A 57671-nucleotide genomic window follows, 5' to 3' on the forward strand; every position below is an offset into this window, starting at 1 on the left:
CCCGGTCGCCGGTCACCGTCGACACGAGCGGGATCGTGGGCTCACCGAACGCGCAGGAGGCGGCGACCTGTTCGTAGGCGGTGAGCATCGCGTCCATGTGCGGGGAGTGGAAGGCGTGCGAGACCACCAGCTCCCGTGTCCGGCGTCCGGCCGCGGCGAAGTGTGCGACCACCGTCTGCACGGCCGCGCGGTCGCCGCTGACGACGGTCTGCGTGGGGGTGTTGAGCCCGGCGACCGAGACGCGGCCCCCGACCGAGGCCAGTACCCCGGCCACCTCCTGTTCCGGTGCCTCCACGGACGCCATCGCGCCGCCCGCCTCGCACGCCTGCATCAGCCGGCCGCGCGCCGATACCAGCCGCGCCGCGTCGGCCAGATCCAGTACACCGGCCACGTGCGCGGCCGCCAGCTCGCCCACCGAGTGCCCCGCCACCGCGGCGGGCGCGATCCCCCAGGCCCGCCACAGCCGGAACAGCGCCACCTCCACCGCGAACAGCCCGGGCTGGGCGAACTCCGTCTGGTGCACCAGCTCCGCGTCCGCGCTGTCCGCGGCCGCGAACAGCACCGCCGTCAACGGCACCCGCAGATGGGGGTCGAGCGCGGCGGCCACCTCGTCGAACGCCTGCCGGAACTCCGGGAACGCCGCGTACAGGGCACGGCCCATGCCGAGACGCTGACTGCCCTGGCCGGTGAACAGCACGGCCAGGCCGCCGCCGACCGCGGCGCCCTCGACGACGTCCGGGTGGGCCCGGTCGCCGGCCAGTGCCCGCAGCGCCTCGACGGCCCCGGCGGCGGACCCGGCGGTGATGCCGGCCCGGTGCTCGAAGTGGGTGCGGTGGTGGGCGGCGGTGTAGGCGGCGTCGAGGAGATCGCCCTCGGCGGCGCCCTCCAGGTGGTCGGCGAGCAGGGCGGCGTTCGCGGCGCGGGCCTGTGCGGTCTTGCCGGACACCGTCAGGAGGAGGGGCGAGCGGCGGGCGGTGCGCTCCTGGCGGCCGTGCACGGCGTCCCAGTCGACGTCGTGTCCGTCGCACCACAGGCGTGCGGCGAGTTCCTCCAGGCCGCGGCGGGCGCCGAGGTCGCGGCGGCCGGTGGCGAGGGCCGAGGAGCGGGTGTCGCCGAGGTCGGCGAAGGTCCGCTGGACGGAGTGGCGGGCGACGGGGTGCGGGGCGATCTCGACGACGCGCAGTCCGCGGGTGGCGGCGGGACGGGCGAGGGTGAGGGCGGTCACCGACTCGGCCAGCAGCATCGGTTCACACATGTTGCGGGCCCAGTAGGCGGCGTCCAGGGCGGTGCCGTCGACGTGGTCGGCGAACACGGTGGAGAAGAAGGGGACGGAGGTGGTGCGGGCGCGTACCGTGCCGAGGCGGCGCAGGAGTTCGGGGGCGAGGTCGCGCAGGGTGTCGCTGTGGGAGGCGTAGTCGATGTCGACGCGCAGGGTCCGGGTGCCGCGCTCGGCGAGGTCGCGTTCGAGTGCGGCGACGGCGTCCAGGGATCCGGACAGGCAGACCTGCCCGGGGGCGAGGTGGCCGGCGACGCTGATGCCGCGGGTGGGGTCGGCCGCGAGTTCGGCGGCCTCGTCGACGCCGAGGTCGCAGACGGTGAGGGCGCCGAGGCCGCAGGCGCGTTCGGCGATCAGCGCGGACCAGGTGGTGATCAGGCGGGCGCCCTCGTCCAGGTCGAGGGCGCCGGCGACGACGGCCGCGGCGACCTCGCCGACGCTCTGTCCGAGCACGGTGTCGGGTTCCAGGCCCCAGGCGGTCAGGGTGCGGGCCAGGGCGATCTGCACGGAGAACAGCACGGGCTGGACGACGTCGGTGCGGTGCAGCCGGGAGCGGGTGCGGCCGGCGAGGAGTTCCTCGGTGACGGACCAGCCGGCGTACCGGCCCACGGCGGTGTCGCAGGCGTCCAGGGCGGCGCGGAAGGCGGGTTCGGTGAGGAGGTCGCGGCCCATGCCGAGCCACTGCGAGCCGTGGCCGGAGAAGAGGAAGGCGAGCGGGGGACGCTCGCCGGTGCGGACGGGGCCCGCGAGGAGTTCCGCGGTGGTGCCGGACACGGCGGCGACGGCCCGGTGCTCGCCCGGCTCGGGTGCGGGGGTTCCGCCGGACGCGGCGGTGACGCCGGTGAGGGCGGTGACGCTGTCGTGGAGGACCTGTTCGCTGCCGGCGGTGAGTGGCCGCAGGGTACGGCGCCGGTCGGGGGCCTCCTCCAGGGCGACGTGGGCGTTGGTGCCACCGAAGCCGAAGCCGCTGACGCCGGCGTAGCGGCGGGGGGCGGCGGGCCAGGGCTGGTGCTCGGCGACCACGCTCAGGCGGTTGCGTGCGAAGTCGATGTGCGGGTTCGGTTCGTCGAAGTGCAGGCTGGCGGGGAGTTCGCCGTGGTGGAGGGCGAGGGCGGTCTTGAGCAGGCCGACGACGCCGGCGGCGGGCTCTAGGTGCCCGAAGTTGGTCTTGGCGGAGCCCAGGCGCAGGTCCTCGGTGCGGCCTTCGGCGAAGACGGTGCCGAGCGCCTCCGCCTCGACGGGGTCGCCGAGGAGGGTGCCGGTGCCGTGCGCCTCGACGTAGGAGACGTCGCGGGGGTCCACTCCGGCGTCCTGCCAGGCGGCGCGCACGACGTCGGCCTGGGCCTGCGGATTGGGGGCGGTCAGGCCGTTGGAGGCGCCGTCGTTGTTGACGGCGGTGCCGCGGATGACGGCGTAGACGCGGTCGCCGGCGGCGAGGGCGTCGGACAGGCGGCGCAGGACGACGACGCCGGCGCCCTCGCCGCGCACGTATCCGGCGGCGCCCGCGTCGAAGGCGCGGCACTGGCCGTCGGGGTTCATGCCGCCGAACTTGGTCATGGCGACGGTGGTGTGCGGGTGCAGCATCACGTTGACGCCGCCGGCGAGGGCGAGGTCGCTCTCGCCGCGGCGCAGGCTCTGCACGGCGAGGTGGGTGGCGGTGAGGGAGGAGCTGCACGCGGTGGCGACGGCCATCACCGGCCCCTGGAGGCCGAGGGTGTAGGCGATGCGGGCGGGGATGACGGAGTTGTCCCAGCCGACGGCGGAGTGGGTGCCGATGGCGTCCGGGTCGGCGCCGGTGGCCAGGTGGTACTCCTGCGCCATCGCGCCGAGGAACACACCGGTGCGGCTGCCGGACAGGGAGCCGGGCACGATCCGGGCGTCCTCCAGGGCGGCCCAGGCGACCTCGAGCGCCATGCGCTGCTGGGGGTCCATGTGCCGGGCCTCGGCCGGGGAGATGCGGAACAGTTCGGCGTCGAAGCGGGAGACGTCGTCGAGGAAGCCGCCCCAGCGGGTGTTCATCCTGCCGGGCGCGCGGGGGTCGGGGTCCAGCCACTCCTGGACGTTCCAGCGGTCGGCGGGCACCTCGCGGACCGCGTCCAGGCCGTCGGTGAGGGCCTGCCAGAGCTGTTCGGGGGTGTCGACGCCGCCGGGCAGGCGGCAGCCGAGGCCGACGACGGCGATCGGTTCGCCGTCCTCGGCGCGGACCGGGGCCCCGGGGGAGACGGGGAGGGGGGCGGTGCCGGCCAGATGGGCGGCGAGGGCGGCGATGGTCGGGTACTGCCACACCACCCCGCCGGGTACGGGCCTGTCCAGGTGCTGCGCGAGGGCGGCGACGAGGGACACGATCCGCATGGAGTCCAGCCCGAGGTCGCGCAGGGGCCGGCCGGTGTCGACGGACTCGGGCGTGACGTCCAGCAGGGCCGCGACCGATGTCCGCAGGAAGGCGGTGACGTCCTCGGCGGAGGTCGTCCGGCCGGCGCCGCTGTTCACCTGGGCATAGCTCATCTGCTCATCCTCGAAGCTCGTGGGAAGCGAACGACCGGTGCCCGAGGCGGGCTGGGGGGCGCGGGTGCTGCACGGCGCCTGTCCCAGCCTCGGCACGCCCTCTCGAGCCCGGGTCGAGACGGGATCCATCCGTGCGGACCCGGCAGCGGAGCGGCGCGGTTCTTCCCGCGGCGGTCCGCGGCCGGCCGGTGACGGGCGCGGGCGCACCCGCGGTGAAGCAGTCCCTGGGGTGCGCCCGTGCGTGGTGTCAGCCGGCCGGGGCGGGGTTCACCGCCGTCCCCGGGGCTCCCGGCCGGCGGGAGCGGGGGCGGTGCTCGGTGTGCCGCTGCCCTGCTCGGGGCTGAGCGGACCGGTGCCGCCGTACGCCTTGCGCTGCTGCGGCGTCAGGGTGCGGGAGCCGGCGATGGCCGAGTAGACGCTCACGGACTGCGTGGGGATGCGCTCCATGGTCGTGCGGTCGACCTCGTACAGGCCGAAGCGGGCCGTGTAGCCCGAGAGCCACTCGAAGTTGTCGAGCAGGCTCCAGTGGTAGTAGCCGCGCACGTCGGCCCCGGCGGCGCGGGCCGCGGCGATCTGTTCCAGTGTGCGCACGATGTGCTCGGTGCGGCGCACGGGGTTCTCGGTGGCGATCCCGGACTCGCTCACCAGCAGTGGGATGCCGGGGTAGCGCTTGGAGTACTCCTTCAGCACGCCCGTCATGCCCTGCAGCGAGCCCTCGTAGCCCATGGCGGGCACGAAGTACGACGGGTCGCGGTAGGGGAGGCACGGCGCGGTGGTGCACAGGTCGACGCCGATCACCGGGTACGTCTGGCCGGTGCCGGTGCCGCCCTTGGCGGAGACGCCGATACGGGCGTAGAGCTGCGGGCCCAGCCAGTCGAGGGTGCCCTTCCACTCGGGGTGGCGTTCGTCGGGCTTGCCGTCCAGGTCGCTGTCGAACGTGCCGTCCCGCAGGGCGTCGACGAACCCGAAGTCGAGGTACTGGCGGTAGTGGTCGCGGGCCTCGATGTCGCGGGGGTCGTCGCTCGGTCTGCCGTCGCGGATGGGCACGTACTCCTGGGCGCCCACCGTCAGGCCCACGCTCGAGGCGGCGCCGTCCCGGTCGGCGTCGACCCGGTCGTACTTCTTCACGGCCCGGTACATCGCCACGTGCGCCTGGAGGTAGCCGCGCTGGGCCGCGGTGAACCTGGGCAGGCCGGCCGGGTTCAGGTTGGCCTTGCCGGGCGGGCCGGCGCCGAATGCGTGGGCGAAGGTCATGTAGACCATCGGTTCGTTGACCGTCACCCACTCGTCGACGCGGTCGCCGAAGCGCCGGGCGAGCAGTGCGGCGAACTCGGCCATCTCGGACACGACGAGCCTGCCGCCCTGCGGGTGGTCCAGCCCGCACAGGTTGGTGTCGCTCGGGCCGTTCGCACAGGCGGCGTCGCGCGGGTCGTCGACCCACACCGGGTTGGCGAAGTGGTGCAGCGTCACCATGGGGCGGATGCCCTTGGCCGCGAGTGCGTCGAGCTGCTTGCCGTAGTGGTCGAGGGCCGCCTCGTCGATCTTGTCCCGTTCGGGTTCGATCCTGGACCACTCGATGCTGAAGCGGTAGGAGTCGACGTTCAGGTCGTCGACCAGGTCCACGTCCTGGACCGCCCGCGTGTAACCGCCGACGCCCTCGCCCACGAACGGGCTCTTGCCCAGGCCCTCGGGGGCCGGCCTGGTCCACAGGTACCAGTCGTTGTTGGTGTTCCGGTCCTCGATCTGCGTGGCCGAGCTCGACACCCCGAAGCGGAAGCTTCCCTTGCCCGAGGGCTGCGAGAGCGAACCGATGCCCGGGAAGGCGATGCGCCCGCGGCCCGCGGCGCCGTCCTCCGGAGCGGGCGAGCCCTGCGCTCCCACGGGTGTGAGGGCGACGGCCAGCGCGGCAGCCGCCACGGTCATGCCTATCAGTCGTTTCACGGTGTCTTCCTCGTTGCGGAGACGATGGTCGTCGGGGCCTGCCGCCGGTCCTGCCCGACCCGGCCGGGCGCATGCGACAGCGGCCGTGCCGCCCTCTCGGGCCGGCACGGCCGCTGCGAACACGCACCCTTGTCGGGCCGGCGGCGGGCGAAGCACGCGAGATGCTGTCCCGCAACTCTCCCCGGGTCCGCTCGAGGTCCGCTGGAGCTCAGTCGGTGCGGCGGGCGGCCAGGTACTCCTCCACGGCGTCCGCGGCCAGGGCCGGGCCGTCGACCTCGCGCATGCGCCGGCCCATGTCCTTGGTGCGCTCGGCGACCGCCTGGTCCGCGGCGACCTCCTCCACGCTCTTGCGCAGCGACTCGGCCGTGAAGTCCTCACGCGGCAGGAGCCGGCCGAAGCCGAGCTCGTCGACCCGCATACCGTTGGCGCGCTGCTCGCTCATCTGCGGGATGACGATCATCGGCACGCCGTTGTAGAGGGACTCCATGACGCTGTTCATGCCGCCGTGGGTGACGAACAGCGAGGCGCGCTTCAGCACGTCCAGCTGCGGGAAGCTGCGGCGCACGTCGAAGTTGCCCGGCAGTGTGCCGAGTTCGGCCGGGTCGAGGGTGTCACCCACCGACAGCAGCACCTGCCAGTCGCTGCCGCCGAACGCCTCCAGGCTGGTGTGGAAGAACTCCGGCCAGCCCGTCGCGGCGGTGCCGAGGGACAGGTAGAGGACCGGGCGGTCCTCGGACTCCGGCCGCCATGTCCCCTGGAACGCCGACCGGTCGCCCAGACAGGGGCCCGCGAAGACGAAGCGCTCGTCGAAGGTGTCCCCGTCGTAGTGGAAGTCCCTCGGCAGGAAGATGATGCCGAGGCCGGCCGGCTCCATGAGGAACTCCATGGCCGTCTTCCCGGGGAACCCGAGCTCCGGCAGCATCCCCTCCAGCTTGGCGATCATCTCCATGACCTTGGGGTCGGTCATCTCGGCCATGGGGAACTTGGCCTGGATGGAGAAGTGCTCGTTGAACCCGTACGACGGGAACAGCCGCACCAGCGGGATGTCGTGCTGTGCGGCGTAGAAGCGGGCCCCCCACGCCATGAAGTCGTGGAGGATCACGTCGGGGCGGTTCTCGCCGTAGAAGCCCTCGACCTGGGCGGCCAGAGAGGTCGCCTCCTCCAGCGTGCGCAACCCCTCGCCCGAGATCGCCTCGGGGGTGAACGGGTTGGTGTAGTACTCCCCGAAGACCGAGGTGTAACGAACCGGTTCCGCACCCACTGCCTCGATGGCCGGGGCGAACCGGTCCGTGGTCGTGCACGAGACCCGGTGGCCGCGCCGCACGAGTTCCGCCACGACCCCCAATGTCGGGTTCAGATGCCCAAATGCAGGGAAATTAAAGAATGCGACGTGGGAGGTCATGACAACACCTTCTTCGGGCTCGCAGAATTTGCGCTCACGGCGATCCGGAACTGTACCAGCGGCGCCGTGCCGGCGCTCCGCGTTCTCGAGCGCGACGGTTCAGAACGGGACCGTCATCCCCAGGGCTCCACGCAGACTTCCCAGCTGACCGCCGTGGTAGGCGTCGTGCATCTGCACCAGCGACAGCGCGGACCCGAGCTTGGCTAGACGAGTCTTCCAGTAATCGTCAAGCGGGGCTTGAATCTCGACGGGAGTCGCGCGGTGCAGATCCTCGGCGCTCAGCGTGCCGACCAGTTCGCGCAGCCGCCGGTGGATCTGCTTGTACAGGCCGAGCATCTCCGCCAGTGACGGGGCGTCCTCCCAGTCGACCTGATCGCAGTCGCCCGCCCACTTTTCGTAGAATTCCAGGGAAAGGGCTATTCCACCTTCCTGATAAAGACCCGACACATAGTCCTTGGAGCACATCAGGTGCCCGAGGAACCACAGGGCGGGCATATGCCCGGGCGGCGCAGTGCGGGCGCTTTCCTCGTCGAATCCGTCGATGAGTTGCAGGATCATCTCGTAGGCCAGGTCGAATTCCTGCAGCAGATGGGCGCCGAGGGCGTCCGTGCCGGGCTCCGCGGGGGCGATCGTCATGTCCTCTTCCTCTTCCTCTGTTCGGCGAGCCTGGCCCGTACCTCATCGAAGGTGGGCAGGACGGGCGAACTGCTCACCCATCGCGTGCCCTCCCACGCATAGGCCAGGTTCTTCGTCTTGCGCACCGCGTTCATGTGGCCCTCGGACGTCAGGAACGCCTGCAACGACTCCTCGTCCGTCCACACCGCGAGCGCACGCGAACTCATCCAGCACTTCTCGGAGATGGCGAACGTCGCGGCGAGCAGGCCCTCGCAGCGCCACAGTTCCTCAAGGAGCACCCGGTTGAGGTCGGTGGCCACCTCGATCGCGCCGGGCTTGGGCCAGCCTCCGGACGTGGCCACCACATAGGTGGACGGCAGGGGCTCCTTCAGGGCGCCCGTGGCGGGGTCGATGGCCGGCCCGGTCCAGGGGACGACGATCTCCAGGTCCGCCTCGTCGCAGGCGGCGAACTCCTCGACGGTGGCCGGCACGGGACGGGCCGCCGGGCCGACGCCGGTCTCCACGGTCATCTCAGGCCGCCTTCCGGCGCACCGGCAGCTGCACGAACTCGGAGATGAGCAGGCGCAGTACGAGCATCTTCGACTCGCCGTGCAGCTCCAGCGTCGGCAGGACCGGGAGCAGGGCCCGGAACATGGCGCGCAGCTCGGTCTTGGCCAGGGCGGCGCCGATGCAGCGGTGCTCGCCGTTGCCGCCGAAGGCGATGTGACGGTTGGGCTTGCGGGTGATGTCGAAGCGGTAGGGGTCGGGGAAGACCTCGGGGTCGCGGTTGGCGGCCGGGAAGAACATAGCCACCGTCTCGCCCTTGCGGATGCGCTGTCCGCGGATCTCGGTGTCCTCGCGGGCGGTGCGGGCCATGACCACGGCGACCGACGTCCACCGCAGGATCTCCTCCACGGCCCCGTCGAGCAGGGAGGGGTCGTCGATGAGGAGCTGCAACTGGTCGGGGTTCTCCAGCAGGGCCTTCAGGCCGCCGGTGATGGCGTTGCGGGTGGTGCCGTTGCCGGCCTGCACCAGGTTGAAGAGCTGGTACGACATGTCGTGGAACTCGAGCGGGTTGCCCAGGACGGTGGCGCGGGCGAGCCGGCTGAGCACGTCCGTGCCGTTGGCGCCGCCCTCCTCCATGCGCTTCCTGGCCAGCGCGGACATGTACTGGTCCAGCTCCACCATGGCGCGCATGAAGCGGGCCATGGCCTCCTCGCCCTCCTCCTGCTTGTAGCCCTTGTGGAAGGCCGCCGCGGTGTCCTGGTGGACGCGGAAGAGGTGGTCCCAGTCCTCGTTCGGCACCCCGAGGAGTTCGAAGATGGCGGCGAGCGGCAGCCGGCCGGCCAGGTCGTGGGCGACGTCGGCGGTGCCCTCCTCGTCCAGCTTCTTCAGGAAGTCGGTGACGTAGGAGGTGGACAGCTCGAAGAAGCGCTCCTCCATCGCCGCGGTCGCCTTCGGCGTGAAGCACGGGTACATCGCCTGCCGGACCTGCCGGTGCAACGGCGCGTCCATGAAGCCCAGGCCGGCGGGGTAGTCGGCGACGTGGCCGTAGACCTGGCCGCGGCGCTCCCGTTCCATCTCCCACGGGTCGATCTCGTCCGGGGTCTCGACGGCGGTGCGCTCGCGGCAGGAGAACAGCTCCGGGTTGCGCGCGACCCAGGTGATGTCCTCGTGCCTGGTCAGCGCCCAGAACGGCTCGTAACCGGGGCGGTGGTACCAGTGGACGGGAGACTCCTGCCGGAGCCGGTCCCACTCCTGCCACGGGTAGCCCTTGTCGTCGTACAGCTGCTCACTGGTGATGTCGATCTCTGCGAGCGATTGCATGGGCCATTACCTCTTTCGGCTCGGGGTGTTCTGGAGCAGGAACTCGACGATCGATGCCACCGTCTCGTCGCGCCGGTCGGGCGTGTCGAAGCCCGGAGCGAGCACGGTGGCCCGCGGCGCCTGGGCTGCGAGCCGCTCGGCCAGAGCGCGCGGCCGGCGCGGGCGGTCACCGGCGAGCACCAGCAGCGGGGCGGGGAGGGTGCCGATCCACTGGTCCGGCACGGAGAAGTGGGCCCGGTCGTGGGGGAACATCGCGTCCCGGAAGCGCACCAGCAGGGTGATGTACTTCTCGCGCCGGAAGGTGAGCATCTCCTTGCGGAATTCCACGTCGTCGTGCAGCCGCGCCGCGAACGGGCCGGCCTCGAGGTTGCGGGCGAAGACGCCGTCGCGGGCCGCGGCCTCGAAGACCGCGCCGAGGCCCTCGGTCTCCGGGTCGTCGAACCCTGCGGCCCGCACCAGCCGCATCGTCGCGTCGAAGAGCCCGAAGAAGTCGCCCAGCGAGGTGTCCGCGTCCCGGCCTGCCGGCTCCTGCGCCACGATCGACCGCACCCGCTCCGGCGCGTCGTGCGTCAGCCGCCAGGCGTGCACACAGCCGAACTCGGCGGCCACGACGTGGGCCTGCTCGGCTCCGACGGCGTCGAGCACGGCCAGCTGGTCGCCCGCGGTCTGCTCGTAGGAGAACGGAACGGCCGGGGCGGCACTGCGGCCGGCGTGCCGCTGGTCCATCGCGATCACCGTGAAGTGCTGCGACAGTTCACGCACCGGGTCGTAGAAGTTGTCGTTCCAGGTGTCGGTTCCGCTGCTCACATGGCCGGGGGCCAGCAGCAGCACGGGGAAGCCGTCCCCGTGCACCTCGTAGTGGATCCGTGCGCCGTCCTGGCGGATGACCTCAGGCATTCTCTTCTCCCCTGTCCTTTCGGATCGCCGCCAGGAGCTCTGCGGCCATCGCTTCGGAGTTCTCGATCGGTGCTGCGTGACTTCCGTCGATGACGCGGAGCACGAACTCGCCGCGTGTCAGGTGGTGCCAGCCCCGCATGGTCCCGTCGGGAAGGACCGGGTCGTCCTTCGCCGCGACGGCGACCACGGGGACGTCGAGCGGGGGACGGTCGTCGCCGACGAGGCCGTCCCGGTGGTTGGTCGACAGAACCGCGTCGTGGACCAGGGCGGTGCGGTACGAGGCGAGCAGCTCGGGGCTCTTCAGCACCTCGTCCGGCAGGATGCCCCGGAAGGCGTCCGCCAGGTCCGCCACGGACGCCTGGTCGAGCGAGGCGGCCAGCTCCTCCATGCGGCGCATCGCCGGCGGCACCTCGACGAACGGCGGCAGCGCGCACGCCGGCACGAAGGTCAGCGGCGGGGCGTCCGGCAGGGCGGAGAGGAACCGGGTCAGTTCCCAGGCCATCCAGGAGCCCTGGCTGTGTCCGTAGACCACGGTGGCCACCTGCGGGCGGTCCACCAGTTCCGCGGCCGTCCCGGCGACGACGTCGCGCATCACCGTCGCGGGGGCCTCGTCCGCGCGGCCCTCCCGGCCCGGCATCTGCACGGCCAGCAGTTCCACGTCGTCGGGAAGGTGCCGGATGAGCGGCACGTGTCCGGCGGTGGTGCCGCCGCCGCCGGCGATGCAGACGATCCGGGCCCGGGGCTCGGCCGACGGCTTCAGGGTCCGCAGCCAGCGGGGCGCGCCGCCGGCGGCTGTTCCCGCCGTGGCGCCGTCCAGTTCCCGCAGGAGGTGACCGGCCACGCCCAGGCAGCCCTCGTCGCCGAGGACGGTCTGCACGGGCACGGTGACTCCGGTCAGCTGGGCGATCCGGCCGCGCAGGCCCAGTGCCGTCAGGGAGTCCATGCCGAGCTGGAACAGCGGCCGGCCGGCGGCGAGGGAACCGCCCGGCACGCCCAGGATGTCCGCCGCCTCGCCCACGACCAGGTCGAGGACGGCGGGCAGCCGTTCGTGGTCGCTCAGCGCGGCCAGCCGGTCCGTCAGGCCGTGCGGCCCGCCGGAATCCGGAGCGGGTGTGCGCCCGGCCGTCGGCCCCTGCCCCTGCCCCTGCCCCTGCTTGCGCAGCCACTGCTCGAGCAGCGGGACGATCTGCGCGACGCTGTCCTGGAGGTGCTCGGGTGCGTCCAGCAGTTGCGCGACCTCGGCGGCCCCACCGGTGTTCACCGCGTCCCACAGCGCCTGGCCCGCACGGGCCTGCGCGGTCCGCGCCCGCGGCGCCTGCCGCCAGTGCCGGTGGCGCTGGAAGGCGTACGTGGGCAGCGGCACCGGGGAAGGGGCGCCCTGCGGTGTGCCGAGGAGCCCGAGGGCACCGAGGACCCGGTCCCAGTCCAGCTCGTGGCCCTGCGTGTGCAGCTCGCCCAGTCCGCGCAGCACCTGGCTCATGCCGCCGCGCTCGCGGGCCAGCGATCCGGCGACGACGCCACCGCGCTCGGCGCATCCGTCGGCGAGCGGCAGGGACAGCAGCGGATGCGGGGAGATCTCCACGAAGACGGTGTGACCGTCGTCCAGCAGCCGGTTCAGCGCCCGGTCGAAGCGGACCGGCTCCCGCAGGTTCCGGCACCAGTAGGCGCCGTCCAGCTCGGGGCCGGTCACGACCTCCCCGGTCACCGTCGAGTAGAGGGCGGTGCCGGCCGGGCGCGGGGTCAGGTCCGCGAGCCGCTCGGCCAGCACGGGCAGCACGGGATCCACCTGCGCGCTGTGGCCGGCGTAGTCCACCTTGATCTTGCGGGCGTACACGTTCCGCGCCCCGAGCTCGGCGACGATCCGGTCGATCGCCTCCGTCTGCCCCGACACGACCGTGGAGCGCGCGGTGTTGACCGCTCCGACCGACAGCGTCTGCCCGTAGGGGGCGAGGAGCTCCTCCACCTCGGCCACCGGGCGCCCGATCAGCGCCATGCCGCCCTCGCCGGCGCACTCCAGCACGGTCCGGGAGCGGGTGGCCACGATCTCGGCGCCCTGCTCCAGTGTGAGGGCTCCGCTGATCACCGCGGCCGCGATCTCGCCCTGCGAGTGGCCGACGACGGCGGCGGGTTCCACACCCAGCGAGCGCCACACGGCGGTCAGGCCGATGGCCATGGCGAACACCGCGGGCTGGGACACGTCCGCCCGGTCCAGAGGCGGCAGTTCGCCGCCCCGGCCGGCCAGCACCTCCTGTACCGACCAGCCGGTGAACGGCCTGAGGGCGGTGTCGCACGCCTCGACCGCCTCTCGGAAGACGGCGCTGGTGGACAGCAGTTCGCGGCCCATGCCGGCCCACTGGGAGCCGCCCCCGGGGTAGACGAACGCGACCTTCGTGCGCCGCTCGGCGGTCCCGGTGACCACCGCGTCGTGGGTCCGGCCGTCGGCCAGCGCTTGTAGTGCCTGCACCAGACCGGCCCGGTCGTCGGCGGTCACGCTCGCCCGCGCGGCGAAGTGCGTACGGTGGCGTGCCGCGGTGACCGCCACCTGCGCCGGCCGCACGTCCGGCCGGCCGGCCAGCCACGACGCCCAGCGGCCCGCCTGCTCCCGCAGCGCCGCCTCGTCGCGGCCCGAGACCACCACGGGCACCGCGGGCGCCTCGCCGGCCGCGGGCTCGCCGCCGTCCCGCGCCAGGGGGGCCTCCTCCAGCACCACGTGCGCGTTGGTGCCACCGAGACCGAAGGCGCTGACGCCCGCGCGGCGCGGGACGGCTCCCGGTTCCCAGTGCTTCAGTTCCGTGTTGACGTAGAGCAGTTCGGGGTCGAGCTCCATCTCGGGGTTCGGCTTGTCGAAGTTCAGGCTCGGCACGAGCTGCCGGTGGTGCAGCAGGAGGGCGGCCTTGATCAGGCCCGCGACGCCCGCGGCGCTGTCCGTGTGGCCGATGTTCGTCTTCACCGAGCCCAGCGCGCAGGGCCCGGACCGTGCGGCGGTGGCGAGGACCTGCTGGAGGGCCTGCACCTCGATCGGATCGCCGAGCCTGGTCCCGGTGCCGTGGGCCTCGATGTAGCCGATGGTGTCGGCCGTGACGTCGGCGTCGGCGTGGGCGGCGGCGATGACGCGCGCCTGGCCCTCGACGCTGGGGGCGGTGAAACCGACCTTGTCGGAGCCGTCGTTGTTGATGGCGCTGCCGCGGATCACCGCGTAGACGGTGTCGCCCGCCGCCAGGGCGTCGGACAGACGGCGCAGGACGACGACGCCGGCGCCGTTGCCCAGCACGGTGCCCGCCCCGTCGGCGTCGAACGCCCGGCACGTGCCGTCGGGCGAGAACACCAGGCCCTCCTGGTGGAAGTAGCCCTGCTGCAACGGGTAGCTGAGGGAGGCACCTCCCGCCAGGGCGATGTCCGACTCGCCGCGCAGCAGGCTCTCGCGGGCCAGATGCGTGGCGACCAGGCTGGTCGAGCAGGCCGTCTGGACGGTGAGCGCGGGCCCGCGCAGGTTCAGCTTGTGGGCGACCCTGGTCGCCAGGAAGTCGTTCTTCGTGCCGACCATCGTGCGGTAGAACTCGGACAGGTCGGCGGCGTCCTCGCTGTGGAGGTAGCCGCTCTGCCCGGCGCCCGCGAACACGCCGATGGCGCCGTCGAACCGCCCGGGCACCTGCCCCGCGTGCTCCAGCGCCTGCCAGGCGCACTCGAGGAACAGGCGGTGCTGCGGGTCCATGGTGTCGGCCTCTGCGGGCGAGCAGTCGAAGAACTCCGCGTCGAACAGGTCGGCGCCCTCGACGAATCCCTTGGCCGGCACGTACGCCGGATCCTGGAGGACGTCCTCCGCGACCCCCGCCTCCCGCAGCTCCTGCGGGCTGAACCGCCGGATCGACTCGACGCCGTCCTTGAGGTTGTCCCAGAAGGCGTCGGCGTCCGCGGCGCCGGGCAGCCGGCAGGCGAACCCGACGATGGCGACCGCGTCGTCGGCGGCCGGCCGGCGGACCGCCGCGGTGCGGCGCGTCTGCGGGGCGGGTGAGACGCCGCGCAGGAAGCCCGCCAGCTGCCGGACGGTCGGATAGCGGAAGAGCGCCGAGAGGGGGAACTCCCGCCCCAGTCCCTCGCAGATCGTGCGGTGCGCCTCGAGCGCCGTCATCGAGCCGGCGCCGAGTTCGAAGAAACCCCGGTCGAGGTCCACCCGGGTCAGGTTGAGCACCTGCGCCCAGGCGCGGCAGATCAGGTCCTCCAGCGACTCGTCGCCGGCCGCCGCGGCCACGACGGCCGCGGGGGCCGGGGCGGGCGCCGGGGCGGGCAGTGCCAGGATGGCCTGGCGGTCGACCTTCCGGTTGGGCGTGTGCGGCAGCTCCTCCATGCGCACCAGCTGGGAGGGCACCATGTACGACGGGACGCGGTCCAGGAAGTACCGCAGCAGGGCGTCGTCGCTCTCCTGCTCGCCCTCGGCGGGCACCCAGTACAGGCACAGCCGCGGGTCGCCGCCCTCGTCCCTGCGGACCACCGCCGCGCACTCGGCGACCGCCGGGTGCTCACCGGCCACCGCCTCCACCTCGCCCAGCTCGATGCGGTGGCCGTGCAGCTTGATCTGGGCGTCGCTGCGGCCGCAGTACTCCAGGCTGCCGTCCTCGCGGTAGCGGACGATGTCGCCGGTGGCGTACATGCGCGCGTCGTCCGTGCCGGCGAACGGGTCCACGACGAAGCGCTGCGCGGTCAGCTCCGGGCGGTTCAAATAGCCGCGCGTGACGCCGAGACCGCCGATGTGGAGCTCGCCGCGGCTGCCCCGGGGCACCCGGGCCCCGTGCCGGTCGAGGATGTACAGGCTGGTGTTGCGGACGGCGTCGCCGAGGGAGACCTCCCCCGCCTCGGCGTGCCAGGTGGTGGACCAGACGGTCGTCTCCGACGGGCCGTAGATGTTCGTCAGTCCGCCGCGGACGGTGCGCATCAGCCGGGCGGCGAGCCCCCGGTCCAGTGCCTCCCCGCCGACGATCATCCGGTCCAGGCCGCCCAGCAGGGCACGGCCCGCGGAGTCCGCGAGGAGCAGCCGGGCGAGCGACGGCGTGCACTGCAGGTGGGTCGGAGCGTAGGAGCGGTAGGCGGGCCACTCGCCGACGCTGCCCTGGGCGATCACCACGCGGTAGCCGCGGGTCAGCGTCCACAGCAGTTCGACGGTGGAGATGTCGAAGGAGGGGCTGGTGACGGCGAGCCAGGTGTCGCCGGTGCCGCCGCCGATGCGCTCGTCGACGGCGTGGCAGAAGTTGACGAACTGGCCGTGCTCGATCAGGACGCCCTTGGGCCGGCCGGTGGAGCCCGAGGTGTAGATGACGTAGGCCAGGTCCGTCAGGGCCGGCGGGGTCGCCTCGGGCAGCGCGTCCCCGGCGGGCACGGCGGTGGCGCCCAGCTCGTCGGCGAACACCAGCCGGGCGCCCGTGCCGGTCAGGTCGCCGGCCGTCGTGGAGCGGGTGATGACCACGTCCAGGCCGCTGTCCTCGACGACGTAGGCCACCCGGGCCTGCGGATAGCCGGGGTCGATGGGCAGGTAGGCGCCTCCGGCCAGCCAGATGGCGAGCGCGGACACCACCAGCTCCGCGGAGCGCGGCAGGTGCACGCCCACCGGGGTCTCGGGGCCGACACCGGCCGCGCGCAGCCGCTCGGCCAGGGCTGCGGCCCGCCAGGCCGTCTCCCGGTACGTCAGCTCGGCCCCGTCCGAGACCAGAGCCACCGCGTCGGGGGTCCGGCGCGCCTGGTCCCAGACCAGCTCCAGCGCCGTCGGTTCGCCGGGGCTGTGCGGGCCGGCCAGGCCGCCGCGGGCGACGAGCCAGTCGAGCTCGTCGGGACCGAGCAGCTCCAGACGGCTCAGCGCACGCTGCGGCTCCCGCACGACCGACTCCAGCAGGGTGCGGAAGCACTCCAGCATGCGCTGCGCCGCGGGTCGGCTCAGCACGTGCGCCTGGTACTCGAACTCGCCGCGCAGTTCCTCCCCGCAGGGGATGAGGGTGACGCCGAGCTCGAACTTGGAGGCGCCCCGGACGTTGCCCGCGAGGCTGCCGGTGGCGGGCAGGTTCCACGTCGCGTCGCCGTCGCCCACGGTGGGCATCGCCGCGCCACCGTAGTTGAAGACGGCACGGAACAGCGGGTTCTCCTCGCCCGTCCGCTGCCCGCCGACCCTGCGCACCAGCTCGGTCAGGGGGACGTGCTGGTGCTCGAACACGCCCCGGACCCGGGGCGCCATCGAGGCCAGCAGTTCCTCGAAGGTCGGGTCGCCCGTCAGGTCGCAGCGCAGCGGCAGGGTGTTGGCGAGGAAGCCGAAGGTGCCCGCCAGGTCCGGCAGCTGCCGGTTGGACCAGACGGTGCCCACCGCGAAGTCGTCCTGGCCGGTGAAGCGGGCCAGCAGCGTGGCGAAGGTGCTCACCAGCACCGTGTAGGGGGTGACCGAGGTGCGGGCGGCGAGGGCCTCCAGCTCGCTCCTGAGGGCGGCCGGGACGGTGAAGTAGAGGGTGTCGCCGCCCTGGTCCTCCTGTGCGACGCTGTCGGGCCCGGGCGGGAGCTCCAGCCGCTCCACCCCGTCGAGCTCGGCGGCGAAGTGGGCGAGGGCTTCCTCGAAGCGGCCCTCGGCCAGGCTGCGCCGCTCCCATGCGGCGAAGTCGCCGAGGTGGAACGGGGCAGGGCCCGGCTCGGGTTCCCGCCCGGCCTCGAACTCCTCGCAGGCGTGGAACAGTTCCATCAGGAACAGCGACAGCGACCAGCCGTCGGTCACGGCGTGGTGGACGCTGAAGCACACCACCTGTTCGTCGTCGGCGACGTCCAGCACCCGGCAGCGGAACAGCGACGCGCCCCTCAGGTCGAACGGTTCGAGCTCCTCGCGCCGGATGCGCGCCTCGACGGCGTCGGCGCCCCGCCCCCGCAGGTCCTCGAACGCGACGTCGACGGGGACGCCGGTGTGCACGACCTGGACGAGTTCGCCGTCGCGCACGTCCAGGCCGGTGCGCAGCGCCTCGTGCCGGGCGGTGATCCAGGTGAGCGAACGGGTCAGCACGGTGTGGTCCAGCGGCCTGGCCGTCCGGATCCGCATCGCCACCTTGTACTGGGCGGAGCCTGGGTTCATCTGCTCCAGGAACCACAGGCGCCGCTGGCCCTCGGTGGCCGGGTGCACGTCGCGGGCGGGAGCGCTGTCGAGCGGCGGCATCGCCGGGTCGTCGTCCGCCGCGGCGAGCAGGTGCGGCAGCAGGTGCCCGGCGAGGGCCCGCGCGGTCGGATAGGTGAAGGCGAGGTTGGCGGGGAAGGTGCTGCCCGACAGTTCGCACAGGCGGTTGCGCAGTTGCAGGCCCATGATCGAGTCGAGCCCGAGCTCCTGGAGCTTCTTGTCGGCGGGCACGGGCTCGGCCGCGCGCAGCACGGTCGCGGCCTCACGGCGGACGAGGTCGACGAGCGCGTCCGCGCGCTCCTCGTCCGGCATCGCGGCCAGTCGGGCGCGCAGCCCGGCCGGACCCCGCGCGCCGGTGTCCTCGTCCTGCGTCTGCCGCGCCGCCGGCGCCGTGGCGGGCAGCGGCACGTCGGCCCAGTAGCGCTTGCGCTGGAACGGGTACGTCGGTGCCTGCGCCGGGTCGGCGGCCGAGCCGCCGTCCAGGACCCGGTGCCAGTCCACGGCGTGGCCCTGGACGTGCAGGGCGGCCAGGGAGCGCAGCAGCTGGGAGAGTCCGCCGTGGTCGCGGTGCAGGCTGCCGACGACGGCGCCCGCGACGCCGGTGGCGCCGGTGGTGGCCTCGGTCAGGGTCATGCCGAGGACCGGGTGGGGGCTGATCTCGACGAACACGTCGTGGCCGTCGGCCACCAGTGCGCCGAGGGCCAGGTCCATCCGGACGGTGTCGCGGACGTTGCGGCACCAGTAGGCGGCGTCGAGTCCGGCGCCCTGCACGCGGGTGCCCGTCACCGTGGAGTAGAAGGGCACGGCCGGCGCGTCCGGCTTCAGGCCGCTCAGCTGTTCGGCGAGCCAGGGCAGGACCGGGTCCACGTGCGAGCTGTGGCCGGCGGTGTCGGACTGGATGCGCCGGCTGAAGACATCCGTGCCGGACAGCCCGTCCAGGAAGGACTCCACCGCGTCGACGTCACCGGAGACGACCACGGACGTGGCGCTGTTGACGACGGCGACGGACAGCGCTCCGCCGTACGGCGCGATCCGCTCCTCGACCTCGGCCGGCGCCATCTCGACCAGGGCCATCGCACCGCGGCCGCTGCACTCCCGCAGCTGCCCCTGGGAGCGCAGCGCCGTCAGCCGGGCGCCGTCCTCCAGGGACAGCGCGCCCGCGACCACGGCCGCGGGTACCTCGCCCTGGCTGAAGCCGACCACGGCGGACGGCTCCACCCCGAGGGACCGCCACAGCTCGGCCAGGCCGATCATCATGGTGAACAGGGCGGGCTGGACAACGTCGATGCGGTCGAAGGGCGGCAGGTCGGCGTCCGGCGTCTCGCTCAGCAGGTCCGCCACGGACCATCCGGTCCACGGCCTCAGGGCCGCGTCGCACCTGCGCACCGCCTCCCGGAACACCTCGGACTCGGCGATCAGGGCGCGGCCCATGCCGATCCACTGGCTGCCCTGGCCGGGGAAGACGAACACGGCCTTGGTGCGCTCGTGGGCCGTGCCCACCACGGTGTCGGGGTGCGGCAGCCCGTCGGCGAGCGCCCGCAGCGCCGCCACGGCCTCCTGTCTGCTGGAGGCCGGGACACCGGCGCGCGCCGGGAGGTGCGTGCGGTGCAGGGCCGCCGTGCGGACCGCGTCGGCGAACGGGAGGCCGTCGGCCGCCTCCAGCCACGCCGCCCACTGCTCGGCCTGGGCGGCCAGCGCCCGTTCGTCGTGCGCGGAGAGCACCAGCGGCAGCCGGTCGGGCAGCTCGCTCACGGCGGGCTGCCCCCTCACGGCGGCCTCCTCGGGTGAGGGTGCCTCCTCCAGGACCACGTGTGCGTTGGTGCCGCTGATGCCGAACGCCGACACACCGGCACGGCGCGGGCGTTCGCCCCGCGGCCAGGGGCGCTCCTGCTGCAGGAGCCGGAGTCCGCTGCCCTCCCAGGCGATGTGGGTGCTGGGCTGCTCGGCGTGGATCGTGCGCGGCAGGCGCTCGTGCTGGAGTGCCAGCACCATCTTGATCACGCCGACGACGCCGGCGGCCGCCTGGGTGTGCCCGATGTTCGACTTGGACGAGCCGAGGTGGACGGGGGTGTCCGCGGCGCGGCCCGGTCCGAAGACCTCCGCGAGGGCGCCGGCCTCGATCGGGTCGCCCAGCGGGGTGCCCGTGCCGTGGGCCTCGATGGCGTCGATGTCGGCGGGGGTGAGCCGGCTCGCGGCCAGTGCCTCCTGGATGACCCGCTGCTGCGCCGGCCCGTTGGGGGCCGTCAGGCCCTGGCTGCGGCCGTCCTGGTTGACGGCGGAACCGCGGATCACGGCGAGCACCCGGTCGCCGTCGCGCCGGGCGTCCGAGAGCCGTTTGAGCAGCAGCACACCGGCGCCCTCGGACCAGCCGCCCCCGTCGGCGCCGGCCGAGAAGCTTTTGCACCGCCCGTCGGGGGACATCGCCCCGAGCCGGCTGGACTCCACGAACATGCCCGGCGAGCTCATCACCGTGACGCCGCCGGCCAGTGCGGCGTCGCACTCGCGGTTGCGCAGGGCGGTGGCCGCCAGATGGAGGGCCAGCAGCGACGAGGAGCACGCCGTGTCCACGGTCACCGCGGGCCCCTGCAGGCCGAGCGCGTAGGAGATCCGGCCGGAGATGACACTGACGGACACGCCCGTGCCCTGGTAGCCGTCGAGCAGTTCCAGGTCGGTGCGGATGGTCTCGTAGTCGGGGCGCATCGCACCGATGTAGACACCGGTGCGGCTGCCCTTGAAGTGGTCCTCGCGCAGTCCCGCCCGCTCCAGCGCCTCCCAGGCCGTCTCCAGCACGAGCCGCTGCTGCGGTTCCATCGCCTGGGCCTCGCGCGGTGCGATGCCGAAGAACTCCGCGTCGAAGCGGTCGATGCCGTCGATGAACCCGCCCTCACGGGCGTAGCTCTTGCCGGGCGCGGTGGGGTCCGGGTCGTACAGGTCGTAGGCGTCCCAGCGGTCGGGCAGCGGCCCGATCGCGTCCCTGCCCTCGGCCAGCAGGTCCCAGAACGCCTCGGGGGTGGTCACTCCCCCCGGCAGACGGCAGGCCATCGCCACGATGGCCACCGGCTCGTGGCGCTGGTTCTCCAGTTCCGCGTTGCGCTGCTGAAGCTGCAGCACCGCGGCCATGGCGCGCCGCAGTCGCTCCTCGTTGGCCTGAGCGTTCATCTCTGCCTTCCGTCTCTTCCGCAGTGCGTCGCGGTGCCGTGATCAGGGGTGCGGGAGGAGGCTCAGCGCTCGACCGTCACGTCCATGTAGGGCGGGAACTCCGGCAGCCGGGCACCGTCGTGCTCCAGCACGCTCACGCCGCCGGACTGCCCCACCTCGCGGAACCCGGAGAACTTGTAGGTGACGTACATGGTCCGGTTGCGGTTCGTGGGCACGAACTCCGCGCGCAGGGCGACGCCGGCCTCGTGGGCGCTGCGGATGAGATGGCCGAGCAGCACGGAGCCGACCCCGCGCGCCATGACACGGCACGACATCAGCAGCAGCTTCACCGTCCACACGTCGCTGCCGCGCTCCACGAGGGACAGGCCGATCTTCCCGTAGGTGCCGTACCGGTCCTCCAGGCCCGCGACCAGCAGGTCGTGGTCGGGCGAGCGGCGGAAGGCGTCCAGTTCGTCGTAGGAGTAGGTGTAGCCGGTGGCGTTGAGCTGGTTGGTGCGCACGGTGAGTTCCTCCGCGCGCTGCAGGTCGCGCTCGCGGGCGGGCGCGATGGTGAAGCGCATGCCCAGGGAGGCGAGGAACTCCTCGTCGGTGCCGTGGTGGTCCACCTCCGCCCGCTTGCGCTCGGCGTCGGCCCGGTACAGGTGGCGGCGCTCGCGCGAGTCGGCGGTGACGAACCGCGGCCGCATCCGCGGCAGGCCGGGGAGGCCGGCGGCGTCGGCGGCGTCGACGCACAGCACGTCGGCGTGTGCGAAGCCCACCTCGTCCCGCTCGAAGGGCTGGTCGTCGACGAAGGCCAGGGTGTCGACGCCGATGTTGATCGCCTCGGCGACGGCCTTCACCGACTCCGACTTGCTGCCCCAGTTGATCTGCGGGTGCAGGAAGTACTCGGCGATGCCGAACTCCTCGAGCTTCGCCATGGCCGCGTCGTGGTCGTTGCGGCTGGCGACGGAGTGCAGGATGCCGCGCTCGTCGAGGGTGCGGATCACCTCGACGACCTCCGGCCGCAGGGTGACGTCGCCGTCCTCCAGCAGCACGCCGTCCCACACGGTGTTGTCCAGGTCCCAGACCACGCACTTGACGGTCTTGACGGGGTTGACGGTGGCGGTCATCGCTCACTCCTCGGTGCGCGTTCCTGGAACGCGTACTCGGCAAGGCCCACTTGGTGGAGCTGCGCGCTGCCCTCGATGATCTCCATCACGCGGGAGTCGCCGAGCAGGCGCTGGACGGGGTAGTCGGAGCTGCAGCCGTTGGCACCGTGGAGCTGCACGGCGTCGGTGGCGGCCCGCCCGGCGGCGGCGGCCGCGAAGTACTTCGCGGTGGACGTGGCGGCCAGCGCGCCCGGGTCGCGCGCGTCGCGCAGCCGCCCGGCCTCCAGGCACAGCAGCCGGGCCGCCCGGGCGTTCGTGTACATGTCGCTGATGAGCCGGCGCACCAGCTGGTGCTCCTTGATGAGGACTCCGAACTGCTCGCGCCGGGACGCGTAGTCCACACCGGCTTGAAGAGCCGCGTCGAGGATGCCGACGCAGCCCCAGCCGACGGTGTAGCGGCCCAGGTCCAGGGCGGCGCCCACCACATGGGAGACGCCGAGGCCCGGTCGGGCGAGCAGATGGCCGCCGGGGACCCGGCAGCCGTCCAGGCGGACATGGGCGGTCATCGAGGCACGGATGCCGATCATGTCCTCGATGAGCTCGGTGGACAGCCCCGGGGTGTCCCGCTCCACCAGCAGGGCCGTGGGGCCCTCGGCGGAGCGGCCCACCAGCAGGAAGACGTCGGCGCTCTCCCCGTAGGTGATCCACTGCTTGTGGCCGGTCACCACGAAGTCGTCGCCGTCCCGGTCGATGCGGGTGCGGACACCGGCCGCGTCGCTGCCCGCGCCCGGCTCGGACACGGCGAGCGCCGCGATGCGCTCACCGCTCGCCAGCCGGGGCAGCCAGCTCCGCTTCAGTTCGCGGCTTCCCCAGCGGGCGACGGTGTGCGCCACCATCGAGTGCACGGTGAGCAGGCTGCGCACCGAGGAGCAGGCGCGGCCCAGTTCACCGGCGAGCAGCCCCAGGGTGACCGCGTCGCAGCCGCCCCCGCCGAACTCCCGCGGCACATGGATGCCGAGCAGTCCCTCGTCGGCGAGGAGCCGGATCACCTCCGGCGGGGTGCGCTGGGCACGGTGCCAGGCGTCGGCGTGGGGTGCGATGTGGCGGTCGGCGAAGGCCCCGAACTCCTTGCGGGCCTGCTGCTGCCGCTCGGTGAGCGCTCCGGTCATCGTCGTCGGCCGTCCGCTGTCGTCTACTGCGGGACGGGGACGGACAGCTTGCGGGTGACGAACGCGTCCAGCGCGCTGATGGAGCGGAAGTGCTCCAGCTCCAGGTCCTCGTTCTCGACCGTGATGCCGAACTCGTGCTCCACGAAGGACACCAGCTGCATCGCGAACATCGAGCTGACGAAGCCGAGTTCGAAGATGTCGTCGTCGTCGGTCAGGTCCTGGACCGGGAAGAAGCGGGAGAGGTAGGCGGCGATCCTGGCCCTGTTGTCCCCGCCGGCCCGGCCGGCCGTGTTGTCCGTGCTCATGGTCGTCGTCATCCGTCCTGTCGTCGTGGCGGTGGTGGGTGAGGAGAGCGGGCGTCAGCGGTACGTGTGGAAGCCCTCGCCGCTCTTTCGCCCGAGCAGGCCGGCGGCGACCATCTTCTTCAGCAGCGGGGCCGGCCGGTACTTGTCGTCGTTGAAGCTCTCGTACAGCACCTCGACCGACTTCAGGATCGTGTCCAGGCCGATCAGGTCGGCGGTCTCCAGCGGACCCATGCGGTGGTCGAAGCAGGTCCGGAAGATGCGGTCGACGTCGGCCGCCGGGGCGACCCCGTCCTGCACGAGGAACGCGGCCTCGTTGATGGTGAGCATCAGCACCCGGTTGGACACGAAGCCCGGCACGTCCTCGACGACGATGCACTCCTTGCCCAGTTCCGCGAGGAAGCGGCGGGCGGTGTCGATCGTCTCGGGCGTGGTGTGGTAGCCGCGGATCACCTCGACCATCGGCTTCATCGGCACCGGATTCATGAAGTGCATGCCCACGACCCGCTCGGGCCGGGAGGTGACCGAGCCGACCCGGGTGATGGAGATCGCGGAGGTGTTCACGGCGAACACCGCCTCGGGGCGCACGATGCGGTCGATCCGCTCGTACACCTCCTTCTTGACCGCCCAGTCCTCCGTGACGTTCTCGACGACGAAGTCGGCCTTGGCGAGCAGTTCGTAGTCCGTGGTGAACTCGATGCGGTCGAAGACCTCCGCGATGTCCAGTCCCGCGCCCTTGTTGAACAGGGCGTAGGTGCGCAGACCGGTGCGCAGTTCCCGGCGTGCGCTGTCGAGGACGTCGTCGGAGACGTCGACGAGGACCACCCGGTGCCCGGTCTGGGCGAGGTTCTGCGCGACGCCGACGCCCATGACGCCCGCGCCGACGACTCCTACGGTCGTGAATTCCATGTCCTGGGACTCCGTTTACGTTGCGTCAGCGTGGGCTGCGAACGGCGTAGATGTTGTGGATGTCCGTGCCGACGTACATCTCGTCCTGCTCGGCACGGACAGTGAAGCCGTGGCCTTCGAGCAGCTCCACGAGGCGGGCGACCTCGCCGTCCGCGTCGTGCACCTCCAGCACCATCTGCCGGATCTTGGGCCAGTCCTCGTCGGCGATGCCGTCGATGACCTGCCGCTCGCTCTTCTGCACGTCGATCTTGATGAGGTCGATGCGCTCGATGCCCTGTTCGCGGATCACCGCGGAGAGCGGGCGCAGTGTGGCGGTGAACTCGATCGCCTCGAAGCGGACGTCGAGCAGCTCCTCGTCGGCGACCAGCTCGGCCACCTCCGCGTCCGCGCCCGTCTTCTGCTGGTTGGCGATGATCGTGCGCAGGTTGTGCTTCTCCTCCGCCTCGTCGGGGTGGAAGGAGGACATGCCGGAGCTGCGCGGGTAGAAGGTGAAGGTCGCCTGCGACTCGCTGTCGGAGACGCCGATGTTGAACAGGGTGGCGTTCACGCCGTGTTCGGCGACGTTCCGGCTGAGCAGCTCGAACATGGGCGGGGCCGGCTCGAAGGTGAAGACCCGGACGTCCTTCGCCTCGTAGTGCGAGAACAGGGTGAACAGGCCGATGTTGCCGCCGACGTCGACGACGGTGGCGCCGTCGGGCAGGGTGATGCCGTTCTTGGCGTAGGTGCGGTGGTCGAAGATGTCCTCGTAGAAGTGCCGGGTCTCGGCCTCGTTCTGGTGCCACACCGTCAGCCCGTTGGGCAGCTGGAAACGGGCCAGTGAGGTGCCGGTGTGCGAGGAGCCGTGGGCATCGGGCTGTTGGCCCGCCTGGAGCGCCTGCACGGCGGCGGCCATCCGGGCGATGGTGGACCACTCGTAGATCTGGCGCAGGGTCAGTTCCACCCCGAACGCGCGCTTGATGCGCAGGGAGAGCCGGGTGGCCAGCAGCGAGTTGCCGCCGACCTCGAAGAAGCTGACGTCGTGCGGGAGCTGCTCGTTCTTCAGGATCCTCGCCCACAGGCCGGCCAGCTCCAGCTCCACGGCGCTCGGCGCCGCGGTGGGGTCGGCGGCCTCGCGCACGACGGTGGCGGCGCCGTCGGCGACGATGTCCAGCTCGTCGGCGGGGAAACCGGCCCAGTCGATGTCCGCGCCCGCCAGCCACAGCCGGCCCAGCGCCTTCAGCGCGACGGCGGAGTCGGACTGGCGCTCCAGCGGGTGGCGCATGGACGCCACGATGGTGCCGGCGTCGCTGCCGCGCACCACGGTGGCCATGCTGCTCAGGGTCTGGCCGGGGCCGGCCTCCAGCAGCAGCGGGGTGGCGGACAGGTGCCGCAGCCCGGCGGCGAACCGCACCGGGCTGACCAGGTGGCGGGCCCAGTACGCGGGGTCGGTGGCCTGCTCGTCGGTGATCGGCTCACCGGTGACGTTGGAGACGTAGGGGATGCGCGGCGGATTGAGGGTGAGGGTCCGCGCGAGCTCCGTCAGCTGCTCGGCGACGGGCTCCATCATCGAGGAGTGGAAGGCGTGCGTGGTCTGCACCCGGCGGCACACCGCACCGCGCTCGCGCAGGGAGGCCTCCAGCGCCTCGACGGCGGCGAGGGGACCGGCCGCGACACAGAACTCCGGGCCGTTCACGGCGGACAGCGACAGGTCCTCGCCGAGCAGCGGGGTGACCTCCCGCTCGGGCAGCATCACGGCGAGCATGGCGCCCGCGGGCAGCTCGTCGATGAGCGCGGCCCTGCGGGCCACCAGCCTCAGCGCGTCCGGGAGGCTGAGCACACCGGCGAGGGTGGCGGCGACGTACTCGCCGAGGCTGTAGCCGATCATCAGTGAGGGGCGGGCGCCCCAGGACTGCCACAACCGGGCCAGCGCGTACTCGACGACGAACAGGGCCGGCTGCGCGAGCCGGGTGGCGTTCAGGCGGCGCTCGCTCTCGGTGCGCGGGCCGGTGTCGCGGCCCAGCATGCGGCGCAGGTCGAAGGCGGGCGCGGCCGGGGCGGCCGGGGCGGTCTGCTCGGCGGCGGGGAAGACGACCTCGCGGATGTCCAGGCCCAGCTCGCCGGTGAGTGTCTCGGCGCAGGCGTCGACGGCCTCGCGGAAGACGGGGAAGTCGCGGTACAGGTCACGGCCCATGTCCACGTAGTGGTCGCCGAGACCGGGGAACAGGAAGGCGACCGGCTCGGCGCCGGTGGCGTGCTGCGCGCCGATCTCCGTGGTGACGCCGTCGCCGGTGAGGAAGGCGCTCCGGTGTCCGCCCTCGGCGCCGCCCACCGTGCGGATGCGCACGGGCACGTCCTCCACGGCGGCCGTCCGGGCGAAGTGGGCCCTGAGGCCGGCGAGGCCGGTGTCGGGAGTCGTTCCGCCGGAGCCGGTGAGCAGGGCCAGGTGCCACGACACCGGCCCGGACGGCCGCAGCGCCGCCTCGTCATCGGTCCCAGCTGTGCTGATCTTGGGGCTCATGCCTCTCCTTGAGGTGTCGGCCGTCCGGAAAGGGCCGAGCGCCCAGAACCGCTGCCCCGTGCCCCTTTCGAGGTGTCCGTCGTCAGCCAACTGTCGGGGCGCTGCCTAGAGCGGGGCCGGAGCTGCGGTGGACACCGGCGGCCTGCGGCGGCCGCGTGGGGCGCACGGGATCCGGTGCGCGGTGCGCGGGGGGCGGGGGTTCAGAAGGAGAGATGGTCCGGGGTGATGCGGCGCTCCCGCACGCGCAGTTCGCCGCCGTCGACGACCAGGACGTCCTCCACGGCCGCGCTGGGGCCGAGGGTGGCGACCGGATGCCACGGGCGGATCTCCGTCACCAGCGTGCAGTAGCTCGCGCGCACGGACCCGTCGGGCAGCTCCGCCACACGCAGCGCGTCCTGCCAGTGGCGGCGACGCACCGGCCCCGAGCCCGGACGCCGCTCGTGCGCGGCCCTGAGCCACGCGGCGACGGCGGCACGGCCCCGGGCCGGACGCGTGGACTGCGCGGACGTGAGCACGGCGTCCTCGGTGAACGTCGCCGCGAACTCCCGCACGCGGGAGGCGTCCAGCAGGGCGGTCTGGTGGGCGTAGAACTGCTGGACCCGCGCGTACGTCAGGGCCGCCGGGCCGGCCGCGAGCAGTGCGTCCCCGGCGGTGGCGGTGTCCGTCGCGGTGGCGTGGCTCGTCATCGTCACTCCCCGTGCCAGGCCAGGTCGTCCCGGGTGACGACCCGGTGCCGGGTGCGCCAGTTGCCGCGCACGCGCACCAGCAGGTCCTCCATCACGCACACCCGCAGCACCCTGGACGGGCCGTTGAACGGTGTCACGTACACCTGCGCGTAGCAGCGGGTGTGCAGCTCGTCGCTGCGGCCGGGCCGGAGGTCGAGCATGCCGATCCAGTGCCGCAGCCGGTCGCCGCTGCGCTCCTGCCGGGCCCGGTTGCGCCGCACGCTCGCGGCCAGCTCCGCCCGGCCGCGCAACGGGGCGTCCAGGGTGGGCACGTCGAAGACGGCGTCCTCGGTGAACGTCGCCGCCCAGCGATCGGCGTCGTGGGCGTCGAACAGCTGCATCTGGCGCGCGTGGAACTGCTGCACCTGCGCATACAGCTCGCCGAACTCCGCCTCCGGCAGCAGACGTTCGGGGCGGATGAGCGTCTCGGTGGTCATGGGTGCGGTCTCCGTTCCGTCGGATGCCGACACTGTCCGTGCTCCAGATCGAGCATTCTTCGAACCTTCCTCAAGCGATCCGGCAGACCGTGGGAGGCGTCCGGGAACGCCCAGCGGGCCCCCATCGCCCGCCGAGATCCGGAGGACCACCAGCCGTGCCGAACTTCACCCCTCCCGCCCTGACGGTGGACGGTCTGCTGCGCTCGGCGGCCGCCCGCGACCCCGAGGGCATCGCCGTGCGCACCGCGGACACCGCGCTGACCTTCGGCGAACTGGACGCGCGGGCCGATCGGATCGCCGCGTTCGTACGACGTGAGACCGGCCGCAGGCCGGGCGCACGCGTCGGGGTCGCCGGCGCTCTCGACCCCGTCTTCGCCGCCGCCTACCACGGTGTGGCCCGGGCCGGGGCGACCGTCGTCCTGATCAATCCACTGATCGGCGACGACGGGCTGCGGCATGTCGTCACCGAGTCCGCGGCCGAGCTGGTGCTGGCGCCGTCCGCCACCGCGGGGCGGCTGGCGAAGCTGCGCGGCGGGCTGCCCCGGCCGCTCACCCTGGTGGTGACCGACGCCCCCGACGGCGTGGTCCCGGACGGGTGCCTGCCGCTGGACGCCGTGCTGGAGTCCGGTGCGCCGGTCGCCGAGGACAGCGGTGCCGACCTGGACGCGGTGGCGTGCGTGCAGTTCACCACCGGCACCACCGGCCGCCCCAAGGGCGTGCTGCTCACCCACCGCAACCTGGTGGCCAACGCCCGGCAGACCGCGCTCGCCCACGGCCTGGGCCCCGCGTCCGTCACGCTGAACCACCTGCCGCTGTACCACGTGATGCACCTGAACTCCGCCCTGGACGCGGGCGCCTGCCAGGTGCTGTGCCAGGATCCCGACCCGGTGGTGTCGCTGGCCGTGGCCGCGGCCTGCGGGGTCACCCACTACTACGGGCTGCCCGCGCGGCTGCACCGCCTGGCCGCCGACGCGCGTCTGCCCCGCCTGCCGCGCGCGGCCCGCGGCGGCGAGCGGCTGACCGCCGTCCTCTCCGGCGGCTCGGCGCTGATGCCCTCGGCGGCGCGCGTCCTGGGCGACGCCCTCGGCGTACCCGTCGTCCAGGGCTACGGCATGGCCGAACTGTCCCCGCTCACCCACTTCCAGCGGCCCGGCCGCCACCGCCCCGGCGCCGTCGGCACACCCGTGCCGGGCACCGACTGCCGGCTCGTGGACCTCACCACCCGCCGCCCCGTCGGCGTCCGGTGCACCGGCGAGGTCCAGGTCAAGGGCCCCCAGCTGATGGCCGGCTACCTCGGCGAACGGCCCGGCGCCCACCTCGACCAGGACGGCTGGTTCTCCACCGGCGACCTCGGCCGCGTCGACGAGGACGGTGTGCTGTGGCTGGTCGACCGGGTCGACGACGTCTTCAAGTACGACAACGAGATCGTCTCCCCCAGCCGGGTCGAACGCGTCCTCGCGACGGACCCGCGCGTCGCCGACTGCGTGGTCGCGGGCCTGCCGGACGGCGAGCACGGCGGCGTGGTGTGGGCGGGCGTCGTCCTCGTCCCGGACGCGGCCGCCCAGGAACCCGGCACGGTGGCGCAGACCCTGGAGTCGGTCGCCGCACGCGCCAACGAACACCTCGCCGCCTTCGAACGCGTCCGCGTGACCGAGGCCCTCGACGCCGTACCGCGCACCCCCACCGGCAAGCCGGCCCGCCGCCTGGTCCGGGACCGGCTCACGGCAGGCGGCCCCGCCCCGGCATCCGTCCCTTCGCCCCACCCCCACCGTCAGGAGCAGACCATGGTGACCTTCGTCAACAAGCTGACCGTGCACGGCGACGTCGACGCCTTCCTCGCCGTGAAGGAGAGGCTGACCTCCTACATGTCGGCCCAGCCCGGCTACGTCAGCCACCAGACCCTGCGCCACGCCGGACAGCCGAACGTGTTCCTCGAGCTGGCCGTGTGGCAGGACGCCGCCGCTCACGGCAGGGCCGTGCGCAGCGAGGAGTTCCAGTCCCTCGTCAAGGGCCTCGGCCCGCTGGCCACCCCCGAGCCGGGCCTGTACGAGACGGTCGGGGCGAGCGCGTGATGTCCCGTCCCGGCAGGCCCCAGGCCGTCGTCGTGGGCGCGGGCCCGGTCGGCCTGACCGCCGCCCATGAGCTCGCCCGCCGCGGGGTCACCGTGCGTCTGGTGGACGCCGCCGGGCAGCCGGCGCGCACCAGCCGGGCCGTGGCGGTGCACCCGCGCACGCTGGAGACGTTCGCGCAGATGGGCGTCGTCGACGAGCTGCTGCCGCGGGGCCGCGCGAACCGGGCGTTCACCATGTACGCCGGCGGACGCCGTCTGGTGCGGCTGGAGGCGGACTACTCGTCGATGCCGACGTCCTACCCGTACTCGCTGATCGCCGCGCAGCAGGACACCGAGGCCGTGCTGCGGCTCGCGGTGGCCCGGCTCGGCGTGCAGATCGAGTGGGGCACCCGGCTGACCTCGTTCGAGCAGGACGAGGAGCGGGTGCTGCTGCGGCTGGAGCGCGACGGCCGCACGGAGGTCGTGGAGACGTCCTGGCTGATCGGCTGCGACGGCGGGCACAGCACCGTGCGCAAGCAGCTCGGCCTGGAGCTGATCGGCGAGTCCAGCGAACGCTGGATGCTCGCCGACGCGCCCGTGGACACCGACCTGCCGCCCGACACCATCTACTGGGCGCACACGGGCGGCCAGGCGACGATGATGGTGCCCTACGCCCGCGAGGGCCACTGGCGGCTGCTGGACACCGCACCCGCGCAGGACGCCGCGGACGTGACGGCCGGCGAGGTCGCCGAGCGGCTCGGTGCCAAGCTGTCGGCCGGTCTGGGCCACGGGGTGCGCGTCGGCGAGCCGGAGTGGACCAGTGTGTTCACCTTCCAGCAGCGCATGGTCGAGCGCATGCAGCAGGGCCGGGTCCTCGTCGCCGGGGACGCCGCCCATGTGCACAGCCCCGCCTCGGGGCAGGGCATGAACACCGGCGTGCAGGAGGCGTACAACCTCGCCTGGAAGCTCGCCCAGGTCGAGCAGGGCCACGCCGGACGCGCCCTGCTGGACAGCTACAGCCGCGAGCGCGTGCCGATCGGGCGGCAGCTGCTGGGCTCCACCCGCACCGCCACCTTCCTGGTCCAGCTGAAGAACCTGCTCGCCTCCGCGGCGCTGCCGGTCGTCTTCGCCGCCGTGCGCGCCCTGAGCCCGCTGCGCAAGGCCATCCAGCGCAAGGTCCTCGGCGGCATGTCCGGGCTGCGCATCGGCTACGCCGACTCCCCCCTGACGACCGTCGAGTCCTACCACTACGTCTCCGGGGTCGGGCCGGTCGTGGTGGCGGGCACCCTGCCCGCGTCGCGCTCCCGGCCCCGCCCCGGCGAGCGGGTCACGGCCGCGCCGGTGCACGATCCCCGCTCCCCCGGCTGCCGCGCCCTGCACGACGAACTGCGCGACCCGCGCTGGACGCTGCTGCTCGCCGCGGGGGGCGCCGGCCCCCGTGACGTGCCCGGCGGCGTCGCCGTGACGGCGGCCGTGCAGTACGGCGAGTGGCTGTCCGTCAGGACCGTCGGCGGCACACCCGCCGACGGTCCCGCCCCGCTCGCCGACCCCGGCGCGTCGCTGCGCCGCGCGCTCGGCCTGGCGGCCGGCTGCTGGCTGCTGGTGCGCCCCGACGGCTATGTCGCCGCCCGCGGCGGCGTCCTCACCCGGCCCGCCCTGGAGCGGGCGCTGGCCCCGCTGCGCCCGACGACGCGGCTGGCCGGTGAGGCCCGGCGCGAACCCGGCCTCGTCCTTCCCGCCCCCGTGCCGCGGCCGAAGGAGCTGTGAACGTGACCGCGGCCTTCCTCTGCCCCGGTCGCGGGGGACCTCGATGCCCGCGGCCCGGGGGGCGGCGGGGACGCAGCGCCGCCCGGGGCACGACCGGGCCCCCGGCCGTGGCAGTCCGTGCGGGCGCTCGTCGTCCGTGGCGGGCCCGGGACCTTCCGGGCCCGGATCTTGTCGACACGACCCCGGTCCGCCGCGGACCGGGCACAGGGAAGCGGAGGTGTTCGTGGTGGCGGGCATGCGCGTGAACCGTACGTCGCACTCGACGGAGGTGGCCGCCCCGGCCGGCGTCGTGTACGGGCTGATCTCGGACGCGGTGCGCTGGCCGCTGTTCTTCCCGCCGAACGTGCACGTGGAGCGGCTGGAGTTCGACGGCACGAACGAACGGCTGCGGATGTGGGCCACCGCGGGCGGCGAGGTCCGCTCGTGGATCTCCCAGCGCCTGCAGGACCCGCAGACCCGGCGCATCGAGTTCCGCCAGTCGCATCCGCAGGCCCCGGTGGAGTCGATGCTGGGCATCTGGCAGATCGAGGAGCTCGGGGGCGGGACCACCCGGCTGACGCTGTCGCACGACTTCACGGTGCACGGCGACCGGGCCGAGGACGCCGTCTGGGTGGAGCAGGCCCTCGACGCCAACGCCCGTGCGGAACTGGCCGGCCTGAGGAATCTCGCGGAACGCTGGACGCGCTTCGACGAACTGGTCCTCTCCTTCGAGGACTCGGTGCACATCGACGCCTCCGAGGAGGCGGTCTACGACTTCCTGTACCGCGTCGGTGACTGGCCCCGGCTGATTCCGCACGTGTCGCGGCTGGACCTGACGGAGGACACACCCGGCGTGCAGGTGATGAGGATGGACACGCTGACGGCGGACGGGTCGTCGCACTCCACCGAGTCGGTGCGCGTGTGCTTCCCGCACGCGGGCCGCATCGTCTACAAGCAGACCGTCACCCCGGCGCTGATGGAGGCGCACACCGGTGAGTGGTCGGTGATGTCGGACGCGACCGGCGTGACGGCGGTGTCGCAGCACAGCGTGCTGCTGCGCGAGGACGCCGTCGAACGCGTCCTGGGTCCCGGCGCCGACCTCGCCCAGGCCCGGCGCCACGTCCGCGAGGCCCTGGGCCGCAACTCCACGGCCACCCTCGAACTGGCGCGCCGCCACGCGGAGTCGGCAGCGCGCACGGGCTGAGGCCGCCACCGGTGACGGACCGCGGGGCCGGACACCCGGCGGTGTCCGGCCCCGCCCGGCGGACGACGCGGCCGCCCCGGTCCTCGCGAGGCCGGGTCGTCAGACCGCGTCTCCCGCCGGGACGGCGAACAGCTCCTCGTGCACCCGGGCGGCGTCACCGCCGTAGGCGATGCGGCGCGTGATGCGGGCCCCGGCCGGGGAACGGGTCACCCACGAGGCCGCCCGTGCCCGCACCCATGTGGTGACCGGGCCGCCACGCCCGAGCAGCGCCTTCGCCTGTACCCGCTGCATCCGGTGCACGGCCGCCGCCACCGGCCGGCGCCGCCGCTCGTAGGGCAGCAGCCGTTCCCGGCGCGCGTCACCGGCGCGCACGGCGTCCAGCAGCACGGGGTGCGCGGCCGCCGCGTCCTGGAGCGCGAGGTTGATGCCCTGGGCGCCGATCGGCCCGTGGGTGTGGGCACTGTCGCCGACGAGCATCAGCCCGTCGCCCACCCACTCGTCGGCCTGCGCGGCGAACACGTCCAGCAGGTGGAGGTCCTGCAGCGAGCCGAGGTGCCCGTGGATCAGGTCGGCGAAGGGGGGCAGCGCGGCGGCCAGTCCCCCGCGCATCTCCTCGATGCCCCGGGCCGCGACCCGGCTCCAGGTGCGGTGCGGCAGGGTCCAGCCGACGCGCAGCCGGTCGGGGTGGGTGTCGTGCACGAGCACGGCCCCGCCCTCGCTGCGGTACACCCGTACCGCACCGATCGCGCGGCCCGGCGCGGGCAGCGTGAACCAGGCGACGTCCTGGTCGAACGCCTCCCGGCGGCGGGCGCCGATCCCGGCGAGCGTCCGCACCTGCGAGTAGCGGCCGTCGGCGCCGACCACGACCCGGGCCCGCACCGTGGCGGAGGCCGCGCCGCGCCGGCGCGCCACCACCCCGGCGACCTGCCCACGCTCCCGCACCAGGGCCCCCGCCCGGTACCCCTCCAGCAGGGTGAGACCGGGCAGGGCGCGGCAGGCGTCGAGGAGTTCGCCCAGCAGATGCCGCTGGGGCAGCGCGAGCAGGCGGTCGTACGGCGCCGGCAGACGCCGGTAGTCGATGTCGAGCAGCACCCGCTCGTCCTGGAGCACCTGGAACCCGTCGAGCTCCCGGGCGCCGCGGGCACGGGCGGAGTCCAGCACGCCCAGCTCGTCGAGGACGCGCTGGCCGCCGGGCTGGAGGATCTCCCCGTGGAAGTCGCGGCGCAGCCCGGTGGAACGCTCCACCAGGGCGACCTCGGCTCCGGAGCGCAGCAGCATCAGGGTGAGCGCGAGCCCGGCGGGGCCCGCGCCGACCACGCAGACGTCGACGCGCACGTCGTCGGCACGGTTCATCGGGGGTACGCGCAGCGAGGCCATGACCGTGGTCCCCCCGTCATGCCGCGGCGCGCGAGGACGGCGCCCGGTAGCGGGGCGGCGGGCCGTAGCGCAGATGTTCGGTGAGCCGGTCGAGTTCCAGGCGCTCCACGGTGTACCTCATCTCCTGCGGGTCGGCGGATCGGCGGGTGGGTGACAGCTGTCGGGGGACGGGTGAGGGGTGACGGCTGTCGGGTGACAGGGCCAACCACCCCACGCACCGCGCCGCCTAACCGTGCGCGACGGCGCCGGACGACGCTCCGGCCACGGCCGGCACGGCGCCCGCGGCCGGCGGGTCCCCGGCACCGGCCGCTGCGGCCGCACCCGGTCCGGCAGCGGCCGCAGCGGGCGACCGGGCGACGACCCGGCAGGCCCGGCCGAGGAGGCCGGGCAGCGCGTGCCCCCGGAGGAAGAAGTGGTCACCGGCGACCGTGTGGTGCACCACCGGCCCCCCGCTCCAGCGGGCCCAGCCCACCATCGCGGCGGGCGGCGCCAGCGGGTCGCCGTCGCCCGCGACCGTCAGCAGCGGCACGGCGAACGGGCCACCCGCCACGGGCGCACGGGCGGCGCGCCGCAGGCTGTCGGCGAGCGCCAGGTCGTCGCGCAGCACCGGCAGCACCGCGCGGTGCCACAGACCGCCCGGGTGGGCGCCCTCGGGCACCGCACCCGCGGAGTCGAGCACCTCCAGCAGCCGGTCCGGGGACTCCCGGCACGCGTCGGCGAGTTCGGAGGCGGCGTCCGGCGGCGGACACGCGCCCACCGCGAGCAGCGCGGGCGTCGGCAGCCCGGCCTCGTGCAGGGCACGGGCGAGGGTGTAGGCGACCATCGCGCCGAGGCTGTGCCCGTAGAGCACATACGGACCGCTCGGCGCCCGGAAGCCGTCGAACAGGTCGGCCAGCAGCGCCTCACGCGTGGTCGCGCGGGGCTCGCGGCGCCGGCGGTCGCGCCCGGGCAGCAGGTGCGGCACGGGCACCGTGCCGGGGCCGAGCCGGGCCGGCCAGCCGTGGAACGCCGAGACCCCGGCCCCGGCGTGCGCGAAGCAGTGCAGCGACACCGGCTGTGCGTCGGGCATGGGCTGGTCCCTTCTCCTGCGGCCCCTGCGGCCCTGCCGCACCTGTGGCCGTACGCGTCCGCCTCAGCCTCGGGCGTCCGGCTCGAGCGGCGCTCGGGCTCAGACGGCGTAGAGGTTGAAGGTGGAGGTGCGTCGCGGCCCGCAGACCTGGTCGAGCGCCGGGTCCACGGTGAGCATCGCCTGGTGCAGCCGCTGCAGCTGCGGGGACGGTTCGACGCCCAGCTCCTCGATCAGGCGGCCGCGCAGACGGCGGTAGACGTCCAGCGCGGTGGCCTGGCGGCCGGAGCGGTACAGCGCCACCATCGCCTGGGCGTGCAGCCCTTCGTGCTGGGGGTGACGGGCGACCAGGTCGGTCAGCTCGGCCAGGAGCTCGGCGTGCCGGCCGAGCCGCAGGTCGGCGTCGATCCGGCGCTCGACGGTGACCAGGCGGCTCTCTTCGAGCCGCAGCACCTCGATCTCCAGGATGGGACCGACCCGTACGTCGACCAGTGCGGGGCCCTGCCACATGGCGAGCGCGTCGCGGAACAGGTCCGCGGCCTTCTCGTCGTCGCCGCTCTCCAGGGCGGCCTGACCGGCCGTCACCAACTGCTCGTAGCGGTGCACGTCGACGCTGTCCTGCGGAACCTGCAGCAGATAGCCGCCGTGCCGGGTGGCCAGCACCTCCTTGGCCGTGCCGGGGGCGTCGGGCCCCATGGCGGTGCCGAGCCGGCGGCGCAGCTGGAGGATGTACGTCTGCATGGTCGTCATGGCGCTCTGCGGCATCTCGGTGCCCCAGATCTCCTCCATGAGCGTGGGCACGGGCATCACCCGGCCGGGATAGAAGGCGAGCAGGGCGAGGATCTGCCTCGGCTTGCCCGCGGTCGGAACGATCGAGATCCCGTTGACGTCGGCGCTCAACGGACCCAGAACCTGTATCTCCACTGGTTTCCTCCCCGTACCGGTCGAGTGGTCGAGAGACCCCTCGTTGGCTAGAAGCCGTCGGCCGTCGAGCACGCTAGCCCCGTTCCCGCGCTGTCCCCCGGGATCTCCAGTAGCGTTCAAGCGACTCTCCACACACGGGCCTCGCCCGCGGTGTCCACTCTGCTCGAGAACGCTTGTACGTCCGCTGGAACGGTGCTCGCACACCCTGCCGCCACCCCGAAGCCGCGGATATCGTCCCCGGACCGGGTCCCCTCACCGCCGCCCGCCGGTGACCGGTTCTCGATCTTCCGTGATCCGCGCCGGACGGCCCGCCCCTCGGCCGGCCGGACCGCCGCCGACGCCGGCCACCGCCAGCACCAGCACCAGCACCAGCACCAGCACCAGGGAGCCCCGCATGGAACTGCGCCCGTTCGTGTTCCACCACGCCGGTGGTTCCCGCCCGGCCTGCCGCGACCGGCCGTGCCGCCTCCCCACCGGCCGGGACGTGCGTCCGCCCGACGCCCCCGCGACGCCCCGATGACGGTCCCGGGCAGCGCATCGGCTCCCGCCCCCGCCGCCCCCCAAGGGGCGTCCGGCGATATCGAGTTCCGGCTGCTGGGCCCCGTGGAGCTGCGCGACGGCGCCACGGACGCCGTCATCGTCCCGCCGGGCTCCAAGCAGCGCGCCCTGCTGTCCGCGCTCGTCCTGCACGCCGACCGGCTGCTCTCCGTCGACCAGCTCACCGAGGAACTGTGGGGCGACCGGCCGCCCGCCAACGCCGCCAACGCCCTCCAGGCCCACGTGGGCCGGCTGCGCCGCCTGCTGCCCGAGCACGGCCACGAGTGGATCAGCACCCTGCCCACCGGCTACCTGCTGAGCCTGCGCGGCGCCACCACCGACGTACAGCGCTTCAACCGCCTGTCCGCACAGGGCCGCGCCGCCGTCACCGCCGACCCCTCGTACGCCGCCCGGCTGTTGCGCCGCGCCCTGTCCCTGTGGCGCGGTCCCGCCCTCGCCGACAGCCGCTACGGCCCGATCTGCACCGGCGAGGCGGACACGCTGGAGGAGAACCGGCTCGCCGCCCTGGAGGCGCTGTACGAGGCGAGCCTGCGCTGCGCCCGCCACGGCGAGATCACCGGCGAGCTGGAGAAGCTCACCGCCGACCACCCGCTGCGCGAACGCTTCTACGACCTGCTGATGGTCGCCCTCTACCGCAGCGGGCGCCAGGCGGAGGCCCTCGGCGTGTACGAACGCGCCCGCCGCCGCCTGGTGGATGCCCTCGGCATCGAACCGGGTCCCGCGCTGCGCGCCCGCATGGAGGCGATCCTCAACCACGCCCCCGCCCTGTCCGCCCCTGTCGCCCCGGCCGCCGGCGGTCATCCCGCCGCGACCCTCACCGACGCCCTCGCACTGGGCGGCGAGATCGCCCGCCTCCAGGAGCGCATCGACGAGCTCAACCGCTGCCAGGAAGCCCTGGTACGCCGCTTCGACGCGCTGGTCGCCCACCTTCCGGCGACGACCTAGCCGAAGCGGCGCGCCGTCAGCGCCCCCACCGCAGCAGCGTCGTCCCGAGCGTCATCCCCCCGCCGAACCCGGCGAGCAGCACCAGCTCCCCGTCCCGCAACCGGTCGCCCTCCGGCCCGGCCCCCCGGCGGGCATGGTCCAGGGCGAGCGGGATGGAGGCCGCACCGGTGTTGCCGTGCCGGTCCACCGGCAGATGCACCCGTGCCGAGACCAGCCCGAGCAGCCCGGCGACCGAGCGCAGCATGTCCCCGTTGGCCTGGTGCGGCACGAAGTGATCGACCTGACCGGCCGTCACGCCGAAAGCGGTGAGAGTGCCCGCGACCGCCGGGGGCAGCTCCCGCTCCACGAAATCGCGTACGGCACGGCCCTGCATCCGGAAGAAGTGGTCGCCGCGCGCGACCGACTTCTCCGTGGCGGGCTCCCTGCTGCCTCCGGCCGTGACCCCGATCAGCCCGTGCAGGTGACCGTCGGTCCTCATGCCGGTGCCCACCAGACCGCGGCCCTCGCCCACCGGTCCGAGCACCACGGCTCCGGCCCCGTCGCCGAACAGCGGGGCGGTCCTGCGGTCGGTCCGGTCGATGATGCGCGAGTACACCTCGGTGCCGATGACGAGCGCCAGGCGCCGTTGCCCGTCCGGCCCCGGCGCGGCCAGCAACTGGGCACCGGTGTGCAGCGCGGTGACGAACCCCGCGCAGACGGCGTTCACGTCGAAGGCCGCGGCACGGTGCGCCCCGATCCGGTGCTGCACGAGCGCGGCCGTGGCGGGCTGCGGATGGTCCGGGGTGGAGGTCGCCACGACGATCCAGGCGAGGTCGTCCGGCTCGGCCCCGGCGTCGGCCAGGGCCCGCACGGCGGCCGCGGCCGCGAGGTCCGACGCGGCCTCGTGGGCGGCGGCGTAACGTCGCTCGCGGACGCCGGTCTTGCGCTCGATCCATTCGGCGGTCACCCCGGCCCGGGCCGCCACCGTCTCGTTGGGGACGACCTCCTCGGGCAGGTAGGAGCCGGTGCCGAGGATGCCGGTCCGGCCGGCGGCCCGCGAGTAGACGGTCACCGCGGCGTCACCGCCGCGGTCCTCAGCAGGCGGTCCTCGACCGTGCCCAGCACCTCGGCCTGCTGATCCACGAGGAAGAAGTGGCCGCCGGGCAGGACCCGCAGAGCGAAGCCGGACCGGGTGTGGTTCGCCCAGGCCGCCACCTCGTCGACGCCGGCACGCGGGTCGCGGTCGCCGGTGAAGGCGGTGACGGGGCAGTCCAGGGCGGGTCCCGGCCGGTAGCGGTAGCCGCGCACCGCCCGGTAGTCGGAGCGGAGCGCCGGGAGGATCATCTGCAGCGTCTCTGCGTCGTCGAGGAGCGCGTCGCCAGTCCCGTTCAGCTTGCGGATCTCGGCGACGACCTCCTCGTCGCTCTCGGGGTGCCATTCGTCGGTGCGATCCACACCGGGGGCGCGGCGGCCCGAGACGAACAGCTCGGCGGGGCCGTTGCCCGCGGCCTCCAGACGGCGGGCCACCTCGAAGCCGAGTACGGCGCCCATGCTGTGCCCGAACAGGGCGTACGGCCGGTCGGTGCACGGCCCGAGCGCCCCGGCGATCCGGTCGGCCAGGGTGTGGAGGTCCGCGACGGCCGGCTCCGTGCGCCGGTCCTGACGCCCCGGGTACTGGACGGCCAGCACCTCGACGCGTGGCGAGAGTGCGCGTGCCACGGGGAAGTAGAAGCTGGCCGAGCCACCGGCGTGCGGCAGGCACACCAGGCGTACGGGCGCGTCGGGAGCGGGGCGGTAGTTCCTGAACCAGGGGCTGTCGCCGGGGATTCCCGTCATGAGTTCTCCTAGCCGATGCGAGAGGTGCCTTGGCCCAGGATGAGCGGGAGCGGCACCCCCGGCCCTCCCCTAACCGACCCCTGGTCCGCCCCTGCACGGGGTGCGCGCGTTGAGGGGTCGGTCAGGGGTGCCCCGCCGCCCCGCGCCGCCCGACGCTGGTAGGCAGTGGCCCGCTTCGCTCGCCTCGGCTCTCAAGGGAATCAGGGAACTCACGTGGACGAGATCATCAGTGCGCTTCTCTGCGAGGACGCGACGCCGCGGGACTTCGCGGAGCTGCGCCTCCCGGAGAGCTACCGCGGCTCCGTCGTCCGCAAGGAGGACACCGGCATGTTCGAGGGCATGGCGTCCGTGGACAAGGATCCCCGCAAGTCGCTGCGGGTCCAGGACATCCCGGTCCCGCTGCCGTCGGCCGGCGAGGCCCTGGTGGCGGTGATGGCCAGTTCGGTCAACTACAACACCGTGTGGAGCTCGATCTTCGAGCCGCTGCCGACCTTCGGGTTCCTGGAGCGCTACGCGCGGCTCTCCCCGGCCACGGCCCGCCACGACCAGCCGTACCACGTCCTCGGCTCCGACCTCGCGGGTGTGGTGCTGCGCACCGGCCCCGGGGTCAACCGCTGGAAGCCCGGCGACAGGGTGGTCGCGCACTGCCTGTCGGTGGAGCTGGAGTCGGCGGACGGCCACGACGACACGATGCTCGACCCGGAGCAGCGCATCTGGGGCTTCGAGACCAACTTCGGCGGCCTGGCCCAGTTGGCGCTGGTCAAGTCCAACCAGCTCATGCCCAAGGCGGAGCACCTGAGCTGGGAGGAGGCCGCCGCCCCCGGCCTGGTGAACTCCACCGCCTACCGCCAGCTGGTCTCCCGCAACGGCGCCGGCATGAAGCAGGGCGACAACGTCCTGATCTGGGGCGCGAGCGGCGGCCTGGGGTCCTACGCCACCCAGCTGGCGCTGGCCGGCGGGGCCACCCCCGTCTGTGTCGTCTCGTCCCCCGAGAAGGCGGACATCTGCCGGGCGATGGGCGCCGAGGCGATCATCGACCGCACCGCCGAGGGCTACAAGTTCTGGAAGGACGAGAACACCCAGGACCCCAAGGAGTGGAAGCGCTTCGGCAAGCGCATCCGCGAACTCACCGGCGGCGAGGACGTCGACATCGTCTTCGAGCACCCGGGCCGGGAGACCTTCGGCGCGTCCGTCTTCGTCACGCGCAAGGGCGGCACCATCACCACCTGCGCCTCCACCTCGGGCTACCTGCACGAGTACGACAACCGCTACCTGTGGATGTCCCTCAAGCGCATCGTCGGCTCGCACTTCGCCAACTACCGCGAGGCCTGGGAGGCCAACCGCCTCATCGCCAAGGGCAGGATCCACCCCACCCTGTCCAAGGTGTACTCCCTGGAGGACACCGGCCAGGCCGCCTACGAGGTCCACCGCAACCTGCACCAGGGCAAGGTCGGCGTCCTGGCCCTCGCCCCCCGCGAGGGGCTGGGCGTGCGGGACGAGGAGATGCGCGACCGGCACGTCCACGCCATCAACCGCTTCAGGGAAAGGGCGGCGCAGACCTCATGACAGAGCCACAGATCACGGCGCCCCCGCCGGGAACGGTGACGGCCGTCGTCGGCCTCGGCTCCCTCGGTGAAGCCCTCGTGCACCTGCTGCACCGCGCGGGCCACACCGTGGTGGCCGTCGACACCGACCTCGACGCCCTGACCCGCGTGGCCGGCCGGCTCAAGGCCGCCACCGCCACGGCCGGGACTCCGCACCCGCGCGGCACCGGCTCCCGGCCGGGTGGCCCCGAGGTCGTCCTCACCGCCGACCACACGGCGCTGCGCGCGGCCGGCGTGGTCGTCGAGGCCGTCCCCGACGACCAGGCCGCCAAGACACGGGTCCTGCGCACGATCACCTCCGTCTGCCCGCCCGGCACACCGATCGTGACCACCACGTCCACGCTGTCCGTCACCCGTCTGGCCATCGCCGCCGGCCGCCCGGCGGACGTCGCGGGGCTGCGCCTGTTCACCCCGCCCGGCCCCGGCGGCCCCGCCGAGCCGGTGCGCACGGCGCTGACCTCGGCGGAGGCGGCCGCAGCGGTGGACGAACTGGTGGCATCGACCGGGCTCACCCCGGTCGCGGTCGGCGCCCGCCCGGCGGACGACGCGACCGCCCTGGTCCTCGCCTTCCTCAACCGTGCCGTGATCCTCCTGGACGAGGGGTACGCCACCCGGCACGACATCGACACCGCGATGCGGCTCGGCTGCGGTCTGCCGGCCGGACCGCTGGAGACCCTCGACCGCATGGGTCTGGACACCGTCCACGCCCAACTGACCGGGCTGTGGCGGCGCACCGGTGACACGGCGTTCGAGCCCGCCCCGCTGCTGAGCCGGATGGTCGCCACCGGACGGCTCGGCCGCAAGACCGGTGAGGGCTTCTACGCCTACGACGAGACGGGAAGCGCCCTCGCCGCTCCCGCCGACGGCCCGCACGACACACCGGCCGCCACCGTGCGGCGGGTGGGCGTGCTCGGCTCCGGCGCCATGGCGCGCGGCATCGCCGAGGTCACCGCCACGGCCGGGTACCCCACGGTCCTCGTCGCCCGCGACGCCGACCGGGCCGGGCAGGCGCTGGAGTCCGTCGGGGACTCCCTCACCCGCGGGGTGCGCCGGGGCCGGATCACCCCCCTGGCCAAGGCGACGGCTCTCGGACTGCTCGCCGGCGCCGGCGACATGGCGGCCCTGGCCGACTGCGACCTGGTGATCGAGGCGGTCGCCGAGGACCTGAGTGTCAAGCGCGCGCAGTTCGCGGGACTCGGTGCGGTGTGCGCCCCCGGCACCGTCCTGGCGACCACCACCTCCAGCCTCTCCGTCGCCGCGTGCGCCGAGGCGTCCGGCCGCCCGGCCGACGTCGTCGGCCTGCACTTCTTCAACCCGGCGCCGGTGATGAGGCTGGTCGAGCTGGCGCACACCGACACGGTGGACCCGGGCGTGCTCGCCACGGCGCGTGCCTTCTGCGGCACCCTGGGCAAGACGGCGGTGCAGTGCCCGGACCGCAGCGGCTTCATCGTCAACAGCCTGCTCTTCCCGTACCTGGGTGCGGCCCTCGCGCTGCTGGAGCGGCACGACGTGGACCCGGCGCGGACGGACGAGGCGATCCGGCAGGGGTTCGGCTTCCCCATGGGCCCGTTCGCGCTCCTGGACACGATCGGCCTGGACGTCTCGCTCGCCATCCAGCACCGGCTGTACGAACGCTTCCGCACGCCCGAGTACGTACCGGCGCCGGTCCTCGAGGAGTTGGTGGCCGCCGGGCTGCTGGGCCGCAAGAACGGGCGCGGGCTGCTCACACGCGACGCCCGCCGCTGACCGGCCGTCAGCGTGCGTGCGCCAGCAGGGCCGCCAGGTCCGAGCGGGACGTCACGCGCAGCTTGCGGTAGATGCGGGTCAGGTGCTGCTCGACCGTGCTGGTCGTGACGTACAGGCGGGCCGCGATGGCCCGGTTGGTGCACCCGTCGGCTGCCAGCACCGCGACCCGCCGCTCGGCCAGGGTCAGCCCGGCGGCCGGGCCGCCGTCCGCGCCGGCCTCGCCGTTCAGGGCCCGCTGCGCGCCGGCGGCGGCAGCGCGCCAGTCCAGGGCGCCGCGTGGCTCCAGCCGCCATCCGGCCAGCAGGTCCCGGCAGGCGTGGAAGTCGCCCAGGGCGGCCCGGGGCCGGTCGACGGCCAGGTGGTAGTGGCCCCTGGCCAGCAGGTAGTGCAGCCCCGCCCGGGTGCGGAACATCGCGTCCGGCACCGGGACGCGCAGCAGGGCCGCCGCCTCCGGGTGGGCGCCGGTGCGGGTCGCGGCCAGCACGGCCGCGGACAGCGGCATCCCGATGGCCACGCCCCAGGCGCCCGGCGACAGCAGGGACAGCGCCCGCCCCGCGTACCCGGCCGCGCGGTCGTGGGCGCCGGTGCGGGCGTGCACGACGGCCGCCGCCGCCGCGGCGACCGCCCGGCGGGCCGGGGTGGCCCGCGACCGGTCGGCGCCGGCCGTCAGCGCACACCAGCGGGCGGCCCGCCCGGTCTCCCCCGCGTACAGCAGGGCGGCCAGGACGGCGGCGACGGGTGCGGGCGGCGCCTGGTCGTAGACGATCGACGCCAGCACCCGCTCGGCGACCTCGCCCATGTCCCCGGGCGGGCCCGCGTCCGGGTGCCCGGGGCCGGGGACGGCCAGGCCGTCGCCGTCGTCCCCGCCGTCGTACGCCGTCGGGTAGACATACCGGTGGATGCGCGCCAGCGCCGGCCCGCCCGCCCGGTCGACGGCGCCGAGGCGGGGCACGGCCCGCGCCGCCGCGGCGGGATGCCCGTGCCACAGCAGCAGTCCCACCGCGCCCGCCGCGTCGTCGGCGTCCGGCCGCCGGGCGGCCAGGTCCCGTTCGAGGGCCGGCAGGTGGCGGACGACGGCCGCGGGGTCGGCCTCCCACTCGGCGCGGGCCAGCATCGTGAGCAGGTCGCCGCCCTCGCCGCCGCCCGACCGGTGGGCGGTGCGCAGGAAGTCGGCGGCCTGGCGCGCCCCGCCGCCGGCCAGGGCCTGCCGGGCCGCCTCGGCCAGCAGCGTCACGGCCCACCGGGGTGCGGCCGGCCGGCCGCCGGTGGTGTCCGCCGCGACCAGGTGGCGGGCGACGGAGGCCGGTCCGGCGCCGTTGTCGTACAGCAGCCGGGCCGCCGTGGTGTGCAGCGCGGCGGACTCCCCCGCCGACAGTTCCTCCAGCACCGCGGCCCGTGTCCCCGCGTGGCGCAGCCGCCCGCCGTCGAGCAGACCGGCGGCGTCCAGCTCCTCCAGGCAGGCCGCGACGGTCCGTTCGGGAAGCTCCAGCAGCCGGGCGAGCAGGGTGAGCGTGGCGGTGCCGGCGAGTACGGCCAGGGCACGCGCGACCGACGCCACCGGCTCCCCCGCACCGCGCAGGCAGTCCGTGACGGCCCGCCGGAACGCCGTGCCCGCCACCGGACGGGAGGGCCGCACCGGTCGGCAGGCCCGGTGGTCGTCGAGCAGCCCGTGCAGCAGCCGCGGGTTCCCGCCGGTGAACCGGTGCCAGTGGGACGCGAGCCGCCGTGCCGTCGCCGTGTCCATCGCCGCGCCGGCGGGTGCGGCCAGGAATCCGGCCACCCCCTCCTCGTCCAGGACGGTGAGCGGCACGGGCGTGCAGCGCGGGTGCCTCAGCAACTCGGCCAGCGGCAACGGGAGCGGGCCGGCCGGGAGAGGGGACGCCGGCCGGGCGCTCAGCACCAGCACGGTCCCGGTGCCGGCCAGCCGCCCGCACACGTACAGCAGGCAGCGCGCGGACGCCTCGTCCATGTGGTGGGCGTCGTCGACGAGGACCACGGCCGGCGCGCCCGCGCCGCGGTCGCGCAGGGCGTCGTGGAGCGCGGCCGGGTCGTGGGCGGTGCGTGCCGGGGCGCCGGTCGCGCCGCTGAGCAGCTGTCCCACCACGCCGAGCGGCAGGTCGGTCTCGGCCGGGGAGGCGGACGCGCTCAGCACGAGTACGCCGGAGCGCCCGGCCCGCTCGGCGAGACCGCCCAGCAGGGCGCTCTTGCCGGTGCCGGGGCTGCCCGTGACCAGTGCCGCGCGGCCCCCGCCGCCGCTCCGGGCGGCCGCCAGGAGCTCCTCCAGCAGGCCGAGTTCCGCGTCCCGCCACGCGAGCTCCACCGGCATCCCCCCCGTCGTCAGGCCACCCGGACGGCAGCCGTCCTCCGCGGTGAAGTCTGCACGGGGCGCAGGCAGCCTCGCTGGGAGCGGACCGGAGCCCCGCTCAAGCCGTTCGCGCGCACGTCGGACGGACGGGCCCTGCCGGTGGCAGGGCATGGTTCAAGCCGTTCTCCAGGGCCGTCGGCGACGCTCGGACGGTAGCCGAGGTGGCCGTGACACCTGGAGGACGACTGTGAGGAACAGCCGATGAGACGGGTTGTGATCACCGGTATCGGAGTGGTCGCTCCGGGCGGTGTGGGTACCAAGGACTTCTGGTCGGGGCTCACCGCGGGCCGGACGGCCACCCGTGGTATCACCCTCTTCGACCCGGCCGGGTTCCGTTCGCGGATCGCCGCCGAGGTGGACTTCGCGCCCGAGGCGCACGGTTTCAGCCCGGCCGAGGCCGACGAGCTGGACCGCGCCGCGCAGTTCGCGGTGGTCAGTGCCCGCGAGGCGCTGGCCGACAGCGGACTGGACGGGCGGCTCGACCCGCTGCGGACGGGGGTCACGCTCGGCAGCGCCGTCGGGTGCACGACGGGTCTGGACGTCGAGTACGCGGCGGTCAGCGAGAACGGCGCCCACTGGCTCGTCGACCACACCCGGGCCGTGGCCCATCTCTTCGACTACTTCGTGCCCAGCTCGCTGGCCGTCGAGGTGGCCCACACGGTGGGCGCGCAGGGACCGGTCTCGCTGGTGTCCACGGGCTGCACCTCGGGCCTGGACTCCGTCGGCCACGCGGTCGAGCTGATCCGCGAGGGCAGCGCGGAGGTCATGGTCACCGGGGCCACCGAGGCACCGATCTCCCCCATCACCCTGGCCTGCTTCGACGCGATCAAGGCCACCAGCCCCCGCAACGACGAGCCGGAGACGGCCTCGCGGCCCTTCGACCGCACCCGCAACGGGTTCGTGCTCGGTGAGGGGTCGGCCGTCCTGGTCCTGGAGGAGTACGGGCACGCCCGCCGCCGCGGCGCGCACGTGTACGCCGAGATCGCGGGCTTCGCCAGCCGCAGCAACGCTTACCACATGACCGGTCTGCGCACGGACGGCACGGAGATGGCCGAGGCCATCACCGCGGCCCTGGACGAGGCCCGGCTCGACCCCGCGGCCGTCGACTACGTCAACGCCCACGGGTCGGGGACCAAGCAGAACGACCGGCACGAGACGACCGCGTTCAAACGCGCTCTCGGCGCCCGTGCCCGCGAGATACCCGTCAGCTCCATCAAGTCGATGATCGGGCACTCGCTCGGTGCGATCGGCTCCCTCGAGGTGGCCGCCAGCGCCCTGGCCATCGAGCACGGCGTCGTACCGCCGACGGCGAACCTGCACGAACCCGACCCCGCCTGCGACCTGGACTACACACCGCTCGTGGCACGCGAGCAGCGGACCGACACGGTCCTCACCGTGGGCAGCGGTTTCGGCGGCTTCCAGAGCGCCATGGTCCTGACCCGCCCGCACCTGGGAGTGAGCGCATGAGCGGCACGTCCCTGCTCGACCGCACCGGCGACCGCCGGCCGGCCGCACCGGCCCGCACCCGTGCCGTGGTCACCGGCATCGGGGCCGTCGCCCCCAACGGCCTCGGTACCGAGGCCTGGTGGGCCGCGGTACTGCGCGGCGAGAGCGGCATCGGCCGGCCGACCCTCTTCGACGCCTCCGGCTACCCGGCCCGGCTCGCGGGCGAGGTGCCCGGCTTCGTCGCCGAGGACCACGTCCCGAGCCGGCTGCTGGCGCAGACCGACCGGGTAACCCGGCTGTCACTGGCGGCCGCCGAGGAGGCCCTGGACGACTCCGGCGTCGACCCGGCCGCGCTGCCCGAGTACGCGGCGGGCGTGGTCACCGCGAGTTCGGCGGGCGGCTTCGAGTTCGGGCAGCGCGAGTTGCAGGCGCTGTGGAGCAAGGGCGCCCAACACGTCAGCGCCTACCAGTCCTTCGCCTGGTTCTACGCGGTGAACACCGGCCAGATCTCCATCCGGCACGGTCTGCGCGGCGCCAGCGGAGTGCTCGTGTCCGACCAGGCGGGCGGACTGGACGCCGTCGGGCAGGCCCGCCGCCAGCTGCGCAGGGGCGCCTCGCTCGTCGTCACGGGCGCGGTGGACTCCGCGCTGTGCCCGTGGGCGTGGGCGGCGCACCTGGCCGAGGGCCGCATCAGCGTCAGCGACGACCCCGGGCGCGCCTTCCTGCCGTTCGCCGCGGACGCGGACGGCTACGTCCCCGGCGAGGGCGGCGCCCTGCTGATCCTGGAGGACGCCGACGCGGCCCGTGCCCGCGGGGCCCGGGAGTACGGGACGGTCGCCGGGTACGCGTCCACCTTCGATCCGGCCCCGGACACGGGCGGGGGCGCGCGGCTGGGCGCGGCCGCCGAGCTGGCCCTGGCCGACGCCGGGGTGCGGCCGGACCAGGTCGACGTGGTCTTCGCGGACGGCGCCGGCGAGCGGGCGGCCGACCGTGCCGAGGCGCGGGCGATCAGCGAGCTGTTCGGTGAGCGCGGCGTTCCGGTGACCGCGCCGAAGAGCATGACCGGCCGGCTCGCCGCCGGCGGCGGCTCGCTGGACCTGGCCGCCGCCCTGCTGGCGCTGCGGGACCAGGTGATCCCGCCGACGACCGGCACCCGCGGCCCGGCGCCGGACTGCCCCCTGGATCTCGTGACCGGTACGCCGCGCCGCGGCGTGGAGCTGCGGACCGCGCTGGTGCTGGCGCGCGGGCGCGGCGGCTTCAACTCCGCCGTCGTGGTCCGCGCCTGACCGCTCACCGCCGCGGCGGCGCGCGCGTACCCGGCACACACCCACCCTTGTCCTCACCGAAGAAAGAGGTATGCCGTGAACCGGCTCGAACTCAACGATCTGACCGCCCTGTTGCGCGAGTGCGCCGGCGAGGAGGAAGGCGTCGACCTGGACGGCGACATCCTGGACGTCCCGTTCCCCGAACTCGGTTACGACTCGCTGGCCGTGCTCCAGACGACCGGACGCATCGAGCGGGACTTCGATGTCCTCCTGGACGAGGAGGCCATCGACGAGGCGGAGACCCCGCGCCAGTACCTCGAGCTGGTCAACCGGGCGCTCTCCGAGCGCGCGGCGGTCTGAGCGGGGACGCGATGACCGCTCCCAGCCGCAGGCGCTTCGTCACGGGAACCCTCGCCGCCGCGGCGGCCACCGGCACCGCCGCGGCGGCCACGGGATCCGCCGCGGCGGCGGCCCCCGCTGCCGCCGCCCCTGCGGGTCCCGGCCTCCTCGAGGTGGGCCCGGCGGACCCGCGCTACGCCGATCTCGCCGTCCGCGGCAGCAACAAGAGGTTCTCCGCCCGTCCCGAGTCCTTCCTGCTGGCGACCACCACCGAGCAGGTGGTGCGGGCCGTGCGCGAGGCCGTGCGGGACGGCAAGCGCGTCACGGTGCGCAGCGGCGGCCACTGCTACGAGAACTTCGTGGGCGACCCGTCCGTCCGCCGGGTCATCGACCTGAGCGGCATGGACACCGTCCGCTGGGACGCGGCGCGCGGCGCCTTCGAGGTCGGGGCCGGCGTCCGGCTCATGGACCTGTACCGGACGCTGTACTACGGCTGGGGTGTGACCCTCCCGGGCGGCGCCAGTGCGACCGTCGGCGTCGGCGGCCATGTCCAGGGCGGCGGTTACGGCGCCCTGTCCCGGCGCCACGGCATCTCCAGCGACCACCTGCTGGCCGTCGAGGTGGTCGTCGTCGACGCCTCGGGCCGTGCCCGCGCGGTCATCGCCACCCGGGACGCCCGCGACCCGAACCGGGAACTGTGGTGGGCCCACACCGGTGGCGGCGGCGGCAACTTCGGTGTGGTGACCCGCTACTGGTTCCGTTCGCCGTCCGCCCGGGGCACCGACCCCGCCCGGGCGCTGCCGCGCCCGCACTCCGGCGTGCTCGCCGCCAGTGTCATGTTCCCGCGCGAGGGCATGACCCGGAGCGCGTTCCGCACGCTGGTGGGCAACCACGGGCGCTGGCACGAGCGCAACAGCGGCCCCGGCTCCCCGTACACCGGGCTGTTCAGCGGTCTGGTGCTGCTCGGCCACCAGGGGCAGAACGACCAGGGTCTGGCCGCCATCGCCTTCACCCACCTGGACGCGACCCTGCCCGACGCCGAGCGTCTGCTGCAGGACCACATCGACGCCGTCGGCGCCGGGGTGGGGGTCGAGGCGTACGCCCCGCCGCCGGAGAAGCTGCCGTGGCTGGCATCGGTGGAGGCGCTGGCCGGCGCGCAGGACACGGAGACCGGCCGCCAGAAGATCAAGTCGGCGCATCTGCGGCGGGCGTTCACGGACGAGCAGTGCGACGTCCTCCACGACTTCCTGGGCAGCACGGAGCACACCAACGACTCCAGCTCGGTGTCCATCCAGTCGTACGGCGGACGGGTCAACACCGTCGCCCCGTCGGCGACGGCGTCGGCGCAGCGCGGTTCGGTGCTGAAGGCGCTGTTCATGAACACCTGGCAGGACCCGGAGCACGACGGGGCGAACGTGGACTGGCTGCGCCGGCTCTACGCGGGCGTCTACCGGGACACGGGCGGGGTGCCGGCGCCGGGTGCGCGCAACGAGGGCTGCTTCATCAACTTCCCCGACGTCGACATGGCCGACCCGAAGTGGAACACCTCCGGGGTCCCGTGGCACGAGCTGTACTACGGCGGCAACTACCGCCGGCTGCAGGCGGTCAAGGCGAAGTGGGACCCGCGCGACGTCTTCCACCACGCACTGTCCGTGCGGGCGGCCCGCTGAGGCCCGCGCGTACCGCAGACGCCCGAGCGGGCGGCCCCCCGTCGGGGGGCCGCCCGCTCGGGCGTCGCGCGGTGCCGCTCAGCGGTCGGCGGCGGCGGCCTCGCGCTCCATCACCGGCGCGTACAGGTGCGGCACGCTGGTGCTCAGCGCACGCAGTGCGGCGGCGTGCGGCGCGAAGTCCGGGTGGGTGACGGCCGCGCGGAAGGACTCGGCGTCCGCCCACTCGGCGATGTTGACGTAGCTGCCGGGCTGTTCCGTGTGGCGGACCAGCCGGTGGCGCAGGAATCCGGGGCGGTCGCGGAAGAAGGCCGAGGTCTCCTCGAAGAGCCGTTCGAACTCGTCGGGGGGACCGGTGACCGTGAACCGGTTGATGAAGGTGACCACGTGGTCCTCCGAGCCGTGGACAGGTGCTGACCCCCCCGACGCTTGCGCGCCCGGATCGAGCCGGACTCGAAGGCGGAGCGAGCGGGGCGTACGACGCTGTTCAGCACGTTTCCTCCATTCCCGGGAAGGACATCCATGGGATCCGAACACGCGATCCTCGCCGAGAACCTGTGCAAGCGGTACGGCGACGCCCCGGCCCTGAGCGGGTTCGACCTGCGGGTGCCCGAAGGCACCGTGCACGGGCTGCTCGGCCCCAACGGCGCGGGCAAGACGACCGCGGTGCGCATCCTCTCCACGCTGGCCCGGCTCGACGAGGGCCGTGCCGAGGTCGCCGGCTTCGACGTGGACCGCGACAGCGCGAAGGTGCGGGCCCGGATCGGGCTGCTCGGGCAGTACGCGGCGGTCGACGAGGTGCTCAGCGGCCGGCAGAACCTGGTGATGTTCGGCCGGCTGTACCACCTGGGCAAGCGGGCGGCGGCCGAGCGCGCGGAGGCGCTGCTGGCCCGGTTCGGGCTCGCCGGCGCGGGCGCGAAGCCCGTCAAGGACTACTCGGGCGGTATGCGACGGCGTCTGGACCTCGCGGCCAGCCTCATCCTCGCACCGCGCGTGCTCTTCCTCGACGAGCCGACGACGGGCCTGGACCCGCGCAGCCGCAACGAGGTGTGGGCCGCGGTGCGTTCGCTGGTCGAGGACGGCACCACCGTCCTGCTGACCACGCAGTACCTGGACGAGGCGGACCAGCTCGCCGACCGGATCTCGGTCATCGCGTCGCCGGCCGGTGCGGGCGGGCGGGTGATCGCCGAGGGCACCCCCGACGAGCTGAAGTCGGCGATCGGCGGCGACCGGATCGACGTCACGGTCCGCAACAGCGGTGACCTGGCCGCCGCGGCCGAGGTGCTCAGCCGTGTCACCGGCCGGGACTGCGACACCGACCCGGAGAACCGGCGCGTGGACGCCCCGGTCCGCGACCGTGTCGCCGCCCTGACCGAGACGGTGCGCGCGCTCGGGGAGCGGGGGGTGGTGGCCGAGGACATCCAGCTGCGCCGCCCCACCCTGGACGAGGTGTTCCTGCACCTCACCGGTACGGACGGGAACGACAGCGGCGAGGCGGCGAAGGACGCGGCCCGTGCCGGGAACAGGGACGAGGTGACGGTGTGACCACCGCGACGACACAGCCCACGGCCGGGACGGGCGGCGCCCGCTGGCTCCTCGCCGACTCCTGGGTCCTGACGGGACGTTCGCTGGCCCACTGGGCCCGCAACCCCGCGCCGGTCGTCATCGGCCTGCTCTTCCCGATCATGATGGTGCTGATGTTCGGGTACCTGTTCGGCGGGGCGATGCAGGTGCCCGGGGGAGGCGACTACCGCGCCTTCCTGGTACCCGGCATGTTCGCCATGACCATGGTCTTCGGCATCGAGGTGACGATGCTGGCCGTCATCAGCGACGCCGCCAGGGGCGTCACCGACCGGTTCCGCGCGATGCCCACCTCCTCCGCGGCGGTGCTGACCGGACGCAGCATCGCCGACATGCTCAACTCCGTGCTCGGCCTGACGGTGATGATCCTGTGCGGCCTGGCCGTCGGCTGGCGCGCGGAGAACGGGCTCGGCCCGGCGCTCGGCGCCGTCGGCCTGCTCCTGCTGCTGCGCTTCGCCCTGCTGTGGGTGGGCATCTACCTGGGGCTGGTCTTCACGGACACGGCCGCCGTCACCGCCGTGCAGACCCTGGTGTGGCCGCTCGGGTTCCTGTCGAACGCCTTCGTCTCGCCCGGCACGATGCCGGGCTGGCTCGCCGCGGTCTCCGAGTGGAACCCGCTGTCGGCGACGGTCACGGCCGCGCGGCGGCTGTTCGGCAACCCCGGCTGGGACACCGGGACCTGGGCGACGGATCAGGCCATTGTCATGGGCGTGGTGTGGCCGGTGATCATTTTCGCGATCTTCTTCCCGCTGTCCGTGCGACGCTACCAGCGGCTCGGCCGCTGAGGCCGGCCACGCCGGCGAACGGAGAGGATCCACACGGGAGATGGCAGTGATGACGGGCGTGACGGGCGCGCAGGCCGACGATCTCACGCGGTGCGCGGTGCTCTTCGAGGCCGCCGACCCGCCGCGCGCCGGCACGGTGGTGTTCTGGGACCCGCCGGGCGGGCCGGCGCGGCCGGTGGACGGGGAGACGGGTGCCGTGGACGTCGTCACCGTCGAGGACGGCACGCCCGTCACCCGTACCGTCGCGGCCGTCCGGCTGCCGGTCGCCGACGCGCTGCCGGTGCTGGCCCGCGCCGCCCGGCCGGACTCGGGCGCCCATCCGGCGGCCGCGTTCTGGGGCGTGGCGGCGGGGATCGCCCTGCACCTGGCGGCCCGGGAGCGGCTGCTGCCCGGCGTCACACCGGGCGGCTACGACGCCTGGCGGACCGGCCCGCTGGATCTGGACGACGTGCGGCGGGTGCGAGAACTGGCCGGTGCCGCGCCGCCCGAGGCCTACGCCGCCGCCCTGGCGGGCAGCAGGGGCGCCGCGGTGCGGATGGCCGAACCGGAGGGCCTGGTCCGGGAGTTCCTGAACGCCGTCGCGGACACACTGCCGCGCACGCCGGCCGCGCACGCGGCGACCGGCCGGGCGGCGTTCGCCGCCGTCGAGCCCCAGCACGTGCCCCGGTTGCGGGCCTGGGCGGAGGAGATCTCGGCGGGGCTCGACTCGGGCGTGCGGGTGTCCCTGCGGGTGGAGCTCGCGGGGGCCGGCGAGGAGACCGGCGGCGGGCCGGACGGCGGGGGCACCGGCGGCGACCGCGCTCCCGGCGGCCCGCCCGAGCTGCGCCTCGTTCCCCGCGCCCACAGCCTGGCCGACCCGACCCTGGCGCTCGACGCGGGCGAGCTGTTCGAGAGTGCCGACCACGCCCTGGGCCCGCGCGCCCAGGCCGACACCGTACGGGCCGTGCGCCGGGCCGCGAGCGTGTGGCAACCGCTGGAGCGGCTGCTGCCCGTCCCGCGCGCCCTGGCCCTGTCCGACCGGGACGTCACCGACCTGCTGGACGACGGCGCGGCCCGGCTGCGCGCCCACGGCATCGACGTGCTCTGGCCCGGGGACGCCCACCGCTCGCCGACCGCCCGCGCCGTCCTCGGCGCCGGCCTCGCGCCGCCCGCCGACATGCGCTCCTTCTTCCGCGGTGACGGCACCGTCGACCTGTGCTGGCAACTCGAACTCGACGGTGAACCGCTGACCGACGAGGAGCGGACTCAGGTCGCCACGGGGCGGCCCGTCGTACGGCTGCGGGGCGACTGGGCCCTGGTCGGCGCGGGCCTGGCCCGCAAGGCGCGCGAGCCGAAGGTGGCCTCGCTCACCGCGATCGAGGCGCTCGCCGTCGCACTGACCGGTCACGCGCGGGCCGGCACCGAGCAGGTGCCGGTGGCTCCCACCCCCTGGCTGCTGGCGCTGCGCGCCCGCCTCGCCGACCCGGACGGCGGCGGGGAACCCGTCCGCCAGCCCGCCGCGCTCGCCGCCACGCTGCGCGACTACCAGTTGCGCGGACTGCGCTGGCTGGACCGGATGACGTCGCTGGGCCTGGGCGGCTGCCTCGCCGACGACATGGGCCTGGGCAAGACCGTCCAGCTGATCGCGCTGCACCTGCTGCGCCAGGACCACGCGGACACGCGCGGTCCGACGCTCGTCGTCTGCCCCGCGTCGCTGATGGGCAACTGGCAGCGGGAGGTGGGCAGGTTCGCCCCCGGCACGGCCGTGCGCCGCTATCACGGCCCGGGGCGCGGTCTGGACGGCGCGGACACCGGGTTCGTCCTGACCACGTACGGCACGATGCGGCTCGATGCGGACAGGCTCGCCGGGCACCGCTGGGGCATGGTCGTCGCCGACGAGGCCCAGCACGTGAAGAACCCGCACTCGGGCACCGCGAAGGCGCTGCGGCTGATCCCCGCCGACGCGAGGATCGCGCTCACCGGTACACCGGTCGAGAACAGCCTCTCCGAGCTGTGGGCGGTCCTGGACTGGACGACGCCCGGACTGCTCGGCGGGTACGGCGAGTTCCGCCGCCGCTGGATGGCGCCCGTCGAGGCCGAGCGCGCCGAGGGCACCGGGGAGCACTCCACGGCCCGGCGGCTGGCCGGACTGGTCCGCCCGTTCCTGCTGCGCCGGCGCAAGTCCGACCCGGGGATCGCGCCGGAACTGCCGCCCAAGACCGAGACGGACCGGCCGGTCTCGCTCACCGACGAGCAGTCCGCCCTGTACCGCGGGCAGGTGAAGGAGGTGATGGCCCGGATCCGCGGCAGCGAGGGCATCGCCCGCAACGGCTTGGTCCTGAAGCTGCTCACCGGGCTGAAGCAGATCTGCAACCATCCCGCCCAGTTCCTCAAGGAGGAGAACGCGGCGCTCACGGGCCGCTCCGGAAAGCTGGAACTGCTCGACGAACTCCTCGGCACGATCCTCGCCGAGGACGGGGCCGCGCTGGTGTTCACGCAGTACGTCGCCATGGCACGGCTGCTGGAGCGGCATCTGCGCGAGCGGGGCGTTCCCGCGCAGCTGCTGCACGGCGGGACGCCCGTGGCCCGGCGCGAGGAGCTGGTGCAGCGCTTCCAGGACGGCGAGGTACCGGTGTTCCTGCTGTCGCTGAAGGCGGCGGGCACCGGCCTGAACCTCACCCGGGCCGATCACGTCGTGCACTACGACCGCTGGTGGAACCCGGCGGTGGAGGCCCAGGCCACCGACCGTGCCTACCGCATCGGTCAGACCAAGCCGGTGCAGGTGCACCGGCTGATCGCCGAGGGGACCGTGGAGGACCGCATCGCCGCGCTGCTGGAGTCGAAGAAGGAGCTGGCGGACGCGGTTCTCGGCACCGGCGAGCAGAGGCTGACGGAGCTGACCGACGACGAGCTGGCCGGCCTGGTCGAGCTGAGGAGCGAGTGATGGCCGAAGCACAGGACCGGGGTGCCCGGGGCTTTCCCGCCTTCGCCGCCCGCAAGGGCGGCCGCGCCCGCGGCCAGTCGTTCTGGGCCAGGGCCTGGACCGGGGCCGTGGAGGAGACCTGGCCGGAGGAGGAGCCGCTGAAGAAGGGGCGGTCCTTCGCCCGCAGCGGGCGGATCGGCCCGATCACCGTCAGCCCGGGGCGGATCTCGGCGGAGGTGTACGGGGGCGAGGACGCGTACACGACCGTGGTGACGCTGCGGGAACTGGACGACCAGGAGTGGGACCTGCTGTGGGAGAAGACCGCCGGCCGGCCGGCCGAGACGGAGGCCCTGCTGGCGGGTGAGCTCCCCGAGGACCTCCTGGAGGCCGGGGAGGACGCCCGGGTGGGGCTTCTGCCCGGGTACGGCGATCTGGACGCGGACTGCGACTGCGACGCCCTCGACCATCCGTGTCCGCATGCCACGGCCCTGTGCTACCAGGTGTCGTGGCTGCTGGACGCGGACCCGTGGCTGCTGATGCTCGCGCGGGGCAGGGACGCCGGCGAGGCGGTGGAGGAGCTGAAGGCCGAGCTGCTGCTGCGCGCCATGACGGACCTGGACGGCCCGGACGAGCCGGACGGCACGGACGGCGCAGCAGGGGAATCCGAGGGAGCCGGGGAGTCCGGGCGGTCCGGGGACTCCGGCTCCGTGGCGAACGGCCCGCTGCCCGGGATGGACCCGGTCGCCGCGTGGGCCCGGAACCCGTCGGCGCTGCCCGCCCTGCCGCCGCTGCCCGCCGCGCCGGCCGCCACCGGCGAGCCGGTCACCGGCATCGAGGCCGACCCGCTGGAGCAGCTGGTCGCCGACGCGGCCGTGCGGGCCCGGTCCCTGCTGGCGTACGCCCTGGGGCTGACCGCCGAGCCGGCTCCGCCCCTCGGCCTGTGGCAGGACACCGTGCGCATCGCCGCCGTCCACCCGGATCCCCGGGTCGCGCAGCGGCTGCGCGAGACCTGCGGCAGGCCGCCGCAGGAGCTGGACCGCGCGGTCGCTGCCTGGCGCACCGGCGGGGCCGCGGGCCTGGAGGTACTGGAGCACGTCTGGTCGCCGTCCGCGCAGGAGACGGCCCGGGCGCGGGCCGTGCTCCTCGCGGGCTGGGAGGCCCAGGAGCTGCCGGAACTGGAGGTCCGGGACAACCACTGGACGTCCGCCGCGCAGGGCATCCAGGTGCGCCTGGGCCGGGACGGGCGGTGGTACCCCTACCGCCGCCGGCCGGACGGGTGGTGGCCGGCCGGGCCGCCGCACAGCGACCCCTCGGACGTGCTCGTGGAGCTGGCCGACGGCTGAGACAGCCGCACCGGGGCCCCGTCACCAGGGTGGTGACGGGGCCCCGCGCGTGCCGCGGTCCCCTCCCCGTGGGGCCGCACGCGGTACGGGTGCACGGTGCAGCGGTAATCCATCGATGCTCCAGAGCGCGCCAGCATGATCGGGACCGACGCTGCGGAACGCGTGGCGACGGGGAGACGGGGAGGGGCCTTGAGCGTCAGCGCAGGCACGGTGCCCGGGACGTCGGCGGGCAGCACGACACGCCGCCACACCCTGCTCGACGGCCTCCTCGGACAGGCGCGACGGGCTCCGCACGCTACGGCGCTGGTGTGGCGGGACGAGGAGATCAGCTACGGGGCGCTGCTGCACCGCGCGGCCCGCGAGCGCGACCGCCTCGCACGCCTGCCGGGCGACGCCCCGGTGGCCGTTCCCGCCGTGAAGTCCCCGGCGACCATCGCCCTGGTCCTGGCCTGCCTGCTGGAGCGGCGTCCGGTGCTGCTGCCCGCCGCCACGCTCGGGCAGGACGCCCTGGACCGGCTGTACGCACAGGCCGGGGCACGTCAGGTGCTGCGGCCGTGCGAGCCTGCCGGGCTCCCGGACGCGGGCACCCCGGCGCCCCCCGCGCCTGCCACCGGCCTCCCGGCCCTGCTGCTCACCACCTCCGGCTCCACCGGACTGCCGAAGATCGTCCCGCTCGGCGCGGGAGCCGTCGACGCCTTCACCGGCTGGGCGGCCGGGGCCTTCGGCATCGGCCCGGACACGGTGGTGCTCAACTACGCGCCGCTCAACTTCGATCTGTGCCTGCTCGACGTCTGGGCCACCCTCGCCCACGGCGGCCGCGTCGTCCTCGTCGACCCCGATCACGCCCTGGACGGCCCCCGCCTGCTCGGCCTCCTGGTGCGCCACCGGGTCGAGGTCGTGCAGGCCGTACCCATGTTCTTCCGGCTGCTCGCCGACGCCGCGGACGGCGCCGGGACGGTCCTGCCCCACGTGCGGCACGCCATGGTCACCGGCGACGCCGTCCCCGGGCCGCTGCTCGCCCGGCTGCCCGCCCTGCTGCCCGCCGCCCGGCTGCACAACGTCTAC

At 74.1% G+C, this 57671-nt stretch carries 38 protein-coding genes (2 of these 38 cut by a window edge); 15 read left to right on the forward strand and 23 right to left on the reverse strand.

Features of this window, described 5'->3' with window-relative positions:
- The 15 genes from ACFYWG_RS00235 to ACFYWG_RS00305 form a co-directional block, all read right to left on the reverse strand.
- Positions 1 to 3781 carry the 5' end (the start) of an SDR family NAD(P)-dependent oxidoreductase gene (locus tag ACFYWG_RS00235; RefSeq protein ID WP_389198163.1) on the reverse strand. It extends 7706 nt beyond the left edge of the window, so only the first 3781 of its 11487 coding nucleotides appear in the window; the start codon lies at positions 3779 to 3781; its stop codon lies off the left edge, out of view.
- Positions 3782 to 4048: 267 nt separating this feature from the next.
- Complete coding sequence (locus ACFYWG_RS00240; protein WP_389198165.1) at positions 4049 to 5722, reverse strand: glycoside hydrolase family 1 protein; 1674 nt, start codon at positions 5720 to 5722, stop codon at positions 4049 to 4051.
- A 208-nt stretch (positions 5723 to 5930) separates the two neighbouring features.
- Positions 5931 to 7124: a macrolide family glycosyltransferase gene (locus ACFYWG_RS00245; protein ID WP_389198167.1), complete on the reverse strand. Its 1194-nt coding sequence runs from the start codon at positions 7122 to 7124 to the stop codon at positions 5931 to 5933.
- A gap of 99 nt (positions 7125 to 7223) precedes the next feature.
- Complete coding sequence (locus ACFYWG_RS00250; protein WP_389198169.1) at positions 7224 to 7760, reverse strand: DinB family protein; 537 nt, start codon at positions 7758 to 7760, stop codon at positions 7224 to 7226.
- On the reverse strand, positions 7757 to 8269 hold the full coding sequence (locus ACFYWG_RS00255) for a hypothetical protein (protein ID WP_389198171.1): 513 nt from the start codon (positions 8267 to 8269) through the stop codon (positions 7757 to 7759). The genes ACFYWG_RS00250 and ACFYWG_RS00255 overlap by 4 nt, the downstream gene beginning before the upstream one ends.
- A gap of 1 nt (position 8270) precedes the next feature.
- Complete coding sequence (locus ACFYWG_RS00260; protein ID WP_389198173.1) at positions 8271 to 9566, reverse strand: cytochrome P450; 1296 nt, start codon at positions 9564 to 9566, stop codon at positions 8271 to 8273.
- Between the two features lie 6 nt (positions 9567 to 9572).
- Positions 9573 to 10463 carry an alpha/beta fold hydrolase gene (locus tag ACFYWG_RS00265; protein ID WP_389198175.1) on the reverse strand — a complete coding sequence of 297 codons (891 nt, stop codon included), beginning with the start codon at positions 10461 to 10463 and terminating at the stop codon, positions 9573 to 9575.
- On the reverse strand, positions 10456 to 20751 hold the full coding sequence (locus ACFYWG_RS00270) for an amino acid adenylation domain-containing protein (protein ID WP_389198177.1): 10296 nt from the start codon (positions 20749 to 20751) through the stop codon (positions 10456 to 10458). The genes ACFYWG_RS00265 and ACFYWG_RS00270 overlap by 8 nt, the downstream gene beginning before the upstream one ends.
- A 62-nt stretch (positions 20752 to 20813) precedes the next feature.
- On the reverse strand, positions 20814 to 21860 hold the full coding sequence (locus ACFYWG_RS00275) for an HAD-IIIC family phosphatase (protein ID WP_389198179.1): 1047 nt from the start codon (positions 21858 to 21860) through the stop codon (positions 20814 to 20816).
- Positions 21857 to 23008 (reverse strand): acyl-CoA dehydrogenase family protein, encoded by a 1152-nt coding sequence (locus ACFYWG_RS00280; RefSeq protein WP_389198181.1) that lies wholly within the window; start codon positions 23006 to 23008, stop codon positions 21857 to 21859. Before ACFYWG_RS00280 ends, ACFYWG_RS00275 begins: the two co-directional genes overlap by 4 nt.
- A 23-nt stretch (positions 23009 to 23031) precedes the next feature.
- Positions 23032 to 23313 (reverse strand): acyl carrier protein, encoded by a 282-nt coding sequence (locus ACFYWG_RS00285; RefSeq protein ID WP_389198183.1) that lies wholly within the window; start codon positions 23311 to 23313, stop codon positions 23032 to 23034.
- A 54-nt stretch (positions 23314 to 23367) separates the two neighbouring features.
- Complete coding sequence (locus ACFYWG_RS00290) at positions 23368 to 24219, reverse strand: 3-hydroxyacyl-CoA dehydrogenase family protein (protein WP_389198186.1); 852 nt, start codon at positions 24217 to 24219, stop codon at positions 23368 to 23370.
- A gap of 25 nt (positions 24220 to 24244) precedes the next feature.
- Positions 24245 to 26716, reverse strand: a complete 2472-nt coding sequence (locus ACFYWG_RS00295; RefSeq protein ID WP_389198189.1) for an FkbM family methyltransferase — start codon at positions 26714 to 26716, stop codon at positions 24245 to 24247.
- A 200-nt stretch (positions 26717 to 26916) separates the two neighbouring features.
- Positions 26917 to 27402 (reverse strand): nuclear transport factor 2 family protein, encoded by a 486-nt coding sequence (locus ACFYWG_RS00300; RefSeq protein ID WP_389198191.1) that lies wholly within the window; start codon positions 27400 to 27402, stop codon positions 26917 to 26919.
- A 2-nt stretch (positions 27403 to 27404) separates the two neighbouring features.
- Positions 27405 to 27878, reverse strand: coding sequence for a nuclear transport factor 2 family protein (locus ACFYWG_RS00305; protein WP_389198193.1), 474 nt, complete (start codon positions 27876 to 27878; stop codon positions 27405 to 27407).
- A 155-nt stretch (positions 27879 to 28033) separates the two neighbouring features.
- On the opposite strand from ACFYWG_RS00305, the gene ACFYWG_RS00310 reads away from it, so the two are divergent.
- The 3 genes from ACFYWG_RS00310 (at position 28034) to ACFYWG_RS00320 (ending at position 32878) form a co-directional block, all read left to right on the forward strand.
- Positions 28034 to 29950, forward strand: coding sequence for an AMP-binding protein (locus ACFYWG_RS00310; protein ID WP_389198195.1), 1917 nt, complete (start codon positions 28034 to 28036; stop codon positions 29948 to 29950).
- Entirely contained in the window at positions 29950 to 31695 is a 1746-nt protein-coding gene (locus tag ACFYWG_RS00315) for an FAD-dependent oxidoreductase (RefSeq protein WP_389199418.1), read from the forward strand. Before ACFYWG_RS00310 ends, ACFYWG_RS00315 begins: the two co-directional genes overlap by 1 nt.
- 235 nt (positions 31696 to 31930) lie before the next feature.
- Positions 31931 to 32878: an aromatase/cyclase gene (locus ACFYWG_RS00320; protein ID WP_389198197.1), complete on the forward strand. Its 948-nt coding sequence runs from the start codon at positions 31931 to 31933 to the stop codon at positions 32876 to 32878.
- Between the two features lie 99 nt (positions 32879 to 32977).
- On the opposite strand, the gene ACFYWG_RS00325 is transcribed toward ACFYWG_RS00320, so the two are convergent.
- From ACFYWG_RS00325 to ACFYWG_RS00340, 4 genes are all read right to left on the reverse strand, one after another.
- Positions 32978 to 34255: an FAD-dependent monooxygenase gene (locus ACFYWG_RS00325; RefSeq protein ID WP_389198199.1), complete on the reverse strand. Its 1278-nt coding sequence runs from the start codon at positions 34253 to 34255 to the stop codon at positions 32978 to 32980.
- 226 nt (positions 34256 to 34481) lie between these two features.
- Entirely contained in the window at positions 34482 to 35324 is an 843-nt protein-coding gene (locus tag ACFYWG_RS00330) for a thioesterase II family protein (protein ID WP_389198201.1), read from the reverse strand.
- Between the two features lie 99 nt (positions 35325 to 35423).
- Positions 35424 to 36245, reverse strand: coding sequence for a BTAD domain-containing putative transcriptional regulator (locus ACFYWG_RS00335; protein WP_389198203.1), 822 nt, complete (start codon positions 36243 to 36245; stop codon positions 35424 to 35426).
- A 252-nt stretch (positions 36246 to 36497) separates the two neighbouring features.
- The gene (locus ACFYWG_RS00340; protein WP_389198205.1) at positions 36498 to 36641 is read right to left on the reverse strand and encodes a hypothetical protein; all 144 of its coding nucleotides are present in this window, start codon (positions 36639 to 36641) and stop codon (positions 36498 to 36500) included.
- Between the two features lie 120 nt (positions 36642 to 36761).
- On the opposite strand from ACFYWG_RS00340, the gene ACFYWG_RS00345 reads away from it, so the two are divergent.
- Complete coding sequence (locus ACFYWG_RS00345) at positions 36762 to 37748, forward strand: BTAD domain-containing putative transcriptional regulator (RefSeq protein WP_389198207.1); 987 nt, start codon at positions 36762 to 36764, stop codon at positions 37746 to 37748.
- A gap of 16 nt (positions 37749 to 37764) precedes the next feature.
- Here the strand turns inward: ACFYWG_RS00345 and ACFYWG_RS00350 are convergent, their stop codons facing one another.
- Positions 37765 to 38799: a 3-oxoacyl-ACP synthase III family protein gene (locus ACFYWG_RS00350; protein ID WP_389198209.1), complete on the reverse strand. Its 1035-nt coding sequence runs from the start codon at positions 38797 to 38799 to the stop codon at positions 37765 to 37767.
- A complete protein-coding gene (locus tag ACFYWG_RS00355) occupies positions 38796 to 39563 on the reverse strand; it encodes a thioesterase II family protein (protein ID WP_389198211.1) in 768 nt (255 codons plus the stop codon). Before ACFYWG_RS00355 ends, ACFYWG_RS00350 begins: the two co-directional genes overlap by 4 nt.
- A gap of 213 nt (positions 39564 to 39776) precedes the next feature.
- Between ACFYWG_RS00355 and ccrA the strand changes: the two genes are divergently transcribed.
- Positions 39777 to 41129, forward strand: coding sequence for a crotonyl-CoA carboxylase/reductase (gene ccrA / locus ACFYWG_RS00360; RefSeq protein WP_389198214.1), 1353 nt, complete (start codon positions 39777 to 39779; stop codon positions 41127 to 41129).
- The gene (locus ACFYWG_RS00365) at positions 41126 to 42913 is read left to right on the forward strand and encodes a 3-hydroxyacyl-CoA dehydrogenase family protein (RefSeq protein ID WP_389198216.1); all 1788 of its coding nucleotides are present in this window, start codon (positions 41126 to 41128) and stop codon (positions 42911 to 42913) included. The genes ccrA and ACFYWG_RS00365 overlap by 4 nt, the downstream gene beginning before the upstream one ends.
- Positions 42914 to 42920: 7 nt before the next feature.
- Here the strand turns inward: ACFYWG_RS00365 and ACFYWG_RS00370 are convergent, their stop codons facing one another.
- The gene (locus ACFYWG_RS00370; RefSeq protein ID WP_389198218.1) at positions 42921 to 45239 is read right to left on the reverse strand and encodes an AAA family ATPase; all 2319 of its coding nucleotides are present in this window, start codon (positions 45237 to 45239) and stop codon (positions 42921 to 42923) included.
- Between the two features lie 240 nt (positions 45240 to 45479).
- On the opposite strand from ACFYWG_RS00370, the gene ACFYWG_RS00375 reads away from it, so the two are divergent.
- From ACFYWG_RS00375 to ACFYWG_RS00390, 4 genes are all read left to right on the forward strand, one after another.
- Positions 45480 to 46745 (forward strand): beta-ketoacyl-[acyl-carrier-protein] synthase family protein, encoded by a 1266-nt coding sequence (locus ACFYWG_RS00375; protein ID WP_389198220.1) that lies wholly within the window; start codon positions 45480 to 45482, stop codon positions 46743 to 46745.
- Positions 46742 to 48010, forward strand: a complete 1269-nt coding sequence (locus tag ACFYWG_RS00380) for a ketosynthase chain-length factor (RefSeq protein ID WP_389198222.1) — start codon at positions 46742 to 46744, stop codon at positions 48008 to 48010. The genes ACFYWG_RS00375 and ACFYWG_RS00380 overlap by 4 nt, the downstream gene beginning before the upstream one ends.
- A 75-nt stretch (positions 48011 to 48085) precedes the next feature.
- Positions 48086 to 48349: an acyl carrier protein gene (locus tag ACFYWG_RS00385; protein WP_389198224.1), complete on the forward strand. Its 264-nt coding sequence runs from the start codon at positions 48086 to 48088 to the stop codon at positions 48347 to 48349.
- Between the two features lie 11 nt (positions 48350 to 48360).
- The gene (locus ACFYWG_RS00390; protein WP_389198226.1) at positions 48361 to 49998 is read left to right on the forward strand and encodes an FAD-binding oxidoreductase; all 1638 of its coding nucleotides are present in this window, start codon (positions 48361 to 48363) and stop codon (positions 49996 to 49998) included.
- Positions 49999 to 50076: 78 nt separating this feature from the next.
- Here ACFYWG_RS00390 and ACFYWG_RS00395 read toward each other — a convergent pair whose 3' ends face one another.
- Positions 50077 to 50382, reverse strand: coding sequence for an antibiotic biosynthesis monooxygenase family protein (locus ACFYWG_RS00395; protein ID WP_389198228.1), 306 nt, complete (start codon positions 50380 to 50382; stop codon positions 50077 to 50079).
- A gap of 135 nt (positions 50383 to 50517) precedes the next feature.
- On the opposite strand from ACFYWG_RS00395, the gene ACFYWG_RS00400 reads away from it, so the two are divergent.
- The 5 genes from ACFYWG_RS00400 to ACFYWG_RS00420 all read left to right on the forward strand — a co-directional run.
- Positions 50518 to 51540 carry an ATP-binding cassette domain-containing protein gene (locus tag ACFYWG_RS00400; protein WP_389198231.1) on the forward strand — a complete coding sequence of 341 codons (1023 nt, stop codon included), beginning with the start codon at positions 50518 to 50520 and terminating at the stop codon, positions 51538 to 51540.
- Positions 51537 to 52361, forward strand: a complete 825-nt coding sequence (locus ACFYWG_RS00405) for an ABC transporter permease (protein WP_389198233.1) — start codon at positions 51537 to 51539, stop codon at positions 52359 to 52361. Before ACFYWG_RS00400 ends, ACFYWG_RS00405 begins: the two co-directional genes overlap by 4 nt.
- Positions 52362 to 52401: 40 nt before the next feature.
- A complete protein-coding gene (locus ACFYWG_RS00410) occupies positions 52402 to 55284 on the forward strand; it encodes an SNF2-related protein (RefSeq protein WP_389198235.1) in 2883 nt (960 codons plus the stop codon).
- A complete protein-coding gene (locus ACFYWG_RS00415) occupies positions 55284 to 56606 on the forward strand; it encodes a hypothetical protein (protein ID WP_389198237.1) in 1323 nt (440 codons plus the stop codon). Before ACFYWG_RS00410 ends, ACFYWG_RS00415 begins: the two co-directional genes overlap by 1 nt.
- A 189-nt stretch (positions 56607 to 56795) precedes the next feature.
- On the forward strand, positions 56796 to 57671 hold the 5' portion of the coding sequence (locus ACFYWG_RS00420; RefSeq protein WP_389198239.1) for an AMP-binding protein. 642 nt of this gene lie beyond the right edge of the window; 876 of the gene's 1518 nt are visible here — the first part of the coding sequence; the start codon lies at positions 56796 to 56798; the stop codon falls past the right edge of the window.

Source organism: Streptomyces sp. NPDC003456 (assembly GCF_042878735.1).
Classification (GTDB): domain Bacteria; phylum Actinomycetota; class Actinomycetes; order Streptomycetales; family Streptomycetaceae; genus Streptomyces.

Coding starts and splice junctions, on each gene's coding strand:
- ACFYWG_RS00365 (WP_389198216.1), top strand. CDS start 41,126: ATGACAGAGCCACAGATCACGGCGCCCCCGCCGGGAACGGTGACGGCC.
- ACFYWG_RS00375 (WP_389198220.1), top strand. CDS start 45,480: ATGAGACGGGTTGTGATCACCGGTATCGGAGTGGTCGCTCCGGGCGGT.
- ACFYWG_RS00265 (WP_389198175.1), bottom strand. CDS start 10,463: ATGCCTGAGGTCATCCGCCAGGACGGCGCACGGATCCACTACGAGGTG.
- ACFYWG_RS00370 (WP_389198218.1), bottom strand. CDS start 45,239: ATGCCGGTGGAGCTCGCGTGGCGGGACGCGGAACTCGGCCTGCTGGAG.
- ACFYWG_RS00245 (WP_389198167.1), bottom strand. CDS start 7,124: ATGACCTCCCACGTCGCATTCTTTAATTTCCCTGCATTTGGGCATCTG.
- ACFYWG_RS00325 (WP_389198199.1), bottom strand. CDS start 34,255: ATGGCCTCGCTGCGCGTACCCCCGATGAACCGTGCCGACGACGTGCGC.
- ACFYWG_RS00415 (WP_389198237.1), top strand. CDS start 55,284: ATGGCCGAAGCACAGGACCGGGGTGCCCGGGGCTTTCCCGCCTTCGCC.
- ACFYWG_RS00270 (WP_389198177.1), bottom strand. CDS start 20,751: ATGAACGCTCAGGCCAACGAGGAGCGACTGCGGCGCGCCATGGCCGCG.
- ACFYWG_RS00410 (WP_389198235.1), top strand. CDS start 52,402: ATGGCAGTGATGACGGGCGTGACGGGCGCGCAGGCCGACGATCTCACG.
- ACFYWG_RS00290 (WP_389198186.1), bottom strand. CDS start 24,219: ATGGAATTCACGACCGTAGGAGTCGTCGGCGCGGGCGTCATGGGCGTC.
- ACFYWG_RS00340 (WP_389198205.1), bottom strand. CDS start 36,641: ATGCGGGGCTCCCTGGTGCTGGTGCTGGTGCTGGTGCTGGTGCTGGCG.
- ACFYWG_RS00260 (WP_389198173.1), bottom strand. CDS start 9,566: ATGCAATCGCTCGCAGAGATCGACATCACCAGTGAGCAGCTGTACGAC.
- ACFYWG_RS00300 (WP_389198191.1), bottom strand. CDS start 27,402: ATGACGAGCCACGCCACCGCGACGGACACCGCCACCGCCGGGGACGCA.
- ACFYWG_RS00320 (WP_389198197.1), top strand. CDS start 31,931: ATGCGCGTGAACCGTACGTCGCACTCGACGGAGGTGGCCGCCCCGGCC.
- ACFYWG_RS00315 (WP_389199418.1), top strand. CDS start 29,950: ATGTCCCGTCCCGGCAGGCCCCAGGCCGTCGTCGTGGGCGCGGGCCCG.
- ACFYWG_RS00400 (WP_389198231.1), top strand. CDS start 50,518: ATGGGATCCGAACACGCGATCCTCGCCGAGAACCTGTGCAAGCGGTAC.
- ACFYWG_RS00390 (WP_389198226.1), top strand. CDS start 48,361: ATGACCGCTCCCAGCCGCAGGCGCTTCGTCACGGGAACCCTCGCCGCC.
- ACFYWG_RS00355 (WP_389198211.1), bottom strand. CDS start 39,563: ATGACGGGAATCCCCGGCGACAGCCCCTGGTTCAGGAACTACCGCCCC.
- ACFYWG_RS00380 (WP_389198222.1), top strand. CDS start 46,742: ATGAGCGGCACGTCCCTGCTCGACCGCACCGGCGACCGCCGGCCGGCC.
- ACFYWG_RS00305 (WP_389198193.1), bottom strand. CDS start 27,878: ATGACCACCGAGACGCTCATCCGCCCCGAACGTCTGCTGCCGGAGGCG.
- ACFYWG_RS00285 (WP_389198183.1), bottom strand. CDS start 23,313: ATGAGCACGGACAACACGGCCGGCCGGGCCGGCGGGGACAACAGGGCC.
- ACFYWG_RS00250 (WP_389198169.1), bottom strand. CDS start 7,760: ATGACGATCGCCCCCGCGGAGCCCGGCACGGACGCCCTCGGCGCCCAT.
- ACFYWG_RS00255 (WP_389198171.1), bottom strand. CDS start 8,269: ATGACCGTGGAGACCGGCGTCGGCCCGGCGGCCCGTCCCGTGCCGGCC.
- ACFYWG_RS00280 (WP_389198181.1), bottom strand. CDS start 23,008: ATGACCGGAGCGCTCACCGAGCGGCAGCAGCAGGCCCGCAAGGAGTTC.
- ACFYWG_RS00345 (WP_389198207.1), top strand. CDS start 36,762: ATGACGGTCCCGGGCAGCGCATCGGCTCCCGCCCCCGCCGCCCCCCAA.
- ACFYWG_RS00275 (WP_389198179.1), bottom strand. CDS start 21,860: ATGACCGCCACCGTCAACCCCGTCAAGACCGTCAAGTGCGTGGTCTGG.
- ACFYWG_RS00295 (WP_389198189.1), bottom strand. CDS start 26,716: ATGAGCCCCAAGATCAGCACAGCTGGGACCGATGACGAGGCGGCGCTG.
- ACFYWG_RS00330 (WP_389198201.1), bottom strand. CDS start 35,324: ATGCCCGACGCACAGCCGGTGTCGCTGCACTGCTTCGCGCACGCCGGG.